The 56060-nt window shown below is 71.3% G+C and carries 52 protein-coding genes (2 of these 52 only partly in view); 27 read left to right on the top strand and 25 right to left on the bottom strand.

The genetic code is table 11. The features are described 5' to 3' along the window. The 4 genes from ACLF3M_RS17355 to ACLF3M_RS17340 form a co-directional block, all read left to right on the top strand. Nucleotides 1-969, top strand: the 3' portion of a protein-coding gene (locus ACLF3M_RS17355; RefSeq protein ID WP_430658217.1) for an AraC family transcriptional regulator. The gene continues 207 nt to the left of window position 1, outside the view; the window shows 969 of its 1176 coding nt (coding positions 208-1176); its start codon lies off the left edge, out of view; the stop codon is at nt 967-969. 427 nt (nt 970-1396) lie between these two features. After that, complete coding sequence (locus ACLF3M_RS17350; RefSeq protein WP_430658216.1) at nt 1397-2107, top strand: hypothetical protein; 711 nt, start codon at nt 1397-1399, stop codon at nt 2105-2107. Nucleotides 2108-2187: 80 nt separating this feature from the next. Then, complete coding sequence (locus ACLF3M_RS17345; protein ID WP_430658215.1) at nt 2188-2466, top strand: hypothetical protein; 279 nt, start codon at nt 2188-2190, stop codon at nt 2464-2466. 107 nt (nt 2467-2573) lie between these two features. Then, nucleotides 2574-2744: a hypothetical protein gene (locus ACLF3M_RS17340; protein WP_430658214.1), complete on the top strand. Its 171-nt coding sequence runs from the start codon at nt 2574-2576 to the stop codon at nt 2742-2744. Between the two features lie 497 nt (nt 2745-3241). Here ACLF3M_RS17340 and rdgB read toward each other — a convergent pair whose 3' ends face one another. Both rdgB and rph read right to left on the bottom strand, forming a co-directional pair. Further along, entirely contained in the window at nt 3242-3874 is a 633-nt protein-coding gene (gene rdgB, locus ACLF3M_RS17335; RefSeq protein ID WP_430658213.1) for an RdgB/HAM1 family non-canonical purine NTP pyrophosphatase, read from the bottom strand. A 47-nt stretch (nt 3875-3921) separates the two neighbouring features. Beyond that, a complete protein-coding gene (gene rph, locus ACLF3M_RS17330; protein WP_430658212.1) occupies nt 3922-4674 on the bottom strand; it encodes a ribonuclease PH in 753 nt (250 codons plus the stop codon). A gap of 74 nt (nt 4675-4748) precedes the next feature. On the opposite strand from rph, the gene ACLF3M_RS17325 reads away from it, so the two are divergent. Continuing rightward, nucleotides 4749-5627 carry a phytanoyl-CoA dioxygenase family protein gene (locus ACLF3M_RS17325; protein ID WP_430658211.1) on the top strand — a complete coding sequence of 293 codons (879 nt, stop codon included), beginning with the start codon at nt 4749-4751 and terminating at the stop codon, nt 5625-5627. A gap of 133 nt (nt 5628-5760) precedes the next feature. Here ACLF3M_RS17325 and ACLF3M_RS17320 read toward each other — a convergent pair whose 3' ends face one another. Both ACLF3M_RS17320 and ACLF3M_RS17315 read right to left on the bottom strand, forming a co-directional pair. Beyond that, entirely contained in the window at nt 5761-6498 is a 738-nt protein-coding gene (locus tag ACLF3M_RS17320) for a hypothetical protein (RefSeq protein WP_430658210.1), read from the bottom strand. 21 nt (nt 6499-6519) lie between these two features. Beyond that, a complete protein-coding gene (locus tag ACLF3M_RS17315; protein ID WP_430658209.1) occupies nt 6520-7446 on the bottom strand; it encodes a lytic transglycosylase domain-containing protein in 927 nt (308 codons plus the stop codon). 128 nt (nt 7447-7574) lie between these two features. Here ACLF3M_RS17315 and hrcA point away from each other — a divergent pair, with 128 nt between their 5' ends. After that, nucleotides 7575-8693, top strand: coding sequence for a heat-inducible transcriptional repressor HrcA (gene hrcA, locus ACLF3M_RS17310; RefSeq protein WP_430658208.1), 1119 nt, complete (start codon nt 7575-7577; stop codon nt 8691-8693). 7 nt (nt 8694-8700) lie between these two features. Here hrcA and ACLF3M_RS17305 read toward each other — a convergent pair whose 3' ends face one another. Further along, the gene (locus ACLF3M_RS17305) at nt 8701-9033 is read right to left on the bottom strand and encodes a hypothetical protein (RefSeq protein WP_430658207.1); all 333 of its coding nucleotides are present in this window, start codon (nt 9031-9033) and stop codon (nt 8701-8703) included. Nucleotides 9034-9196: 163 nt separating this feature from the next. Between ACLF3M_RS17305 and ACLF3M_RS17300 the strand changes: the two genes are divergently transcribed. From ACLF3M_RS17300 to ACLF3M_RS17285, 4 genes are all read left to right on the top strand, one after another. Beyond that, a complete protein-coding gene (locus tag ACLF3M_RS17300) occupies nt 9197-10324 on the top strand; it encodes an efflux RND transporter periplasmic adaptor subunit (protein ID WP_430658206.1) in 1128 nt (375 codons plus the stop codon). Further along, nucleotides 10321-13416, top strand: a complete 3096-nt coding sequence (locus tag ACLF3M_RS17295; RefSeq protein ID WP_430658205.1) for an efflux RND transporter permease subunit — start codon at nt 10321-10323, stop codon at nt 13414-13416. Before ACLF3M_RS17300 ends, ACLF3M_RS17295 begins: the two co-directional genes overlap by 4 nt. Nucleotides 13417-13426: 10 nt before the next feature. Next, complete coding sequence (locus ACLF3M_RS17290; RefSeq protein ID WP_430658204.1) at nt 13427-14047, top strand: hypothetical protein; 621 nt, start codon at nt 13427-13429, stop codon at nt 14045-14047. A gap of 86 nt (nt 14048-14133) precedes the next feature. Further along, complete coding sequence (locus tag ACLF3M_RS17285; protein WP_430658203.1) at nt 14134-14700, top strand: glycine zipper family protein; 567 nt, start codon at nt 14134-14136, stop codon at nt 14698-14700. Here ACLF3M_RS17285 and ACLF3M_RS17280 read toward each other — a convergent pair. Together ACLF3M_RS17280 and mutS are read right to left on the bottom strand one after the other, a co-directional pair. After that, a complete protein-coding gene (locus ACLF3M_RS17280) occupies nt 14697-17600 on the bottom strand; it encodes a [protein-PII] uridylyltransferase (RefSeq protein ID WP_430658202.1) in 2904 nt (967 codons plus the stop codon). The two genes, ACLF3M_RS17285 and ACLF3M_RS17280, sit on opposite strands and share 4 nt — an antisense overlap. Next, a complete protein-coding gene (gene mutS, locus ACLF3M_RS17275) occupies nt 17488-20205 on the bottom strand; it encodes a DNA mismatch repair protein MutS (protein ID WP_430658201.1) in 2718 nt (905 codons plus the stop codon). The genes ACLF3M_RS17280 and mutS overlap by 113 nt, the downstream gene beginning before the upstream one ends. A 90-nt stretch (nt 20206-20295) precedes the next feature. On the opposite strand from mutS, the gene ACLF3M_RS17270 reads away from it, so the two are divergent. The 5 genes from ACLF3M_RS17270 to ACLF3M_RS17250 all read left to right on the top strand — a co-directional run bounded on the left by ACLF3M_RS17270 (nt 20296) and on the right by ACLF3M_RS17250 (nt 26169). Continuing rightward, on the top strand, nt 20296-20676 hold the full coding sequence (locus ACLF3M_RS17270; RefSeq protein WP_430658200.1) for a VOC family protein: 381 nt from the start codon (nt 20296-20298) through the stop codon (nt 20674-20676). Between the two features lie 16 nt (nt 20677-20692). Further along, the gene (locus ACLF3M_RS17265; protein WP_430658199.1) at nt 20693-22267 is read left to right on the top strand and encodes an ABC transporter substrate-binding protein; all 1575 of its coding nucleotides are present in this window, start codon (nt 20693-20695) and stop codon (nt 22265-22267) included. Between the two features lie 157 nt (nt 22268-22424). Further along, nucleotides 22425-24734, top strand: a complete 2310-nt coding sequence (locus ACLF3M_RS17260) for an NADP-dependent malic enzyme (RefSeq protein ID WP_430658198.1) — start codon at nt 22425-22427, stop codon at nt 24732-24734. Then, nucleotides 24731-25168, top strand: coding sequence for a DUF488 family protein (locus ACLF3M_RS17255; RefSeq protein WP_430658197.1), 438 nt, complete (start codon nt 24731-24733; stop codon nt 25166-25168). The genes ACLF3M_RS17260 and ACLF3M_RS17255 overlap by 4 nt, the downstream gene beginning before the upstream one ends. Before the next feature lie 98 nt (nt 25169-25266). Then, a complete protein-coding gene (locus ACLF3M_RS17250; RefSeq protein ID WP_430658196.1) occupies nt 25267-26169 on the top strand; it encodes an MBL fold metallo-hydrolase in 903 nt (300 codons plus the stop codon). Nucleotides 26170-26438: 269 nt separating this feature from the next. On the opposite strand, the gene ACLF3M_RS17245 is transcribed toward ACLF3M_RS17250, so the two are convergent. Then, nucleotides 26439-27476, bottom strand: coding sequence for a methyltransferase (locus ACLF3M_RS17245; protein ID WP_430658195.1), 1038 nt, complete (start codon nt 27474-27476; stop codon nt 26439-26441). A 7-nt stretch (nt 27477-27483) separates the two neighbouring features. After that, on the bottom strand, nt 27484-28464 hold the full coding sequence (locus ACLF3M_RS17240) for a Bug family tripartite tricarboxylate transporter substrate binding protein (RefSeq protein ID WP_430658194.1): 981 nt from the start codon (nt 28462-28464) through the stop codon (nt 27484-27486). Between the two features lie 129 nt (nt 28465-28593). Between ACLF3M_RS17240 and ACLF3M_RS17235 the strand changes: the two genes are divergently transcribed. From ACLF3M_RS17235 to ACLF3M_RS17225, 3 genes are all read left to right on the top strand, one after another. Next, a complete protein-coding gene (locus tag ACLF3M_RS17235; RefSeq protein WP_430658193.1) occupies nt 28594-29406 on the top strand; it encodes a gamma-glutamyl-gamma-aminobutyrate hydrolase family protein in 813 nt (270 codons plus the stop codon). Between the two features lie 257 nt (nt 29407-29663). Next, nucleotides 29664-31187, top strand: coding sequence for a tetratricopeptide repeat protein (locus tag ACLF3M_RS17230; protein ID WP_430658192.1), 1524 nt, complete (start codon nt 29664-29666; stop codon nt 31185-31187). Nucleotides 31188-31249: 62 nt separating this feature from the next. After that, entirely contained in the window at nt 31250-31936 is a 687-nt protein-coding gene (locus ACLF3M_RS17225; RefSeq protein ID WP_430658191.1) for a fumarylacetoacetate hydrolase family protein, read from the top strand. A gap of 167 nt (nt 31937-32103) precedes the next feature. Here the strand turns inward: ACLF3M_RS17225 and ACLF3M_RS17220 are convergent, their stop codons facing one another. After that, a complete protein-coding gene (locus ACLF3M_RS17220) occupies nt 32104-32736 on the bottom strand; it encodes an isochorismatase family protein (protein ID WP_430658190.1) in 633 nt (210 codons plus the stop codon). Between the two features lie 106 nt (nt 32737-32842). Between ACLF3M_RS17220 and ACLF3M_RS17215 the strand changes: the two genes are divergently transcribed. Beyond that, on the top strand, nt 32843-33682 hold the full coding sequence (locus ACLF3M_RS17215) for an exodeoxyribonuclease III (protein ID WP_430658189.1): 840 nt from the start codon (nt 32843-32845) through the stop codon (nt 33680-33682). Here the strand turns inward: ACLF3M_RS17215 and ACLF3M_RS17210 are convergent. Continuing rightward, nucleotides 33679-34287 carry an HdeD family acid-resistance protein gene (locus tag ACLF3M_RS17210; protein ID WP_430658188.1) on the bottom strand — a complete coding sequence of 203 codons (609 nt, stop codon included), beginning with the start codon at nt 34285-34287 and terminating at the stop codon, nt 33679-33681. The two genes, ACLF3M_RS17215 and ACLF3M_RS17210, sit on opposite strands and share 4 nt — an antisense overlap. A gap of 126 nt (nt 34288-34413) precedes the next feature. On the opposite strand from ACLF3M_RS17210, the gene ACLF3M_RS17205 reads away from it, so the two are divergent. The 5 genes from ACLF3M_RS17205 (at nt 34414) to ACLF3M_RS17185 (ending at nt 39390) form a co-directional block, all read left to right on the top strand. After that, nucleotides 34414-35376, top strand: coding sequence for a Bug family tripartite tricarboxylate transporter substrate binding protein (locus ACLF3M_RS17205; protein WP_430658187.1), 963 nt, complete (start codon nt 34414-34416; stop codon nt 35374-35376). Between the two features lie 152 nt (nt 35377-35528). Next, nucleotides 35529-35990: a (2Fe-2S)-binding protein gene (locus tag ACLF3M_RS17200; RefSeq protein WP_430658186.1), complete on the top strand. Its 462-nt coding sequence runs from the start codon at nt 35529-35531 to the stop codon at nt 35988-35990. After that, nucleotides 35987-38119 carry a molybdopterin cofactor-binding domain-containing protein gene (locus ACLF3M_RS17195; protein WP_430658185.1) on the top strand — a complete coding sequence of 711 codons (2133 nt, stop codon included), beginning with the start codon at nt 35987-35989 and terminating at the stop codon, nt 38117-38119. Before ACLF3M_RS17200 ends, ACLF3M_RS17195 begins: the two co-directional genes overlap by 4 nt. Beyond that, a complete protein-coding gene (locus tag ACLF3M_RS17190) occupies nt 38119-39069 on the top strand; it encodes an ABC transporter substrate-binding protein (protein WP_430658184.1) in 951 nt (316 codons plus the stop codon). The genes ACLF3M_RS17195 and ACLF3M_RS17190 overlap by 1 nt, the downstream gene beginning before the upstream one ends. A gap of 57 nt (nt 39070-39126) precedes the next feature. Then, nucleotides 39127-39390: a DUF2171 domain-containing protein gene (locus ACLF3M_RS17185; protein WP_430658183.1), complete on the top strand. Its 264-nt coding sequence runs from the start codon at nt 39127-39129 to the stop codon at nt 39388-39390. On the opposite strand, the gene ACLF3M_RS17180 is transcribed toward ACLF3M_RS17185, so the two are convergent. From ACLF3M_RS17180 to iolG, 9 genes are all read right to left on the bottom strand, one after another. After that, entirely contained in the window at nt 39387-39890 is a 504-nt protein-coding gene (locus tag ACLF3M_RS17180; protein WP_430658182.1) for a hypothetical protein, read from the bottom strand. The genes ACLF3M_RS17185 and ACLF3M_RS17180 overlap by 4 nt on opposite strands. Beyond that, nucleotides 39887-40072, bottom strand: coding sequence for a hypothetical protein (locus ACLF3M_RS17175; RefSeq protein ID WP_430658181.1), 186 nt, complete (start codon nt 40070-40072; stop codon nt 39887-39889). Before ACLF3M_RS17175 ends, ACLF3M_RS17180 begins: the two co-directional genes overlap by 4 nt. A gap of 132 nt (nt 40073-40204) precedes the next feature. After that, nucleotides 40205-40531, bottom strand: coding sequence for a hypothetical protein (locus ACLF3M_RS17170; RefSeq protein WP_430658180.1), 327 nt, complete (start codon nt 40529-40531; stop codon nt 40205-40207). 71 nt (nt 40532-40602) lie between these two features. Next, the gene (locus ACLF3M_RS17165) at nt 40603-41634 is read right to left on the bottom strand and encodes an ABC transporter ATP-binding protein (protein WP_430658179.1); all 1032 of its coding nucleotides are present in this window, start codon (nt 41632-41634) and stop codon (nt 40603-40605) included. A gap of 3 nt (nt 41635-41637) precedes the next feature. Beyond that, the gene (locus ACLF3M_RS17160; protein WP_430658178.1) at nt 41638-43836 is read right to left on the bottom strand and encodes an ABC transporter permease; all 2199 of its coding nucleotides are present in this window, start codon (nt 43834-43836) and stop codon (nt 41638-41640) included. Between the two features lie 7 nt (nt 43837-43843). Further along, the gene (locus tag ACLF3M_RS17155; RefSeq protein ID WP_430658177.1) at nt 43844-44878 is read right to left on the bottom strand and encodes an ABC transporter substrate-binding protein; all 1035 of its coding nucleotides are present in this window, start codon (nt 44876-44878) and stop codon (nt 43844-43846) included. Between the two features lie 53 nt (nt 44879-44931). Further along, complete coding sequence (locus ACLF3M_RS17150) at nt 44932-45714, bottom strand: inositol monophosphatase family protein (RefSeq protein ID WP_430658176.1); 783 nt, start codon at nt 45712-45714, stop codon at nt 44932-44934. Next, the gene (locus ACLF3M_RS17145) at nt 45711-46502 is read right to left on the bottom strand and encodes an SDR family oxidoreductase (protein WP_430658175.1); all 792 of its coding nucleotides are present in this window, start codon (nt 46500-46502) and stop codon (nt 45711-45713) included. The genes ACLF3M_RS17150 and ACLF3M_RS17145 overlap by 4 nt, the downstream gene beginning before the upstream one ends. Beyond that, nucleotides 46499-47485: an inositol 2-dehydrogenase gene (iolG, locus tag ACLF3M_RS17140; protein WP_430658174.1), complete on the bottom strand. Its 987-nt coding sequence runs from the start codon at nt 47483-47485 to the stop codon at nt 46499-46501. Before iolG ends, ACLF3M_RS17145 begins: the two co-directional genes overlap by 4 nt. A 90-nt stretch (nt 47486-47575) precedes the next feature. Between iolG and iolD the strand changes: the two genes are divergently transcribed. From iolD to ACLF3M_RS17125, 3 genes are read left to right on the top strand one after another with little or no spacing between them, the layout of a single operon-like run. Further along, entirely contained in the window at nt 47576-49414 is a 1839-nt protein-coding gene (gene iolD / locus ACLF3M_RS17135; RefSeq protein ID WP_430658173.1) for a 3D-(3,5/4)-trihydroxycyclohexane-1,2-dione acylhydrolase (decyclizing), read from the top strand. A gap of 4 nt (nt 49415-49418) precedes the next feature. Continuing rightward, the gene (gene iolE, locus ACLF3M_RS17130; RefSeq protein ID WP_430658172.1) at nt 49419-50306 is read left to right on the top strand and encodes a myo-inosose-2 dehydratase; all 888 of its coding nucleotides are present in this window, start codon (nt 49419-49421) and stop codon (nt 50304-50306) included. Between the two features lie 24 nt (nt 50307-50330). Then, a complete protein-coding gene (locus tag ACLF3M_RS17125) occupies nt 50331-51992 on the top strand; it encodes a Na/Pi cotransporter family protein (RefSeq protein WP_430658171.1) in 1662 nt (553 codons plus the stop codon). On the opposite strand, the gene ACLF3M_RS17120 is transcribed toward ACLF3M_RS17125, so the two are convergent. The 5 genes in view from ACLF3M_RS17120 to ACLF3M_RS17100 are tightly spaced (at most 23 nt apart) and all read right to left on the bottom strand, a layout consistent with a single transcriptional unit that may run on beyond the window. Further along, on the bottom strand, nt 51993-52868 hold the full coding sequence (locus tag ACLF3M_RS17120) for a DUF1932 domain-containing protein (RefSeq protein WP_430658170.1): 876 nt from the start codon (nt 52866-52868) through the stop codon (nt 51993-51995). It abuts the gene before it with no gap. Between the two features lies 1 nt (nt 52869). After that, nucleotides 52870-53751: an amidohydrolase family protein gene (locus ACLF3M_RS17115; RefSeq protein ID WP_430658169.1), complete on the bottom strand. Its 882-nt coding sequence runs from the start codon at nt 53749-53751 to the stop codon at nt 52870-52872. Further along, nucleotides 53748-54716 carry a Bug family tripartite tricarboxylate transporter substrate binding protein gene (locus ACLF3M_RS17110; protein WP_430658168.1) on the bottom strand — a complete coding sequence of 323 codons (969 nt, stop codon included), beginning with the start codon at nt 54714-54716 and terminating at the stop codon, nt 53748-53750. Before ACLF3M_RS17110 ends, ACLF3M_RS17115 begins: the two co-directional genes overlap by 4 nt. 13 nt (nt 54717-54729) lie before the next feature. Continuing rightward, complete coding sequence (locus ACLF3M_RS17105; RefSeq protein WP_430658167.1) at nt 54730-55707, bottom strand: Bug family tripartite tricarboxylate transporter substrate binding protein; 978 nt, start codon at nt 55705-55707, stop codon at nt 54730-54732. A gap of 23 nt (nt 55708-55730) precedes the next feature. Further along, a protein-coding gene (locus ACLF3M_RS17100; RefSeq protein ID WP_430658166.1) for an ABC transporter substrate-binding protein crosses the window boundary here: on the bottom strand, nt 55731-56060 show its end. It continues 528 nt past the right edge of the window; only the last 330 of its 858 coding nucleotides appear in the window; the start codon falls outside the window, past its right edge; the stop codon is at nt 55731-55733.

Here is a 56060-nt window from a genome sequence, read left to right as displayed (position 1 = left end):
GAGTTCACCGCCAGTTCGCGCATCAGTAGCCGGCTTCCGGGGACTAGCCATCAATACGGCTATCAGCTGCGGGACCGAGCGCTGTGGCGCATGCGCTTCAACGAGCCGATCTTTGCCATGGCAAGCCGCAGTGCTGGCACGATCGAGGCGTGCTTCGCCGAGAATCGCTTCAGTACCGATGTCCGGCTGAGCGGCGACGAAAGCGGCAACTTCGTCGTCGTGATGCCCTGCAAGGGCGCGCTGACGCTGCTGCAGGATGGCGCCGCGACGACGGCCAGCGAAGGCGGCGGTCTGGTCATGCGTCCAAGCCCGCGCGCCCAAGTGGTGTTCAGTGACTCCGGCGGCCGCGCCAACCTCTGCTTCAAGGTGGCAGAGGTCGAGGAGACGCTGCGGCACACGCTCGACCGCGACTTGCGCCGGCCGCTCGAATTCGCGCCTGCGCTGGACTGGACCTGCGGCTTGGCCGTGAGCTTCAAGCGCCAGTTGGATGCCGTGTTTGCCGAGTTCCAGAGCCTTGACGGCGTGGTCGACAATCCCGTCGCGCTCGCCGCCATGACCGACCTCCTCGTGACGCTGCTGCTGCGTGCCGCGCGACACAACTACGCCGACCAGTTGGACGTCGGGGCACCATGCGCGGTTCCGGCCTATGTGCGGCGCGCCGAGGAGTTCATGCGCGCCAACAGCACCAGGCCGATCCGTATCGCTGAGGTCGCCGTCGCGGCCGGATGCAGTGTGCGCAACCTGCACGGCGTGTTCCGGCGTTTCCGCGGCACGACCCCGCTCGCCGCGCTGCAAGCGTGCCGGCTGGAACAGGTGCATGCTGAGCTTAGCCGCGGGGGAACCGGCGGCCCGATCGGCGCGGTCGCACGTCGCTACGGCTTCACGAACGCGTCCCGGTTCGGCGCCGCGTTCAGGCGCCGCTTCGGCGAAGCCCCGTCGGATGTCGTTCGGCGCGCGTCCCGCTCGTAGCGAGCGCGTCGGTCGCTCGGGCGACGCCTTCGACTGATCCGCGAACGGCAGCGCAGAGAGCAGTACGTCCTGCGCCGCGTCTGGAGGCTGCTCGATCGTTAGCGGCTTGCATCAGGGAACCGCCCGCTGGCGCGGTCGCCAGGCCGCGAAGCCGTGACATACGAGAACGGCAAGTCCTGGACAGATCCGGCAGGGAAGCAGCCGGGCGCGGCACTGCACGCCTCCAAACCGCCTTCCAGCGTGCGAGCCTGCCTTCGCTTGCCGGGATCGAATCCACTGAGCCTGCGCGGCACTCTTCGGCCTACCCATCATGCGTCCAGTCTGCGTGCCGCATCGATCCTGAAGCGCGCGCCGACGGTCCGGGGGAGGTCGATGACAGGGCACGGTACCGGCGACTGCGACCGGTCGCGACAGGAGGAGGTTCACGATGCAGTCCCGTCTTGCCGCTGCGATGCTTGCAGCCAGCCTGCTCGTGCCACCCGCCCTCGCCGGCGAGCACTCGACCTACCACTATCTCGAGGCTCCACCAGAAGCCTTGCAGCCGTGTCGTGCCGGCATGCTGCTCAGCATGCCGCCATCCTGGCAGTCGGGCGACGGGGCCGTCGTCCTGCTGACGATGGAGCGGCCGCAGGACGCGGCGCGTGACGCGCTCGTCTCGGCGCTGCTGTTCGAGGAGCATGCGGCGGTGGTCGAGCTCATGCCCGTGCGCTGCGACGCGAGTTCCGAGGAGCGGGACGGTGTCGTCGCCGGTGCGATCGACGCGCTCGATGCCGTGACGCGCCGGATGGGCAGCGGCATGGTGGTGGCCATCGGCTATGGCCCAGGAGCCAGGGCGATTCTGGACGTGGTCGATGCGGGGATGACGCGCCCGCGCGGCGCCGATGCGCCGCGCTATGCTGCCGCGGTCGCGATCGGCGACGGCGCGCCTGCCTTTGCACTCGGGGCACCGCCCCCCGCGCGCGAGGGCGCGCCCATGCGGCTGGCGGCGTTGTGCCGGAGCCTCGCCGCCGTGGCGGGCGGCATGGGCGCGACAGTGGAGCGCGAAGCGCCTGCCGCCGCAGCCGCGGCCTGTGCGGCTGCCATGTCGGCCGAGACCTTGCCCGCCACGGAGTCGGTCCACTCCTCGGTCCGGCGCTGAGCCTGCGTGTCGGATCCGCATCCCAGCCGCTTCGCGGCTGCCACACTCCCGCCGTTCACCGAGAGCGAAGGGGATGCGCCATGACGGAAGGCAAGCCGGTCGCGCCGGCGGTCGTCCCCAAGACGGTCACCGCCTCCTCGCCCATCAGGAGCGTTTCGCCCGGGCACACGTTTGGTGCGGGAGAAGCGGGAGGCGATGAGCTGCTTCGCGCCGGTATCACAGCCGGTTCCGCGCGCCCCTACACCGCCCGCGAGCGCCTGCTTCGCCACCTGCTGGAGACAGGCTGCGACCCCAGGCTGCTGCGCGTCCTGCAGGACGACAGGGAACGTCGGCGCCGGGATCGCGCCAGCGCGCGATAGCCGCGACAGCGCGCACGTTACCACCCCATCAGCGCCACCCAGCACCAAGGCCGCGCGCCACGCGGGTGGCCCGACTCAGCGAGTGGCCCGACTCAGGAGAGCGGACATTGACGTTCAGGCCCAAGGTCACCCTTACGGTCGTCGCGACGCTGCTGACGACGATGGCCGCCTTTGCTGCCATGCAAAGCGTCTCCGGCATGCCTCAGCAGGCTGCCCCCTATCCCGATCCGATCGCCATCGATTGGACGATCCGCCCGACCGTCTGGGGCCTGCCGTGATGCGCGTCCTGATCGGCGCCTCGGTTGCGCCGGGGCGCGCCGGCCCAGCTCAGGCCTGCGGCGGGCCGGCATTGTCGCCCGTGCCGCCGCAACTGGCCGAGGCTTGGCGACGTGCCAACTGATCTGCCTGCTTTGCTGACCGGCATTAGCCGGCGCTTCACGTCAGTCGTCCTGCCCGGCGTTGATGTGCGCTACTCACGGAGTGTCACGGCCAGCGCATTTGGGCCGTGTGTTTCAAGCTGAGAGCCCGCTATCCGTGCAAACCGGACGCGGTGGCCCTCCCCGGACTCACCCGCCCATAACGAAACCGCTCGACACCGCAGCGCTGGCGTCTTATTCTTAGGAACACGGTCCCATCAAGGCCAGCCGCTCTTTGAACCCGTCCATCCGCCCCTTAGGCTCCCCGTCTGCCCAGGGCCGGGCGATGTGTCCGAACCCCGCAAGCCGCTTTAAGGCTAAAAGCTTAAAATCCTAAAACAGTAAAAGCCCCGCCGCTCCTACCTCGCCGGCAGGCAGGCCTTCGACAGCAGCCGAAAGGCCCCCGCCCGGTGGCTGATCGCGTGCTTCGCCGCCGGCGTCATCTCGCCGAAGGTTTCGGCGTGGCCATGCGGCACGAACATCGGGTCGTAGCCAAAGCCGTTGGTCCCCCGCGGCGGCCAGATCCATTCGCCATGCGCCTCGCCCAGGAAGCCTTCCACGTGGCCGTCCGGCCAGGCCAGCACCAGCGCGCAGCTGAACCAGGCCCTTTTGTCCGAAGAGTGCCGCGCGAGCTTCTCGACCTTCGCCATCGCCATGGCGTAGTCGCGGCCGGAAGGCGTCTCCGCCCAGTCCGCGGTATAGACGCCCGGCGCGCCGTCCAGCGCGGCGACCGAGAACCCGCTGTCGTCGGCCAGCGCCGGCAGGCCCGACGCCCTCGCCGCGGCCACCGCCTTGATCCCGGCATTGCCGAGGAAGCTCGTCTCCGTCTCCGCGGGCTCCGGCAGGCCGAGGGAGCCGGCGCTGACGACCTCGAGGCCCCAGGGCGCCAGCAGCTCCGCGACCTCCCGCAGCTTGCCCTCGTTGTGCGTCGCCAGGACCAGCGTCGGGCCTTCCAGGCGCCGGCGCCGGGACGGCGCGCCCCCCTCACCCAACCCTCTCCCCCCTGTGGAGGGTGAGGGCCGACGCACCGTGGCCGATGTCACGTCCGGATGGCCTCCCGCTGCTTCGCGAAGAGCTCGTTCGTGCCCTTGCGCGCCAGCGCCAGCAGCGCGGTCAGCTCGGCCTCGGTGAAGGGCGCGCCCTCGGCGGTCGCCTGCACCTCCACGATGCCGCCCGAGCCCGTCATGACGAAATTGCCATCGGTCTCGGCCTTGCTGTCCTCCTCGTAGTCGAGGTCGAGCACCGGGGTCCCGTTCCACACCCCGCAGGAGATCGCCGCCACCTGGTCCTTCAGCGGGTTCTTCTTCAGGATGTTCTTCGCGATCGCGTGCTGGAACGCCAGGTGCAGCGCCACCCAGGCCCCGGTGATGGACGCCGTGCGCGTCCCTCCATCCGCGGTCAGCACGTCGCAATCCAGCGTCACGGTCATCTCGCCCATGGCCTTCATGTCGGTCACGGCGCGCAGGCTGCGCCCGATCAGTCGCTGGATCTCCTGCGTGCGGCCGGACTGCTTGCCGCGTGCTGCCTCGCGGTCGCCGCGGGTATGCGTCGCCCGCGGCAGCATCCCGTATTCCGCCGTCACCCAGCCCTGGCCGGAATTGCGCAGGAAGGGTGGCACCTTGCCCTCGATGCTCGCGGTGCAGAGCACCTCCGTCACGCCGAAGCGCACCAGGCAGGACCCCTCGGCGTGGCGCGCGGCGCCCGGCGTCAGCGTCACCGCGCGAAGCTCGTCGGCCCCGCGGTTCGAGGGTCGGACGAAGGGCGCCTTGAAGCCCGCAGGAAAGTCGATCATGGCGCTGCCCTAGCCCTGCAATCCCGTGGCGTCCAGCGGTGAGTGACCCTAGGCTGCCGGCGGAGGAACCGCCCATGGACATGCAGCACCCCGCCGGGCCGGTCGCGACCGCGGACGACGTCGCGCGCTATCGCCGGGAGGGCTGGATGCTGCTCCGCGGCGTGCTGGGACCGCGCCATGTCGCGGCCTGTCTCGAGGCGCTGTCGGGCCTGGCCAGCGGCCGCATCCCCGCCCGCGAGACCATCCTGATGTGGGAGAACGGCCCCCCGCCCGAGGGCACGCCGCCCGGGGAGCGGGAGCTCCACATCCGCAAGTACATGGATTTCTGCACCGACGCCGCGGCGCTGCACGACGCCGCGATGAGCGCGTCCCTGCATCGCGCGCTCGACCGCGTGCTGGGCGAAGGCCGCGTCCTCTTCCAGGAAATGGCACTGGTGAAGCCGCCCCTGATCGGCGGCGAGAAGCCCTGGCATCAGGACTGCTCGTATTTCCGCGTCACCGATCCCGGCCTGGTGGTCGGCGTCTGGATCGCGCTCGACGAGGCCAGGCGCGAGAATGGCTGCATGGAGCTGATTGCGGGCTCGCATCTCTGGGGACCGATGCCGCACCACCACGAGAACGACTTCAACCGCTGCCGGATCAGGGAGGACCTGCTGAAGCCCGAGAGCCGCATCGCGGTGGAGATGCAGCCCGGCGACGCACTGGTCTTCCACGGCCTGCTGCAGCACTACACCGCGCCGAACCGCTCCGCGCTGCGCCGCCGCGCGATCCAGTTCCACTACCACCAGATCGGCGCGGTCTGGGGCAGCCTGGAGGACCATCGCCGGCTCTTCCACGACGAGCACGGGAACTATGCCGGCTGCACCGTGGCGCACGCGCATCTTCCTGGCGGCAACTACGCGTATCGGGACGGCCTGCCGCGAGCCGTGGTGCCGGTGGACACCGCGGACTGAGCCGCGTTCGGAGCCACCGTTTCCCTCCATTGCCCTCTCCCCCAGGAAGGGGGAGAGAGATGGGTGACGGGGTCGCGAAGCTGGTCGGTGCGGCGCCGCCCGCTGATTCAGGTCGGCGCAGCTCGGGCGCGGGCTATCCCAGCCCCAGCAGCACCAGCTCCGTCACCCCCGTTCCGTCCCAGTCCACCTGCCGCAGGTCGGTGACCACCGGCGTCAGCATCGCCGCGACGCGCTGGCGCGCATTCGCCATGGCGTGCCGGATGCGCGGCGCGTCGTCGGGCGGGGGCTCCCCGCGGAGCGCGCCGCGCCCGTCCCACTCCAGCATGTCGGTCCAGCTCTCGCGCCGCGGCGTGCCCTGCCAGCGCTGGCCGCAACTCCCGCGGATGCGCTGGAAGGCGCAGTCGAGGTTCAGCGCGCCCTCCGCGCCCGGCACGAAGCGGCCGGTCAGCCGCCCCTCGCTCTCGCAGTTGGAATTGTCGCGGGCATCGAGGTTCTCGAGCCCGATGATGCGCAGCCGCCCCGCCTCGTCGGCGCCGATCACCGCGCCGAGCTGCTGGGTCAGCCCGATCCCCGTGGTGCCGGCCATATTGACCATCACGACCTCGCGCCCCGCCAGCGGCAGTACCACGGGGCTGCCGGCCGCGCCGGTCTGGGTCGGCAGGATCACCTCGCCGGTCACCGCGCCGCTGGCGCGCAGGCGCTGCACGCGCTCCCGCCCCGCGCTGGCCGCGGCGAGTTCGATCGCCACCGGCGGCCCGCCCGGTCGCAGCCGCGCCTCCAGCCGCCGACCCCCGCCCTGGCCGCCGCTGCGCTGCTGCGCCAGGGCGGGGGTCGGCAGCATCAGCAGCAGGGCGGCGCGGCGCTTGATCATCCGGCCCGCCCTATAGCCGCTTCAGCCCCGGCAGACCACGCGCGGCCGGCCGTTCGGCGCGACGAGGACCGCCGGCCGCCGCCCCCGCGCGCAGAGGTCTCGCAGCAGGGACGGCGAGCTCAGCAGCGTGCCGGCCGCCACGCGCTGGACATTGACCCGCGCGTGATAGGACAGGCCCCGCCCCGGCTCGCCCGAATGGTACTGCGCGATCGCCTCCGCCCAGTTGCCGGTGCGCCGTTGCAAGTCGCGCAGGAAGCGCGCGGCATAGGCGACGTTGCGCGCGGGATCGAAGGCGGCGTCGAGGCTGTCGAAGGCGCCGGGATGGTGCAGCAGGTTCACCTGCATGCAGCCCACATCCACCGAGGTGACGCCGCGCGCCCGGAAGCCCTCCACCGCCGCGATCGCGGCCTCGCGGCTCTCGGCGAAGCGGCTCTCGCCCGCGGCATTGATCGCGAAGGGCCAGGGCGCGACGCCGCCGCCGGGCCGCGCCCTGCCGCTTTCGACCCGCGCGATCGCGAGCAGCAGGCCGGGCGGCAGGCCGACCTGGGATTCCGCGGCGATGGCCTGTTCGCAGGCGTTCCAGGGATTGGCGGGCTGCGCCTGGGCCGGGCCTGCCAGCAGCAGCAGGACCAGCAGCGCGATCAGCGGCTGCTGCGCGGGATCATGCCCTGGAGGATCAGGGAGGAGCCGGACTCCGTCCTCTCGTTCAGCTGCCGCTGCTGGCGCAGCCGCTGGTAGTTGGCGCTGAGGTCGGGCGGGGGGGTCGAGGGCGCCATGCTCTGCACCGAGGGCGGCGCCGCCGGCGGGGCCCCCTGCATGCGCGGCGACCCCGGCACGGCTTGCCAGGTTCCGGCGCCGCCATACTGCCAGCTCGCCTGCGCCGCGGCGGGTCTGGCGGCGGCCAGCGCAAGAAGCAGGGCAAGAGGAAGGACGGTCATGCTGCGCCACATCAACCGAAACTGCGCCGCCGCGCCGCGAATCTCAAGCGGAAGCTGGCCGAGGTTGACCCGTCCCCGCCCCGTCCCTAGCGTTCACGCGTAGAAGGACGGTCCGGGATCAGAGCCACCATGGGTCCGATGCACCGGCCGCCGCGCCCGGGGCTGACGCCAGCGGCGTCGCGGGCGCCGGCCATCACCTCCATTGCCTCCCCGGGCGGTCTGCTCCCGCCCGGCGTGGACGACCGCGGCGCCTCGATCCTGCGCGAACTGGTCGAGCTCTATGTCGCGACCGGCGAGCCCGTGGGCAGCCGCACCCTGTCGCGCCGCCTGCCGCAGGCGCTCTCCCCTGCCACCATCCGCAACGTGATGGCGGACCTCGAGGATGCCGGGCTGCTCTACGCCCCGCATACCTCCGCCGGGCGCCTGCCGACGGAGCGCGGGCTCCGGCTCTTCGTGGACGGGCTGCTCCAGTTCGGCGCCCTGCCGGAGGAGGAGCGCGACGCCATCGCGGCCCGCTGCGCCGCCGGCGGGCGCAGCCTGCAGGACACGCTGGCCGAGGCCGGGCAGATGCTGTCGGGCCTGGCCGGCGCCGCGGGCCTGGTCGTCGCGCCGAAGAGCGAGGCGCCGCTGCGGCATATCGAGTTCGTCGCGCTCGGGCCGGGCCGCGCGCTGGTCGTGCTGGTGACCGCCGACGGCCAGGTCGAGAACCGCGTGATCGAGGTGCCGGCGGGGCTGCCGCCCTCCGCGCTCGTGCAGGCCGGCAACTACCTCAATGCGCGGCTGTCGGGCCGCACGCTGGACGAGGCGCGGACCGACGTGCAGGCCGAGATGGCGGCCAACCGCACGGCGCTGGACGAACTGACCCAGCAGGTGATCGCGGCGGGGCTCGCCACCTGGTCGGGCGGGGTCGGCGGCACGCTGATCCTGCGGGGCCAGGCGAAGCTGCTGCAGAACCTCGACCAGGTGCAGCGGGTCACGGAGATCCAGGCGCTGTTCGAGCGGCTGGAGACCCAGGAGACGATGCTGCGCCTGCTCGACCTCGCCCAGCGCGGCGAGGGCGTGCAGATCTTCATCGGCGCCGAGAGCGGCCTGTTCGACAGCGCCGGCCTGTCCATGGTCGTGGCGCCCTTCCGCAATGCCGCCGACCAGCGGATCGTCGGCGCGATCGGTGTGGTGGGCCCGACCCGGATCAACTACGGGCGGATCGTGCCCGTGGTGGACTACACCGCGCGGGTGATCGGGCGCCTGCTGGGCTAGCCCGACATCACTCCTTCTGCATGCGCGTCGTGCCGCTCAGTGGCTGGACCGGCGCATCCTCGGTCGTGTCGTGCTTGGCCTCCTCGGGGCGGCCGGTCTTCGCGGCGGCCTTGGGGGTCGGCGCGACGGGACCTGAACCCGGACCGCGCGATGTCGCCTCGTTGTTCGCGGCGATCTCGGACGCGTAGCCCTTCTCCGGCGTTATGCCGGGATTGGCCGGATCCTCCTGCTCGCGCGTCACGTGATGCGGCCCGACGCTGGTCGGGCGCGCGGTCCTGGTCTGGGTGTCCGGCTTGTTCGGAAAGGACGTGCCGCCCTTGCGCCCGCGTTCCTCTGCCATCCCGCTTGCTCCTGTTGCACTGCGGCAACGCGCGGGCACGCCGGTCGTTCGCATGTTGCGGCGCGATACACGCGTTACGCGACGTGATGAGCCCTGCGTGAAGTCTGCGACACCTCGCAGTTTTGCCGATTACATACGTCGAGACTCATCCGAGATTGGAACCATGCGTTCTGTGCTTCGCCTCGTTCCGCTTCTGCTGCTCGCCCTGCCGGCCCTGGCGCAGCAGGCGCCGACGGGGTCCGGGCCCGCCGTGCCCGTGACCACCGCGGTGGTGCAGCGCGGCCCGATCCCGGTGGAGTTCCCGGCCAACGGCACCGCCGCGGCCGAGGGCGTCGTCAGCGTCCGCGCCCGCGTGGACGGCCAGGTCGAGCGCGTGCACGTCACCGAGGGCCAGATGGTCAGCAAGGGCGACGTGCTCTTCACCCTGGATCGCCGCCTGCCCTATGCCGTGCTGGCCCAGCAGGAGGCGCAGTTGGTGCGCGACCGCGCGACGGCGGCGCGGGCCGAGGCCGACCGGCAGCGCTACGCCTCGCTCCGCGGCGAGGGCTTCGCCGCCCAGCAGCGCTTCGAGCAGGCCAATGCCGACGCGCAGGTCGCCGCCGCCAACGTCAAGGCGACCGAGGCGCTGATCGACTTCACCCGCACCCAGATCGCCTACGCCACCATCGTCGCCGAGGTGGACGGTCGGCTCGGCGCATTGCCGGTGCGCGAGGGCAACGTGCTGCGCGCCGCCGAGAACACGGTGATTGCGACGATCACGCCGATGGACCCGCTGATCGTGCGCTTCGCCGCGCCGGAGCGCTGGGTGCCGCAGATCCGCGAGGCCATGGCCGCCGGCGATGCGCCGGTGGTGCGCGCCGCCGTGCCGAACGACCGCGGCCCGCCGGTGGAGGGCCGGCTGACCTTCCTCGACAGCCAGGTGGACCCGCAGACCGGCACCATCGCCCTCGGCGCCCGCTTCCCGAACGAGGCGCAGCGCCTCTGGCCCGGCCAGTACCTGAACCTGACGGTGACGCTGCGCAGCGAGGACGGCACGACCGTGCCCGTGCAATCCGTCCAGCAGGGCGCGCGCGGCACGCAGGTCTTCGTGCTGGATGCGCAGAACGTCGCGCACCGCAGGCCCGTGCGCGTCGTCCGCATCAATGGCGGCCGCGCCGTGATCTCGGGTGAGGTGCAGCCCGGCGACCGCGTCGTCGTGGAAGGGGCGAACCTGCTGACCGAGGGATCGCGCACGCAGGAACGCCAGCCGCAGCAGCCCCAGCAGGGCGGCCAGGGCGGGGCACGCTCGTGACCCTCCCGGAGATCTGCATCCGCCGCCCCGTCATGACAGGGCTGCTGTCCGTCGCGGCGGTGATCGCCGGCGTCGTCGCCTATTTCCAGATGCCGGTCGCCGCCGTGCCGCGGGTGGACTTCCCCGTCATCCAGGTCACCGCCCAGCTTTCCGGCGCGAGCCCGGAGACGATGGCGAATTCCGTCGCCCTGCCGCTGGAGCGGCAATTCTCCACCATCGCCGGCCTGGACCAGATGTCCTCGACATCGGGGCAGGAGCAGACGCAGATCACGCTCCAATTCGTGCTCGGCAAGAACATTGATGCCGCGGCGCTCGACGTGCAGTCCGCGATCAGCCGGTCGCAGCGGCAGATGCCGGCGGAGATGACGACGCCGCCTTCCTTCCGGAAGGTGAACCCGGCCGACGCGCCGGTGCTGCTGCTGACGCTACAGGGCGGCGAGGTCCCGCTGTCCCGCCTGAACGACACGGCCGCGCTGGTGATCTCCCCGGCGCTGTCGCGTGTGCCGGGTGTCGCGCAGGTGCTGACCTTCGGCGAGCAGCAATACGCCGTGCGCATCCATCTCGACCCCGACCGCGCGGCCTCTCTCGGCCTCGGCTTCGACGAGGCGCAGCGCGCCATCGCGGCGGCCAACACCAACACGCCGGTCGGCCTGCTGAGCGGCCCTCGGCAGCAGCTGACGCTGCGCGCCAACGACCAGCTTTCGAACGCCGAGGCCTTCTCCTCCCTCGTCGTCGGCGGGCGCAGCGGCAACCCGATCCGGCTGTCCGACATCGCGACGGTGGAGGACAGCGTCGCCAACAACCGCATCGCGGCCTGGTCGGGGCGGGACCGCGCGCTGATCCTTGCGGTGCAGCGCCAGCCCGACGCCAACACGGTTGATGTGGTGGACGGCGTGCGCCGCGCGCTGCCGGCGCTCCAGGCGGCACTGCCGCCCGGGGCGACGCTTGGCGTCATGCTGGACCGGTCGGTGTCCATCCGCGACGCCGTGCACGACGTGCAGGAATCCCTGCTGATCGCGGTCGGGCTCGTCGTACTGGTGATCTTCATCTTCCTCCGCCGGGTGTCGGCCACCATCGTCCCCGCGGTCGCGGTGCCGGTCAGCCTCGCGGCGACGCTCGCGATGATGTACGGGCTGGGCTACGGCATCGACAACGTGACGCTGCTGGGGCTGACGCTCGCCGTCGGCCTCGTCGTGGACGACGCGATCGTCGTGCTCGAGAACGCGATGCGCCACATGGAGGAAGGCATGCCGCCCATGGCGGCGGCCATCCGCGGGTCGCGGGAGATCGCCTTCACCGTGGTGTCCATCACGGCGTCGCTGGTCGCGGTCTTCCTGCCGATCCTGCTGATGGGCGGCGTGGTCGGGCGCATCTTCAACGCCTTCGCGGCCACGGTCTCGTTGGCGGTCATCGCATCCTGCGTGGTGTCGCTGACGCTGACGCCGCTCATGGCGTCCCGCCTGCCGAAGCCCCGGCCCGACGGGCCGTTCGCTCATGCGCTGGAGCGCGGCTTCCACTACGTCGAGGCCGGCTATGCCTGGCTGCTCGACAAGGCGCTGCGCTGGCGGAGCGTCGTCTGGCTGGCATTCCTCGGCACGCTGGTGCTGGCGGGCTGGCTCGCCATCAACATCCCGAAGGGCTTCTTCCCGGTCGAGGACACCGGCCTGCTGAGCGTGTCCACCGACGGCCCGCAGGATATCTCCTTCGACGACATGGCCAGCCGCCAGTCCCGCGTCGCGGAGCTGATCGCGGCCAATCCGAACGTCGCGCGCGTCGTGCACAACATCGGCGTCGGCGGCGGCACCCAGGCCATGAACCAGGGCCGCATGTTCGTCGAGCTCAAGCCGCGCGACGAGCGCCCGCCGATCACCGAGGTCGTGCAGCAGCTGCGCCGCCAGGCCGCGAGCGTCCCGGGGATGCGGGTCTTCCTGCAGCCGATCCAGAACATCTCCTTCGGCGCGCGCCAGGCCCGCACGCTTTACCTCTACACCATGCAGGGGTTGCAGCAGCAGGAGCTGTATGACTGGGCCCAGCGCATGACGGACAAGCTGCGCCAGATCCCGGGCCTGCAGGACGTGAACAACGACCTGCAGCTCGCCGCCCCCATCCTGCAGGTGGATGTGGACCGCGACCGCGCGGCGTCGCTCGGCATCACCGTGGACCAGGTGCGCCAGGCGCTCTACTCCGCCTTCGGCTCGCGCCAGATCAGCACGATCTATGGCGCGGCGGCGTCCTATCAGGTCATCCTCGATGTCGAGAAGGCGGACCAGCGCGACGAGGCCGACCTGGGGCGCATCTGGCTGCGCGCGAATACCGGGCGGCTGGTGCCGCTGACGGGGCTCGCGACCTTCTCTCGCCGCCCCGGCCCGGTGACGATCGCGCATCAGGGCCAGCTGCCCGCGGTGACGATCGGCTTCAACACCGCGCCCGGCATGTCGCTCGGCGCCGCGACGGACGCGATCCTGGCGGCGCAGCGCGAGGCCGGGCTGCCGCCCAGCATCGTGACGGGCTTCACGGGCACGGCGCAGATCTTCCAGCAGGCGCTGGCAGGGCAGGGGCTGCTGCTGCTGGCCGCGCTCGGCGTGATGTATGTCGTGCTGGGCGTTCTCTACGAGAGCCTGGTCCACCCGCTGACCATCCTGTCGGGGCTGCCCTCGGCCGCCGCCGGCGCGCTGGCGACGATCTGGCTGTTCGGCATGGACCTCAGCGTGATCGCGGTGATCGGCGTGCTGCTGCTGATCGGGCTCGTGAAGAAGAACGCGATCATGATCGTGGACGTCGCGCTGGTCCGGCAGAGGGAAGGCGCGCCGCCGCTTCAGGCCGTGCGGGAGGCCTGCATCATCCGCTTCCGCCCGATCCTGATGACGACGCTGGCGGCCGGCGCCGGCGCGGTGCCCATCGCGCTGGGCCTCGGCGCGGCGGCGGAGCTTCGCCAGCCGCTGGGCCTGGCGGTGGTCGGCGGGCTCGCGGCGAGCCAGGCGCTGACGCTCTTCGTGACGCCGGTGCTCTATCTCGGCTTCGACCGGCTGGGGGCGATGTTTTCACGCCGGTCCGATACGCCGGCCGATGCGCCGGGCGCGCCGGCGGAGTAAACTGCGCGGCATGACGCCATGCCGCCTGCTTCCCCTTCTGCTCCTCCTCCCCGTGGGCTGCGCGGTGGCGCCGCCGACGGCGCCGACCATCGCGGCCATGCCGGGACCCGGGCGCGACTTCCAGCGCTTCCAGCAGGAGGAGGCGAATTGCCGCGGCATTGCCTATCAGCAGGTGAGCGCGGGCGCGCAGGCCGGCACCAATGCCGTCGTCGGCAGCGCGGCGATCGGCACCGCACTCGGCGCGGTGGCGGGCGGGCTGGTCGGATCGGCCACGGGCCAGGCCGGCGCGGGTGCGGCGGTCGGGGCGGGCACCGGCCTGCTCGCGGGCGGCGCGGTGGGCGCGAGCCAGGCCGGCCGCGCGGGCGGCAACCTGCAGCAGCGATACGACACGGTCTATGCGCAGTGCATGACGGCCGCGGGGAACACGATCCAGGGCCCGGCCTATGCGATGGCGGGGCCGTACCAGCAGCCCCAAGGCTATCCGCAGCCGCAGGCGCCCTATGGCTACCGGCAGCCCCAGGCGTATCCGCCGCAGGCCTACTATCCCGCGCCAGGGGCGCCGCCGGTGGCGGCCTATCCCGGCTATGGCGGCTACTACGCCGCGCCGGCGCCTTATGGATGGGCGAGGTGATCGTAACGCCGCGCCGGCTCGCGCGTTGAACGGGGCGGCCGGACAAGGACGTCGCGGTGATGCGGAGGGTGCTTCTCCTCCTGCCCATGTTTCTCGGGGCCTGCGCGGTTGTGCCGCCGACGGGCCCGACGGTGATGGCGCTACCCGCGCCCGGGCGCGACCTGCAACGCTTCCAGGGCGAGGACACCTATTGCCGGAACTACGCCTTCAACCAGGTCGGGCTTTCGCCGGCAGTGCCGGCAGGGCAGCAGGCCGCGATCGGCAGCGCGGCGGTCGGCACTGCGCTCGGCGCGGTGGCGGGCGGGCTGATCGGCTCGGCGACCGGCCAGGCCGGCGCGGGGGCGGCGATCGGTGCGGGCACCGGCCTCGTCGCGGGCAGCGCTGTGGGTGCGAACCAGGCCGGCGCGACCACGGCGAGCCTGCAATCGGCTTATGACGTCGCCTATGCCCAGTGCATGACGAGCGCGGGCAACACGATCGCCCCGCCGGCCTACGGCGTCGTCGGCTATGCGCCGGCCTGGCCCTACTACGCCTATCCCTATTGGGGTCCGACCGTCTCGCTCGGCTTCGGCTATGGGTATGGCTACGGTTACGGCCGCTGGCGAGGCGGCTATCCCGGCTACTACCGGCGACCCTATGGCTGGCACCGCTAGACGGCCCTGACCTCGCCCGCTTCCGCCGGCAACTCGCCACCCAGCGCCGTCACCAGCGCACCGCGCAGCGACGCCAGCTTGCGCTCGTTCTCGACCTTCAGGCCGAAGACGTCCTTGACGTAGAAGACGTCCACCGCGCGCACGCCATAGGTCGTGATGTGCGCCGAGCCGATCTGCAGCCCCTGCTCGCTGATGGCTGCCGTCACGTCATGCAGCAGGCCTGGCCGGTCGCGGCCGTTCACCTCGATGACCGTGTGGCTGTTCGACGCGTGGTTGTCGATGACGACGCGCGGCGGGATCTGCACGGCGCGCAGCCGCGCGGGCTCGCGCCGCAGCTTGCCGATCTCGGCATCCAGCCGCAGGCGGCCGGACAGCGACTGCTCGATCAGCACGGCGAGCCGCGCCAGGCGATGCGGCGCGTCGAAGGCGCCGCCGGCGGCGTCCTGCACCCAGAAGGTATCCAGCGCCATGCCGTTGGTCATGGTGTGGATGCGCGCATCCACGATGGAGGCACCCGCCACCGCCAGCGCGCCGGCGATGCGGCTGAACAGGCCGGGATGGTCGGTGACATAGACCGTGACCTCGGTCACTGCGCGGCTTTCGATGACGCGTGTGCGGACGGTCAGCGGCGCGTCGGTCCGGTCGGCCTCCTGGATCATGTGCGCGTGGCGCGCATGCGTGTCGGGGTCGAAGGACAGCCAATAGCCGGGATAGCCGAGGCCGAGGAAGCGGTCCACGTCCTCCCTCGGCAGGTCGGTCAGCAGCGCGGCCGCGGCCTGGCGCGCGCGGGCGACGCGGGTGTCGCGCTCCGGCACGGAGAGGCCGCCCGCCAGCACCTCCGCCACGCGCCAATAGAGCTCGCGCAGCAGCGTCGCCTTCCAGCCGTTCCAGACCTTCGGCCCGACGGCGCGCATGTCGGCGACCGTGAGCACCAGCAGCAGGCGCAGGCGTTCCGGCGACTGCACGGTCTCCGCAATGTCGAGGATGGTCTTGGGGTCGTCGATGTCGCGCTTGAAGGCGGTCTGGCTGATCAGCAGGTGGTTCAGCACGAGCCAGGAGACGGTCTCCGTCTCCTCGGGCGTCAGGCCCATGCGCGGACAGAGCTCGAGCGCGATCTCCGCGCCGAGCTCGGAATGGTCGCCGCCGCGGCCCTTGGCGATGTCGTGCAGCAGCACCGCGACATAGAGCGCGCGGCGCGACTGCACCTGGCCGATCAGCTCCGACGCGACGGGTGCGACCTCGTTCAGTTCGCCGCGCTCGAGCTGGCCGAGCACGCCGATCGCCTCGATCGTGTGCTCCTCGACCGTGAAGACGTGGTAGGTGTCGAACTGCATCAGCCCGATGATGCGGGCCCAGTCCGGGATGAAGCGGGAGAGGAAGCCGACCTCGTTCAGCACCCGCAGCCAGCGCGCGGAATCGCGTCCCGCGAGGATGTCGAGGAAGAGCGCGTTGGCCTCGGCGTCGTCGCGGAGCCTGACGGCGTAGCGCGCATTGCGCACCAGCGCGCGGAAGCCGAGCTGGTGGATCTCGAGCCCGCGGTCGCGCGCGGCGCGGATCAGCCGCAGCATGATGGCGGGATCGCTGGCGACGACGCGGTCGGGCGCGAAGAGCACCTTGCCGTCGGCCAGCGCCATGCCGGCCTGGGTCAGCGCGGCGTCGCCGGCGGGCACGAAAGCCGGCACGCCGAGCGCCGCGCGCTCGATCGCGGGTTCCAGCAGGCGCGTCAGGCGGACCACGTCGCGCGCCGTGAGGAACAGGTGCTTCATGAATCGCTCGACGCCGTCCTGCACGCCGTGGCGCGTGTAGCCCATGCGGGCGCCGACCACGGGCTGCAGGTCGAAGGTCAGGCGTTCCTCGGCGCGGCCGGTGACATAGTGAAGGTGGAAGCGGACGGTCCAGAGGAAGTTCCAGGCCCGGCGGATGGCGCGGGCCTCCTGCGGGGTCAGCAGGCCGCCGCCCGGGCTGTCGGCGCCGACGAGCTCCGGCATGCGCTGCACGCCGAGCGCATGCCGCGCGAGCCAATAGAGCGTCTGCAGGTCGCGCAGGCCGCCGCGGCCTTCCTTGACATGCGGCTCCACCAGGAAGGGGCTGTCACCGTAGCGCGCGTGGCGCGCCTGGCGCTCCGCCCGCTTGGCCGCGAGGAAGCCCGCCAGGCCCGATCGCTGGCGGAAGGCGGTGAAGTCGGCGTCGAAATGCTCGAACACCTTGCGGTCACCAGCGAGCCAGCGCGCATCGATCAGCGCGGTCTGGATGGTGACGTCGCCCTTCAGGTCCTCCAGGCACTCGTCGACGGTGCGGGTGGCATGGCCGACCTTCAGCCCGAGGTCCCAGAGCAGGTAGAGCATGAACTCCACCGCCCGGCGCCCCTGCGGGCCGAGCGGGCTGTCCGACAGGAACAGCAGGTCGATGTCGGAATAGGGGGCGAGGACGCCGCGGCCGTAGCCGCCGGTGGCGATCAGGGCGAAGCGCGGCTCCGCCCTCGACGTTTCCGGTCCGGTCGGGACCATGGCGACGGTATAGGCGTGGATGGCGCCGACCAGCCCATCGGTCAGCGCGGCGAGCCATCGCGCGGCGGCGAGGCCGGAGAGCTCATGCGCCTCGAAGGCGCGCTGGACCTTTCCCTGGATGCGGCCGAGCTGCCGGCGAAGCTGCCCCAGCGCCTCGTCGCGCGGGATCGGGCGGCCGCCATCGAACAGGGCGGCCACGAGATCGGGCAGGACATCGGGCGCCTCCCCGCGCGACGCGGGCGCGTCGGGGGTCTGCGCGAGGCTGGTCGGCTTCACCGTGTCACGATACCGACTTGCGGCCCGGGGCAACAGTCTCGTGTTGCGCTGCGGCAGGATCAGCCATGGCCTTGAGGCGGTAGAGCGCCTCCTGCGCCTCGCGCGGGGAGAGCGCATCCGGATCGATCTCCGCCAGCGCGTCGTGCAGGGGGGTGGCCGGCGCGGCCGGCGTCTCCGCGGGGCGGGCAAACAGGGGCAGTTCCTCGGCCAGCGCGTCGGGCCCGCCCGAGCGCGCGCGGGCCTCGAGCGCCGAGAGGACCTGGGTCGCGCGGGTCAGCACGGGGCGCGGCACGCCGGCGAGCCGCGCGACATGGACGCCCCAGGATTTCTCCGCCGCGCCGTCGCCGACCAGGTGCTGGAAGACCACCTCACCGCGCCATTCCCGGACCTTCATTTGCGCGAGCCGCAGTTCCGGCAGGCGTCCCGCGAGCTGGGTGAGCTCGTGGAAGTGGGTCGCGAAGATGGCGCGGCAGCGGATGCGGTCGTGCAGCGCCTCCAGCACCGACCAGGCGATGGCGAGCCCGTCCCAGGTCGCGGTGCCGCGGCCGACCTCGTCCAGGACGACGAGGGACCGTGCCGTGGCGCCGTTGAGGATGGCGGCGGTCTCGGCCATCTCGACCATGAAGGTGGACCGGCCGCCCGCGATGTCGTCGCCCCCGCCGACGCGGGAGAAGAGCCGGTCCACCAGGCCGAGCCGGGCCGAGGCCGCGGGCACGAAGAGCCCGGCCTGGGCCAGCACCACGATCAGCGCGTTCTGCCGCAGCCAGGTGGACTTGCCCGCCATGTTGGGGCCGGTCAGCAGGCAGAGGCGCCGGCCCGGTGACAGGTCGCAATCATTCGGCACGAAGCCGGGGCCGCGGGCGCGGCGCAGCGCGGCTTCCACCACGGGGTGGCGGCCGGCGACGATGCAGAAATCGGGGCGGTCTGTGATCTCCGGCCGGCACCATCCGCCCTCGGCGGCGAGCGTTGCGGCGGCGGCGTGCAGGTCGAGCTCCGCCACGCCGTGAGCGGCGGCGGCGATGGCCGTGCCGGCGTCCAGCAGCATGCGCCGTATGTGCTTCACGCAATCGCGTTCGCGCGCCGCGGCGCGGTCCCCGGCCTCGGCGACCTTGCGGTCGAGGTCGGCGAGCGCGGTGCAGGTGAAGCGGACCGCGTTCGCCATGGTCTGGCGGTGGATCGGCGCGTGCTCGGGCTTCAGGGATTTCGGGGGATCGCGCAGCAGCTTCTCCGCCGGCGCTGCGGGCAATTCCGCGAGGAAGCCGAATTGCTGGTGGTGGCGGATCCTGAGACTGGCGACGCCCCAGGCCTGGGCGAGGTCGAGCTGCAAGGCGGCAATCGCCTCGCGCCCGCCGTCGCGCAGTTTCCGAAGTGCGTCCAGCTCGCCGTCGTAACCGGCAGCGATCATGCCGCCGTCGTCCAACCGCGCCGGCAGCTTCTCCGCCAGCGCGCGGCCGAGCTCGGCGCCGAGCACGGGATCGAGGCGGAGCGCGGCGGTCGCCGTCTCGACCACTTCCGGCACGGGAAGCTGCGCCGCCTGCATCGTCGCGACCAGCCGCGCGGCGAGATCGAGCCCGAGCTTCAACGCGCCGAGGTCGCGTGGCGCGAAGCGATCCAGCGCGAGCCGCGCCAGCGCGCGCGCCATGTCGGGCGCGCCCTTCAGCGCGGCGCGCAGCGCGCCCCGCGTCGCCTCGTCGCCGAGCAGGAAGGCGACGGCGTCGTGGCGGGCGGCGATCGGCCCGATCTCGGCCAGCGGCGCGGCCAGGCGCGAGGCGAGTTCCCGCGCGCCGGCCGCCGTCAGCGTGCGGTCCACGGCCGCCAGCAGCGTCGCTTCCGTCCCGCCGCGCTGGTCGCGGAGGATCTCGAGGCTGCGCCGCGTCGCCGCATCCAGCGACAGCCCGCCCGCGCCACCCTGCGGCCGGGGCGGGTCGAGCCGCGGCAGCGCGCCGGCCTGCGTCTCCTTCACATAGGACAGCGCGAGCGCGGCGGCGGCGAGTTCGGCCTCGGCGAAGCGGCCGAAGCCGTCCAGCGTCGCGACGCCATAGGCCTCGCGGATCAGGCGCGCGGGATCCCGCGGCACCAGGCGCGGCGCGATACGGCCGGGCAGGCGGTGGGCGAGGTCCGGCTCCTCCGTCAGTTCCATCGGCACCACGGCCTCGGCTGGCTCGAGCCGCGCCAGCAGCGCGCCGAGATCCGCGCGGGGGATCGCCGCGGTGCAGAAGCCGCCGGTCGAGACATCGAGCCAGGCGGCGCCCAGCGCGTCCTCCGCCGGGGAGAGGGCCAGCAGCCAGGCCGGGCGGGATGCTTCCAGCAGCCCGTCCTCGAAGACGGTCGCGGGGGTGACGACGCGGACGACCTCGCGCCGGATGGTCGGGGCCTTGCGGCGCTTGGCTTCCTCCGGCGTCTCGAGCTGGTCGCAGATCGCGACGCGATGCCCGGCGCGGATCAGCCGCGCGAGATAGGCGTCGAGCGCGTGGGCGGGCACGCCCGCCATCGGCACGGGCTGGCCGCGATGCTCGCCGCGATGGCTGACCGCGATGTCGAGGACGCTCGCTGCCTCCTCGGCGTCGGAGAAGAACAGCTCGAAGAAGTCGCCCATGCGGAAGAAGACGAAGGCGTCGGGATGCGCCGCCTTGGCGGCGAACCACTGCGCCATGGCGGGGGTGGCGCCCTCCGCGGGGGGGATGTCGCGCGCCTGCGCGCGCGGAACGGGGTTTCCGGTCACTTGCGTTGACTAGCGGGAAGGACCGCCGGCGCGAAGCCTGGACGCCGGCCCGGACATGAGCGCAGGCTGTCGGCCAGGGAGGAAAGCGACATGACCGTCAGTGGCCTCGACCACGTCAACATCCGCTGCCGCGAGCAGGACCTGCCGGCGATGCGCCGCTTCTGGGGCGACGTCGTCGGCCTCCAGGAAGGCGACCGGCCCAATTTCGACTTCCCCGGCATCTGGTTCTGGGCCGGCGCGCGGGCCGTGGTGCACATCGCCTGCCGCATGAAGGACAACGAGACGCTGCCGACCAGCCACGGCGCTTTCGGTCATATCGCGCTCCGCGCCGAGGGGCTGGAGGAGACGCGCGCGCGCCTGGCAGCGCAGGGCGTGACGTTCACCGAGGCGCCGGTGCCCGGCTTCCCCCTGCACCAGATCTTCCTGCACGATCCCACGGGGATCATGGTCGAGCTGACCTTCGCGGTCTGAGAGAGGGCACGACACGATGAAGCGCCGGGATTTCCTTGCCGCCGCCGCGGCCGTGCCGCTTGCCGGGCCGGCCGTCGCGCAGAACACGCGCGCGACGACGCTGCGCATGGTGCCGCAGGCCAACCTCTCGGTGCTCGACCCGATCTTCACCACGGCGACGGTCACCGGCAACCACGGCTTCTACGTCTTCGACACGCTCTACGGCGTGGACGACCAGCTCCGCGCGAAGCCGCAGATGGCGGAGGGGCACGAGGTCTCCGCCGACGGGCTGACCTGGCGGATCAGGCTGCGCGAGGGGCTGCGCTTCCACGACGGCGAGCCCGTCCGCGCGGTGGACTGCATCGCCTCCGTCCAGCGCTGGTGCGCGCGGGAGCCCTTCGGCCAGCTCCTCGCCCGCGTGGTGGACGAATGGCGCGCGGCCGACGACCGCACCATCGTCATCCGCCTCAAGCGTCCCTTCCCGCTGCTGCCGGATGCGCTGGCGAAGCCCGACAGCTCCTCGCCCTTCATTATGCCGGAGCGCCTGGCGCGCACCGATCCCAACCGCGGCATCACGGAGATGGTGGGCTCCGGCCCCTACCGCTTCATCGCCGCGGAGTTCAATTCGGGCAGCAAGGTCGTCTACGAGAAGTTCGACGCCTACGTCCCCCGGCAGGAGGCGCCGACCTGGACCTCCGGCGCCAAGGTCGCGCATTTCCGGCGCATCGAGTGGCACATCCTGCCCGACGCCGCGACCGCGGCCGCCGCGCTGCAGGCCGGCGAGATCGACTGGTGGGAACGCCCGCATCCCGACCTGCAGACGCTGCTGGCGCGCTCGCGTGACGTCAGGCGCGAGGTGACGGACACCGCCGGCCGCATGGCGGTGCTGCGGATGAACAACCTCCACCCCCCCTTCGACGACGTCCGCATCCGCCGCGCCGTCCGGCTGTCCGTCGAGCAGGAGGAATACATGCGGGCGTCGCGCGGCGACGACCGGCAGGACTGGTCGGTCGGCCGCAGCCTCTGGCCGCGCCAAACGCCCTTTTTCGAGGATTTGGGCGAGGCCGTGATGCCGGGCGACCTGAATCGGGCCCGGGACGCGCTGCGGGAGGCCGGCTACGCCAACCAGAAGGTCGTCATCATCAACCCCACGGACTTCCCGGACATCGGCCCGCTCGGCCAGGTGACGGCGGACCGGCTGAAGCGCATCGGCATGAATGTCGAGCTCGCCGAGAGCGACTGGGGCACGGTGGTGCAGCGGCGGACGAACCGCGAGCCCGTGGACCGCGGCGGCTGGTCCATCCTGCACACCACCGGCGGCGCCAGCGCCTGGGCGAACCCGGCGGTGTCCTTCCTGGTGCGCGGGCAGGGCGCGCAGGGCTGGTTTGGCTGGTGGAAGAGCGACAGGGCCGAGGAGATTGCCGAGGCCTGGGTCAATGCCCCCGACGAGGCGCGGCAGCGGGCGCTGGCGAGCGAGCTCGGCAGGCTCGCGCTGGACGAGGCGGCGTTCGTTCCCCTCGGCCAGTTCGTCATCCGCACGGCCTTCCGCCGCGACATCACGGGCATCCTGCCGGGGTCGTCGCCCTATCCCTGGAACGTGCGGCGGGTGTAGCGGAAGGACCCTCTCCCACATAGTGGGGGAGAGGGCTTTCGAGGGCGGGGTAGACGGCTTCCGTCCTTCGCAACGCTCCCTCGCACCTGCGAAGCCGCTGGCTTCCCTCCGGCGCCGGGGGCTGCGATGAAGGGGCTGGTTGGGGAGAACCAGGCACATGGACGACGCGCGCAAGACGCCGACGGAAGCGGTGGCGGATACCCGCACCGCCCGCATCACCGGCGAGGAAGCGCTGGCGATGCATGCCGAGGGACGCCCCGGCAAGCTCGAGATCCGGCTAACCAAGCCACTCATCACCGCCCGAGACCTCAGCCTCGCCTACAGCCCGGGCGTCGCGGAGCCCTGCCTGCACATCCATCGCGACAGGAAGCTGGCCTATGACTACACGGCCAAGGGCAACTTCGTCGCCGTGGTGTCGAACGGCACGGCGGTGCTGGGCCTTGGCAATCTCGGCGCGCTGGCCTCCAAGCCCGTGATGGAAGGCAAGGCGGCGCTGTTCAAGCGCTTCGCCGACGTCGATTCCATCGATCTCTGCGTGGACACCGAGGACGTGGACGCCTTCGTCAACTCCGTCCGCTACCTCGGGCCGAGCTTCGGCGGCATCAACCTCGAGGACATCAAGGCGCCCGAGTGCTTCGTCATCGAGCAGCGCCTGCGCGAGCTCATGGACATACCCGTGTTCCATGACGACCAGCACGGCACGGCGATCGTCGCCGCGGCGGGGCTGATCAACGCGATCCACCTGACCGGGCGCGACATCAAGGAAACCAGGCTCGTCATCAACGGCGCCGGCGCGGCGTCCATCGCCTGCGCGGAACTCGTGAAGGCGATGGGCATGCGGCCTGACAACGTCATCCTCTGCGACACCAAGGGCGTGATCTGGCGCGGCCGCACCGAAGGCATGAACCAGTGGAAGTCGGCGCATGCGGCGAACACGCCGACGCGCAGCCTGACCCAGGCGCTGGAGGGTGCCGATGTCTTCTTCGGCCTGTCGGTCAAGGGCGCGCTGACGCAGGAGATGGTCCGCGCCATGGCGCCGAAGCCCATCATCTTCGCCATGGCCAACCCCGATCCCGAGATCACGCCCGACGAGGCGCGTGCCGTGCGGCCGGACTGCATCGTGGCGACGGGTCGCAGCGACTACCCAAACCAGGTCAACAACGTCCTCGGCTTCCCCTTCATCTTCCGCGGCGCGCTCGACGTGCGCGCCAGCACGATCAACGACGCGATGAAGGTCGCCGCTGCCGAGGCGCTGGCCATGCTGGCGCGCGAGGATGTGCCGGAGGAAGTCGCCGGCGCCGGCGCCGGCAAGTCCCTGCGCTTCGGGCCGGAATACATCATCCCCAACGCCTTCGATCCGCGGCTGATCTCCCGCGTCTCGCCGGCCGTCGCCAAGGCCGCGATGGACAGCGGCGTCGCGCGCAAGCCGATGGTCGACCTGCAGCGCTACGCCCGCGACCTGGCGAACCGGCTGGATGCGACGGTCGGCGCGCTGGAGGCGATCGCCGAGTCCGTCCGCAACAACCCGAAGCGCGTCGTCTTCGCTGAAGGCGAGGAGGAAAAGGTGATCCGCGCCGCGATCGCCTTCCGCAATGCGGGCTACGGCACGCCGGTGCTGGTGGGGCGGGAGGAACGCGTCAACGCGATCTGCGCCGCGCTCGGCATCCCGCTGCCCGACGGGATCGAGATCCGCAACGCCGCGGTGTCGGATGCCAACCGGCGCTACGCGGAGTTCCTCTATAACCGCAAGCAGCGCGATGGCTTCCTGCTGCGGGACTGCCAGCGTCTGGTGAACCAGGACCGCAACGTCTTCGCGGCCTGCATGGTCGCGACCGGCGATGCCGATGCGGTCGTGACCGGCACGACGCGGTCCTACTCCGTCGCGATGGAGGGGATCTCCATGGCGATCGACCCGATCCAGGGCCGGTCGATCTTCGGGCTCACCATCGTCGTCTCGCGCCGCGCGGGGACGGTGCTGGTCGCCGACACCGCCATTCATGAACGCCCCGACGCGGAGACGCTGGCGGCGATCGCGCGCGGGTCCGCCGCGGCGGCGCGCCGACTGGGGCTGGAGCCGCGCGTGGCCTTCCTCTCCTTCTCGACCTTCGGGGATCCCCGCGGCACCATCCCGGGCAGCATCCGCGAGGCCGTGAAGCTGCTGACGGAGCGCGGCGCGGATTTCGAGTTCGATGGCGAGATGTCGGCCGATGTCGCGCTCGATCCCGCGCTCCGCGCCGCGCTCTATCCCTTCTGCCGCCTGACCGGGCCGGCGAATGTCCTGATTATGCCGGGGCTGCACGCCGCGCATGTGCTGACCCGGGCGGTGCCGAAGCTGACCAGCGCGCAGGTCATCGGGCCGCTGCTGACGGGGCTGACGCATTCCGCGCAGATCGTCCCTATGCAGGCCGGCGTGAACCAGATCCTGGACGTCGCCTGCCTCGCGGCACATGCCGCGGCGACGAAGTGACGGACGCGCCGGCGGTCGCGACCGTCGGCTACGAGGGCGCGACGCCCGATCGGCTCGTCGCCGCGCTGAGGGAAGCGGGCGTGGCGACGCTGGTGGATGTCCGCGCCATCGCCAACAGCCGCCGCCCCGGCTTCGCCAAGCGCGCGCTGTCCGCGGCGATGGCCGATGCCGGGATCCGCTACGTGCATCTCCCCGCGCTCGGCACGCCGGCGGCGGGGCGCGAGGCCGCGCGTTCCGGCAAGCCTGAGGTCATGCGCCGCATCTTCGGCGCGCATCTCGCGGGGACGGAGGCGCAGGCCGCGCTGGCGGAGCTCGGCGACCGCGCGCGGCGCGAGCCGGTCTGCCTGCTCTGCCTCGAAGCGGATCCCCGCCACTGCCACCGCACCCTGGTGGCCGAGGCGCTCGGCCTGCCGATCCGGCACCTTTCCTTGTAACAAAGCGCGACAGCTCGCCTGTGCGGTTGCCCGACCCGTCCTGCGTCACATAGCGTCGCGACGCGCGGCGCCTGCCGCGGATCAGGGGGGTGCGCCATATGACCCGGTTGTCTCGTCGGTCCTTCAACCTGTTTGCGGCCTGCGCCTGCTTCGGCGGCACGCTGATGGCCGACGATCCCGTCGCCGCGCAGCAGGCGCCGCCGTTCCAGACGCGGGAGATCGCGCCGGGCGTCTTCCTGTTCCGCTACCAGGGCCATCAGTCGATCTTCGTGGTGACGCCGGACGGCGTGCTCGCGACCGACCCGATCGGGCAGCGCCGCCCGCAGGCCGTCACGACCTACATCGAGGAGATCCGGAAGGTCACGCAGGCGCCGATCCGGTACCTCGTCTACAGCCACGCGCATTTCGACCACATCGAGGGCGGCGCGCCCTTCAAGGCCGCGGGTGCGACCGTCGTCGCGCATCAGCGCGCGCGCGACCGGCTCGCCGCCTTTGGCAATCCGAACACGCCGGTGCCGGACGAGGTGGTCTCCGACGAAGGCCGCGTGATCGAAATGGGCGGCACGCGGATCGAGCTGCTCTATCTCGGCCGTAACCACTCCGACAATTCGCTGGTGATCCGCCTGCCGGCGCAGCGGCTGATCTTTGCGGTGGACTGGATGCCGGTGCAGGCCGTGCTGTTCCGGAACCTGCCGGACAGCTATCTGCCGGAATGGCAGCAGGGGCTCGATCGCGCGCTGGCGCTGGAATGGGACGTGCTGGTTCCCGGCCATCCCGGCCCCGGCGGGCGGCTCGGCACGAAGCAGGACGTGCAGAACCTCAAGCAGTATTTTGCCGACCTCGAGGCGGCGGCGAAGGAGATCTTCGCTCAGGGACGCTGCGGCAACGAACAGGCGCTGCGCGATACGCGGCTGGCCCGCTACGCCGACTGGGGCGGCTATGAGCAGTTCCTGCCGATGAACCTGGATCGCTTCTGCGGCCACCTCAACACCGCGAGCTGAGGCAGGCGGCAGGAAGGCCGCGTCAGCGCCCGCGCATGTAGCTGCGTTCCGGCCTGTAGCTGAGCCAGCGGCGCAGCGAGGAGATCAGGCCGGGAAGGCGGCGAAGGCTGGACATGGAACCGAACCGTCGGGCTGGGGTGCTGCAAGCCGTCCTGGCGGTCGGTCCGTCTCATGACCGACCGCGTGTCAATCTAAGCGCGACGTGTTGACGCCAGCTTGACGAAGGCAGGGCTAAACCAAGGCAGCAGCGCTCACCAAGTCGTGAGTTGTCATCCCGCCGCGACCACGATCAGCCCGATCGAGGTCGCGACATACTGGCGCGCCGACTTCTTGAGGTGCGGCGCATCCGGCACGGGCAGGCTGCCATCGGGCATGGAGAAGGGCGGCAGGTCCACGAAGCGGTCCAGCACGCCCTCGCCCGGCGAGAAATCCACCGGCAGCAGGCGATGGCCCGCGGCGGCCAGGCGCTCGCCCAGCGACTCGACGTGGCGGCGCTGATAGAGCACGGTCGGGCCGCGCGCGGTGGTGGGGCCCTGCGCCGCGACGTTGAACTCCGTGGTGTGCACGGCGACGCCGCCGGGCCGCAGGCACTCCATCGCCCGCAGCACGAAATCGGCGCCGCGGCCGAGCGTGCCCAGATGCTCCAGCGCACAGCCCGACCACAGGAAGTCGAAGCCGCGGAGATCGGCGGGGATCGCCGCCATGTCGGCGGGGCGGATGGCGACGCGGGCCTCGAAGACGTCCTGCGCGACGATGTTGGGCCAGCGCAGCGCCTCCGCCTCCGCGGCGTGCTGGGCGGCCTGGCGCCAGCGGCGGGCGCGGCGGTCGCGCGGCGGCAGGTCGGTCGCCACCACCTCGGCGCCGATGGCCGCGAGGAGGGAGGGCAGCGGCTCGCGCCCCACCGCGAAGCCGAGGCCGCGCCGCCCCGGCGCCAGCATTCCCTGTTCCCACAGCGCCTGGAGGATGAAGCATTCCTCCCAGACCTTGCGGTGATAGAGCGGGACCATCCCGGTGCGGCCGCACCAGTGGCGCAGCCAGGCGGCCTCGATGTCCTCCTGCCGGCAGAGCCGGCCACCGAGCCCGGCCTGCACCGGCGCCTCGACCGGCGGCGCGCCGGGTCCGGCGAGCCCCGTCTGGTAGGCCTGGCGCGCCAGCGCCGAGCCCATGACCTTGCTGTTCCACATGGCGTGGCGCAGCTCGGGCGGCAGGTCATCGCCGCTGCGCAGGCCCTGCGGGACCCGCTTCGCCTTGTTGACCAGCCAGGCGAGGGCGCGGCGCGGCAGCCCGCGCCGGTCCGGTGGGATCATCAGCCCTTCAGCTGTCGAGCCTGATGCCGAGGTCGCGGATCAGCGGCCGCCACAGCGCGTTCTCGCGCCCGACGAAGGCCTGGAACTCGGCCGGCGACCACGGCCGGTACTCGATGTCGAGGTCGCGCAGCCGGGGCGCGATCGCGTCCGACTGCATGGCGCGGATCATCTCCTCCGAAAGCCGGGCGATGACCGGGGCCGGTGTGCCGGTCGGCACGCTCATGCCCTGCCAGCCATAGGCGACGGCGTCGAAGCCGAGCTCCTTCGCGGTCGGGACATTGGGCGCGAGCCGCGTGCGGGCGTCGGTCAGCGCGACGAGCGTCCGCACCCGGTTGTCGCGGATGAAGGGCGTGCCGGTGGCGGTGTCTATGACAATGACGTCCACGTTGCCCGCCAGCAGGTCCTGCATCGCGGCCGGGCCGCCTCGGTAGGGCACGTGCTCGGCGGCGAGGCCCGAGCGGCGCTTCAGCAGCTCCATCGCGAGATGGTGGGGCGAGGCGACGGCCGGCGTGCCGTAGGTGGGAGCCCGCGAGCGCGACGCCGCGAGCAACTGCTGAAAATCCTGCCAGGGGCTCTCGTTGCGGGTGACGAGGTAGAGCGGGAAGAGGCCGATGAAGCCGACGCCGGCGAAGTCGCGGTCGGGGTCGTAGGGCAGGCGGGCGTAGAGCGCGGGATTGTAGGTCAGGATCCCGTTGTCCACGTGCATCCAGGTGTAGCCATCGGCCGGGCTGCGGGCCACGGCCTCCGACGCCACCACGGCGCCGCCGCCCGGACGGTTCTCCACTACCACGTTCTGGCCGAGCCGCGTCCCCATCTGGCCGCCGATCAGCCGCGCGAAGGTGTCGGAGGCGCCGCCGGGGGGATAGCCGACGATCCAGCGAATCGGGCGGTCGGGCCAGGCGGACTGGGCCTGGGCCTGAGCGGGGGCCCTGCCGGCCAGCCCCGCGGCGGCCACGGCGCCGCCCATCAGCTCTCGACGTCCGATCATCCAGCAATCCTCCTCATCTGCCCGGCATGGTGCGGCGAGCGGGCCACACGCGCCAGCCATGTGCGTCACGCCGGGCGGAGCCTGCAACAGTGTCTTGATCCTGCCACATCGTCGCATGAGATTCGCAGCATGCGCGCCCTGATCGGGATTTCCTGCTGCAACAAGGCGTTCGGCACCTTCGCCACGCCGAACCATGCGGCGTCCGACAGCTATGTCCGCTGCACCCTCGGCCCGATCGGCGGCGTGCCGATCCTGCTGCCCGCCTGTGGGGAGGCGCTGGCGCCGGAGATCCTGCCGCGGCTGGACGGGCTGGTGCTCACGGGCAGCCGATCCAACGTGCACCCCGATTATTATGAAGGTCCCGCGCATGCCACCGGCACGCCGGAGGATCCGGCCCGCGACGCCACGACCCTGCCGCTGATCCGCGCCGCCATCGCCGCCGGCCTGCCCGTGCTGGCAATCTGCCGCGGCTTCCAGGAACTGAACGTTGCGCTCGGCGGATCGCTGGACCAGCGGATCCAGGACCTGCCGGGGCGCATCGACCATTCGACACCTTCCGACCAGCGCCTGCCGCGGCTCCGTACCGGCAAGGCGCATCCCGTCCGAGTCGCCCCGGACGGCATGCTGGCGCGCATCTGGGACGAGGCGGGGCTGCGGTGGAAGCCGGAAGCGGTGCCGGTCAACTCGCTCCACAACCAGGGGGTCAAGCAGCTGGCGCCGCGCCTGGTCGCGGAGGCCTGGGCCCCCGACGGCACGATCGAGGCGGTGCGCATCCCCGATGCGCGGGGCTTCGTGCTCGGCGTACAATGGCACCCCGAATACGACTGGCAGACCGATCCGCTGAGCCGCGCGGTCTTCGAGGCATTCGGCGCCGCGGCGGCCGCCTGGTCGGCCGGCGAGCGCCCCGGCGAAGCCGCCCCGCGACTGGTCGCGGCGGCGTAACGGGCCTTCAACTACCCGCGACCTCGGCGTGATTCCGGGGATTCCACGACGTTGTGGCGCATTCGCCTTTTGCATGGTGGGCTGTGGACTTGCTACTCTTTGCGGGCCGGCCCTACTTGCCGGTGAGCGATCCGGTTCCCCTGCCGGCTCGCCCGACCATTCGGATCCGAAAAACGAAAGTAGCGCCCGGTCACCCCCCTGACCGGGCGTTTTTTCGTCCGGTGGCGCGATAGCCGGATCCGTCGCAGGCTGCGGCGATGAGCGAGACCGCAATGGCCTTCTACAAGGCAGGCCGCTTCGAGGATGCCGAGGCCGCCTTTGCCGAGGCGACCGCCGCCAATCCCCGCGATGCCGCGGCCTGGTCGGGCCTGGCGCATGCCGCGGCCGCGCGGCTGGAGCATGGCCGCGCCATCGAGGCCTTCCGCCGTGCCGTCACCCTCGGCGCCGACACGCCGGCGATCCGGGCGAACGCCGCACGCTCCCTTTTCGCGCTCGGCGAGGTCAGCCAGGCGATTCGCCAGAACGAGCGCGCACTGGCCGGCGCCGACGCCGAGGTCCGCGCCAAGGTGCTGACCAATGCGATGATCATGGCCCCCGCCGACCCCGCCGTGGACAACGCCGCCCTGCTGCGCGCCCGGCGGCGCTGGGCGCGGGCGGAGGCGGCGTCCATCCGCCCGCTGAACGCCCGGCCGGCGCGCGGGGCGAAGCTGCGGATCGGCTATGTCGGCGGCTTCTTCGGCGAGCGGAACTGGATGAAGATGTATGCGGGCGTGCTGAATGCGCATGACCGCGGCCGCTTCGAGATCACCCTGATCGCCGACGGCGCCATGCCGTCGCCCGAGGCCGGCTACCGCGAGCATGACGACGACCGCATCTGGGACGTGGAGGACGCCGACAACGCCGAGCTGGCGGGTCACATCGCGAAGGCGGGAATGGACGTTCTGGTGGACCTCAACGGCACCAGTCACATGGCGCGCTTCGCCCTGCCGCTGTACCGCGCCGCGCCGGTGCAGGTCGCCTGGAACGGCATGTACGGCACGACTGGGATGGACTGCATCGACGCCCTGATCGGCGATGCCTGGACGATCCCGGTGGAGGAGGAGCAATTCTGCAGCGAGCCCGTGCGGCGCGTCTCCTCGACCTACCTGCCCTTCCAGGTCTTCTACCCCACGCCGGACGTCGCGCCGCCGCCCTGCCTGGCGGCGGGGCACGTCACCTTCGGGAGCCTGGCCAGCGCCTACAAGCTGACCGACCCGACGATCGGCACCTGGGCCGCGGTGCTGCGGGCCTGCCCGGGATCGCGCCTGGTGCTGCGCAACCGCGCGATGGGCTACGGATCGAACCGCGACGCGGTGCTGGCGCGTTTCGCCGCGCAGGGAATCGAGGCAGCGCGACTGACGCTGCTCGGCGCCGCGCCGCATGACGAGTTCCTGCGGACCTACGACGCCATCGACATCGCGCTGGACAGCTTTCCCTACAGCGGCGGCACGACCACGGCCGAGGCGGTGTGGCAGGGCGTGCCGGTGCTGACGACGATGGGCGACCGCTGGGCCGCGCGGACCAGCCGATCGATCCTGATGGCAGCGGGCTTCCCCGACGACGTGGCGGCGGATGCCGACGCGCTGGTGGCGCGGGCGGTGGCGCTGGCCGCCGCGCCAGCGCTGCTGGCGGAACGCCGTGCGACGCAGCGCCGGAAGGTCGCGGCGAGCCCGGCCTGCGACCCGGCGGCGCTCTGCCGGGAGCTGGAGGCGATCTACGAGGAATTGGCCGCGCGGGCCTGAGGGATTGCGCCGCCGCGCGCGGCTTGTATGACGGCGCCATATTCCGGTTGAGGAGGCCGTCCATGTCCGACTTCGTCGTCGCACCGCCCGCGGTGCCCTACCTGCCCGTCAAGGGCGGCGCGAGGTTCCCGGTCCGCCGCATCTTCTGCGTCGGCCGCAACTACGCCGAGCATGCGATCGAGATGGGCTCCGACCCCACGCGCGAGCCGCCCTTCTACTTCGCGAAGCCCGCGGACAGCGTCGTCATCGACGGCGCGGACATGCCCTATCCCAGCCAGACGAAGAACCTGCACCACGAGATGGAGCTGGTCGTCGCCATCGGCACCGGCGGATCCGACATCGCGATCGGTGATGCTTTGAAGCATGTCTGGGGCTGGTGCGCGGGCCTCGACATGACGCGGCGCGACCTGCAGAACGACGCCAAGAAGACCGGCCGCCCCTGGGACATGGGCAAGGGCTTCGACCATTCCGCGCCGATGGGCCTGCTGGTGAAGCATGACGGGTCCTATGACGGCTCGAAAGGCAGGATCGAGCTCAGGGTGAACGGCGCGGTGAAGCAGGTCTCCGACCTGTCGAAGCTGATCTGGTCGGTGCCCGAGGTGATCGCGAACCTGTCGGGCCTGGTCCGACTGGAGCCCGGCGACCTCATCATGACGGGCACGCCGGAAGGCGTGGCGGCGGTGGTGAAGGGCGATGTCCTCGAAGGCTTCGTCGAGGGCGTGGGCGAGGTGAAGACGAAGATCGTCTGAGGGCGGCCTGCCCGTTTCGTGCCTTCTCCTCCCACCCCAGGACTTCCCTCCCCCGCTTGCGAGGGAGGGTCAGGTTGGGGGTGCGAGGATGAGGCAGCGCTGAACGAAGCACCCCGACCCGGCCTCCCCCGCTTGGGGGGGAGAAGAAGGGAAGCGGGGCAGGGAACTCAGTTGTTCCCCTTCCGCCACGCCTCGATCTGCGCCAGCACCGTCGCGAGGTCGCTGACATCCACGTATCGCCGCCCGATGTCGCGCAGGTTGTCGCGGTGCGGCTGTTCCTCGATGTCGCCGACGCAGTCCTCCGGCACGATCGTGCGGTAGCGGTGGCTGAAGCTGTCGATCGCGCTCGCGCGGATGCAGCCCGAGGTGTTGCACCCCGTGACGATCACGGTGTCCACGCGTTCCTTCGCGAAATAGTCGGCGACGCCGGTCTGAAAGAAGATGCTCGGCCCCTTCTTGCAGACCGCGAGGTCGTAGGATGGGTCGTACACGCGCGGGTCTATCGCCGCCGAGGGGTGATCGTGCAGGAAGGTCTCCCGCACGGCCGTGATCTTCCAGTACGGCATCTCGCGCTGGTTCATGTACGCGGTGTTGCAGGTCGCGACGGGGATATCGTGGCGGCGCGCGACCTCCAGCAGCGTCCGCGTGTTCTCGAAGGCGCGCATCACCAGCGGCGCGCCGCCGAGCGGATACTGCGGGTCGGTAAAGGCGAGCATGAAATCAACGACCACGATTCCGGGCTTGCGGCCGAAGCCGACCCCGATCTCCCCGTAGCTGCGTCGTGCGTAGTCGTCGGACATGCGCCGGTTCCTCCTGCCCTGCGCCGACGATCCCCGCGCAAGGGCGGCTTTGCAAGACCGGGCCGTGCGGGCAGATAGGGATGCCCCGTCACCGAGGATTCGGCCCTTGGCCCGCAAGCCCGCGCGCAAGCCCCTGCGCATCGCGACATGGAACATCAACTCCGTGCGGCTGCGCCTGCCGCTGGTGAAGGACCTCGTCGCGGCGCTCGATCCCGACGTGATCTGCCTGCAGGAGACGAAGTGCCCCGACGAGGTCTTTCCGCATGACGGCGTGGACACGCTGGGATTTCGGCACCGCGCCATACGCGGGATGAAGGGCTACAACGGCGTCGCGATCCTCTCGAAGCTGCCCTTCGCGCTGCGCGACGGGCGGGATCCCGACTGGTGCGGCAAGGGCGATTGCCGGCATGTCGCGGTGGAGCTCGACGCGCCGGGCGGCCCGATCGAGCTGCACGACTTCTACATCCCCGCAGGCGGCGACGTCCCCGACCGCGACGCCAATCCCAAGTTCGCCCACAAGCTGGACTTCGTGGCGGAGGCGACGGCCTGGTCCGCGCAGCGCCACAAGTCAGGCGGATTCAAGCGGGCCGTGCTGGTCGGCGACCTCAACATCGCGCCTCTCGAGCACGACGTCTGGTCGCACAAGCAGCTTCTCGACGTCGTCTCGCACACGCCGGTGGAGACCGAGGCGCTGACGGCGATGATGCGCGCCGGCGCCTGGTACGACGCGCTACGCCATTTCGTCCCGGAGGACCAGAAGCTCTACACCTGGTGGAGCTACCGGGCTTCCGACTGGCGGGCCTCCGACCGCGGGCGCCGGCTTGACCATGTGTGGGTCTCGCCGGACCTGGCGGGCGGCCTTCGCCGCCACGCCGTGCTGAAGGACGCCCGCGATTGGGAGAAGGCGTCCGACCACGTGCCCGTGATGGTGGAGCTGGAGCTTTAGCCTTTGGCGATATCGGCCGCGTGCGGGTCGTTCGCGACCTTGCGCAGCCTGAGGCCGAAGGCGACGAAGAGCCCGCCCATCATCAGCGCCTCGATCCCGATCACCCAGACCAGCACGATCGCGCCGATCATCGGCGCCGCCATCATGTAGATGCCGGCCAGCACCGCGATCAGGCCGAGCAGCCCGAGCGTCCAGCTGCCCGTGCGGAAGGCCAGCACCAGGCGCAGCACGCCTGTTACCGCCGCCCAGGCGCCGATGCAGATCACCAGCACCGCGGCCGACAGCCCCGGCGCCATCAGCACCAGGATGCCGAACAGGACCGAGGCGATGCCGTCCAGCGCCAGCCAGGTGCGTGAGCGATGCCGGCCGGAGGGATCGGGCTCCCCGCGCGCGGCGTGAACCAGCGACGCGACGCCGTCGAAGATCGCCCAGACCGCGATGAAGGTGAGGAAGACCAGGATGCCGGCCCCGGGGCTCAGCAGCACCATGAGCCCCAGCAGCATGCTGGCCACGCCGCGCAGCACGAAAAGCCACCAGCCCTGCGCCATGGCCCTGACCGCCGGGAAGCGCCCCATCGGCCCCGTGTCGTCCGTCGTGCCGCTCATGCCAGCCTCCTTGCCCCGTTGGATCCGTCCCGTATCTGGCCGCATTCCGTCGCGAGCCGCCAGGGGTTGCCGATCCCGGCCCTGTGTCCGATGTAGCGCCAAAACCTCGCGCCAGGAGAGAAGACCATGATCCGCCGCCGTAGCCTTGTCGCCGCGGGGCTCGCCCTGCCGGCCGTCGCACGGGCCCAGGCGCCTGCCTGGCCGCAGCGTCCGGTCCGCATCATCGTGCCTTTCGGCCTCGGCGGATCGGCCGACGTCGCGGCGCGCTTCCTGGCGGAGCCCCTGCAGGCCGCGCTCGGCCAGCCCTTCGTGATCGAGAACCGGCCCGGCGCCGGCGCGGTGATCGGCACGGACGCCGTCGCGAAGGCCGCCCCCGACGGCTATACGCTGCTGCTGATGTCCAACACGCACACCGCGAACGAGACGCTGCTGCCGAACCGGCCCTACCGGCTGATGACGGACCTGGCGCCGGTCGCCTCCATCAACGTCGCGCACCACGTCCTCGCGGTGCATCCCTCGATCCCGGCGCAGACCGTGCCGGAGTTGATCGCGCTGCTGAAGGCCAATCCCGGCAAGTACGACTACGCCTCGTCAGGCCCCGGCACGCCCTATCACGTCGCCGGCGAGGTCTTCCTGGCGATGGCCGGCGCCGAGGCGACGCATGTCCCCTTCCGCGGATCGAACGAGGCGCGCACCGCGCTGATCGCGGGCCAGGTGCCGATCATGTTCGACGCCATCCCGACGATGAAGGAGCAGATCGCCGCCGGCCGCGTGCGCGGCCTGGCCACGACGGGCCCGCAGCGCAGCCCGCTGATGCCGGAATTGCCGACGGTGGCCGAGACGCTGCCGGGCTATGAGGCCTCGATCTGGCTTGGCCTGATGGCGCCGGCGGCCACGCCCGTGCCGATCCGCGAGCGCGTCAACGCCGAGATCGCCCGCATCATGCAGCTGCCCGCGACGCGCGAGGCCCAGGCCCGCGCCGGCGCGCAGCCGATGGTGCTGACGATCGCGGAGTTCGACACCTTCCTGCGGCAGGACATCACGCGCCAGGCGGAATACATCCGCATGGCCCGCATGACCCCGTCGTAGCTTGCCGGCCTCCCCCCGCCAGGAGCCTCCCTCCCCCGCAGGCGGGGGAGGGATGGGGTGGGGGTGCTTCGTCCAGCGAGTCCCTTATCCTCGCACCCCCACCCTGACCCTCCCCCGCTCTCCGGGGAGGGAAGCCAGCGCGGAGACGCCGGTTGCCCTTCATCATCAACGGCACTGAAGTCACTCCCGACATCGATCCCGACGCGACCCTCCTCGCCGCGCTGCGCGGGCCGCTCGGGCTCTCGGGTCCTCGCTTCGGCTGCGGCGCGGAGCAATGCGGCGCCTGCGTCGTGCTGCTGGACGGCGCGCCGATCTTCGCGTGCAACACGCCCGTGACGGCAGCGAACGGCAAGCGCGTCGAGACCGTCGAGGGCCTCGGCACGCCCGACGCCCCGCATCCGCTGCAGCGGGCCTTTCTCGAGTTGCAGGCCGGGCAATGCGGCTACTGCCTGTCGGGCATCCTGATGGCGTCAGCTGCGCTGCTGCGGCGCGTCCCGCGCCCGACTGAGGCGCAGGTGAAGGAAGCGCTCGACCCGCATCTCTGCCGCTGCGGCGCGCAGAACCGGATCGTCCGCGCGGTTCTCCGCGCGGCAGAGCAGGGGGTCGCGGCATGAACCTGGCCTTCAAGGGACCGGTGGACGACGGCAGGCCGAAGTTGCCGGGAAGCCTGCATGTGAACCGCAGGCTCGATCGCTGGCTCGCCTTCGACGCGGCCGGCCATGTGACGATCAAACCGGGCAAGGTGGAGCTCGGCCAGGGCATCCTGACCGCGCTGGCGCAGATCAGCGCCGACGAGCTCGACGTCGCGCTGCACCGCATCCGCGTCCAGCCAGCGACGACGGAGGACAGCCCGGACGAGGCGGTGACCTCCGGCTCGCTCAGCGTCCAGGAAAGCGGCACGGCGTTGCGCCATGCCTGCGCGGATGCGCGGCGAATCGTGCTGTCCGTCGTCGCGCAGCGCAGCGGGGTGCCGATGGAGGACATCGCCGTGCGCGACGGCAATTTCGTCGCGCCGGACGGCCGCGTGCTGGGGTCCTACTGGTCGCTGGCCGATGCCGCACTGCTGGCCGTGGAAGCCTCGGCCGAGGCGAAGCCGAAGCCGGCGTCCGAAAGGCGTATCACGGGCACGCCGGCGCCGCGGCTCGACCTGCCGGACAAGGTCTTCGGCGCACCGCGCTACGTGCACGATTTGCGGCTGCCCGGCATGATGCACGCGCGGGTGGTGCGGCCGCCCTCGCGCCGCGCGACGCTGACGGCGCTGCGCGAGGGCGCGCTGCCGGGCGACGCGACCGTGCTGCGCGACGGCAACTTCCTCGCCGTCGTCTGCGCGCAGGAACACCACGCCGAGAAAGCAGCGGAGCGCGTGGCGCAGCGCGCGAGCTGGGACGAACGCGACACGCTGCCCGACGAGACCGCACTGGAATCCTGGCTCCGCAGCGCGCCGCGCGACAGCAGCGTCGTGACGGAACGAAGCGTGGAGACAGCAGCGCCGGCGCATCGCGTAGCCGGCACCTTCTTCCGCCCCTTCCTCGCACACGGCTCGATCGGGCCATCCTGCGCGATCGCGCGCTGGGACGGCGCGACGATGGAGATCTGGACCCACTCCCAGGGCATCTACAATCTCCGCACCGACCTCGCGAAGGCGCTGCGCATGCCGGAGGAAGCGATTCTCGTCCGCCATGTCGAGGGCGCGGGCTGCTACGGCCACAACGGGGCCGACGACGTGGCGCTTGACGCCGCGCTTGTCGCACGCGCGCATCCCGGCACGCCGATCCGCCTGATGTGGTCCCGCGCGGAGGAGCTGGGCTGGTCGCCCTTCTCGCCGGCGATGCTGGTGGAGATCGAGGCCGAGGCCGACGCGGACGGCACGCTACTGCGCTGGAAGCAGGAGATCACGTCGAACGGCCATTCCGGAAGGCCAGGGCGCGGCAAGGACCCGACGCTGCTGTCCGCATCCATGATCGCGGACGCCTTCCCGGTGCCACTGTCCATCAACCCCGGCATGGCCGGCGGCGGCGGCGCGCAGCGCAACGGCGTTCCGCCCTATCGCGTGCCGGCGCTGCATGTCGGCATGAACATCCTGCAGGAGATGCCGATCCGCGCGAGCGCGCTGCGTGGCCTCGGCGCGCTGGTGAATGTCTGGGCCATCGAATCCACGATGGACGAGATTGCGGCCGCCGCCGGCGAGGACCCGCTGGCGCATCGCCTGCGCCACCTGGATGACGCGCGCTCGCGCGACGTGCTGAACGCGGCGGCGCGCATGGCGGGGTGGGAGACGCGCGTGAAGCGGGAAGGCAGCGGCTTCGGTCTGGCGGTCTCGCGCTACAAGGGCACCGGCGCCTGGTGCGCGGCGGTCGCGGAAATCGAGGCGGCGGAGCGAATCGTCTGCCGGAAGCTCTGGCTTGCGGCCGATGTCGGCGAGGCCATCAATCCCAACGGCGTCGCCAACCAGGTCGAGGGCGGCGCGATCCAGGCGACGTCCATGTGCGTGATGGAGGCCGTGCGGCACGACACGCGCACCGTCACCTCGGACGCCTGGGAACGCTACCCCGTGCTGCGCTTCAGCGAGGTGCCGGCGGTCGAGATCGAGATCATCGCCCGGCCGGAGGCGCCGCCGCTGGGTGCGGGCGAATGCAGCCTCGGCCCCACGATCGCGGCGATCGCCAACGCCATCGCCGACGCGCTCGGCGTCCGCGTGCGACGCTGGCCCTTCACGCCCGAGAACATCGCGAAGGCCGTGTGATGCTCACCCTCGCCAGCACGCTCTCCGACCGCACACGCCCCCTCCATGACGGGCGCGTCAAGGTCGAGGGCTTCGACCTCTCCTTCGTCGCAAGCGAGCCCGAGGAGATGTTCCGCATCGCCATGCGGGAAGCACGCCACGACATCACGGAACTCTCGATGTCGAGCCACATCCTGTCGGTGGCGCGCGGCGACAGCCGCTACGTCGCGATCCCGGTCTGGCCGTCCCGCAGCTTCCGCCACAACGCGATCTATGTCCGCACGGATCGCGGGATCACCAAGCCGGAAGACCTCGCTGGCCGCACGATCGGCACGCCGGAATACCAGCAGACCGCCGGCGTCTGGATCCGCGGCATGCTGCGCGACCAGCATGGCGTGGACACAAGCGGGATCACCTGGATCTCGGGCAGCGAGCGCACCGCGATCAGCCTGCCGCCGGGCCACACGCTGCGCACGGTGCCGGCCGGCGACACGCTGGATGCGATGCTGTCGGAAGGACGCATCGACGGCTTCATCGGGCCGCGCCCGCCCGCCTGCTTCCTGGACCGCAGCGCGCCCGTCGCGCGGCTCTTCCCCGATCCGCGCGCCGCGGAGGAGGAATACCACCGCGCCACCGGCTTCTTCCCGATCATGCACTGCATCGCCATCCGCCGCGACGTCGCGGACGCGAACCCTGGCCTGGCGGCGGCGCTCTACAAGGCCTTCGCCGCCGCCAAGGCCAGCGCGCTGGCCGAGGCCGCGATGACCAACGTGCTGCGCGTCTCGCTCCCCTGGATCGCCTACGAGGTCGCGCGCCAGACCGAGATGATGGGCGGCGATCCCTGGCCCTATGGCTTCGCCAGGAACCGCGACGAGGTTGCCGCGATGTGCCGCTACGGTCATGAGGACGGGCTGGCCACGCGCATCGTCGCGCCGGAGGAGCTGTTCCACCCTTCCGTCCTGGCGACCTGAGCAACCCGTCGCGACGTCGGCCGTTTGGCCCGCGCCACAGAGACGGGAGGAGCGCGAATGAGCGCGCATGCGTCGCAGATCCGAGAGCACATGGACGTCGTCGGCAGCGACGGTGGCCATGTCGGCACGGTGGACAAGCTCGAAGGCGACCAGATCAAGCTGACGAAACGGGACGATCCCGACGGCTCCGGCCAGCATCACCACTACGTGCCGGTCAGCGCAGTGGATGCGGTGAACGACAACCAGGTGCGGCTCAACATGCCCGCCGACCGCGCGCGCGGCATGGCGACGGCGATGGGCGGCAGCGGGACGAAATCCTAGGCGAGCGCGCTGCGGATCCTCTCGGTCCGCAACTCTCCCTTCGCGCCCCAGCCCGTGGCGCCGTCCGGCACCTCCGGTCGGAACGCTTCGTAGAGCCGGAAGCCCACGCGGTTCAGCTCCTCCGGCGGCAGGCGCGCGGCCAGTACCTGCATCGCTGCGCGCACCTCGTCCAGATGCGCCCCGAAGGCGCGCTCGACATAGCAACGCACCGGCGCGGCCGGCGCCGGCGTGCCATCATGCGCCGCCAGCAGCGCCCCGCCTTCCTCGGCCACCGCAACCTCCCGGCCCAGCAGCCGCACGCTCCGCCGCGGCGCGATGTCGCGGTCGACGTGCTCGTGCTGCTCGGCCAGGCCGAGGCGCCGGGCCTTCGCCTGGGCGGCGGTGCCGGCCACGGCGCTGGCCAGGCTCAACGCCGTGTCCTCGGCGTATCCCAGTCGTTCCGCGACCACCGCGGCCCAGAGCGTCAGCACGGGCGCGCGATTGACGCGGATCGCGGTCACCGCCGCATCATGCCCTTGCGGATCTCCCGCTCCACCGCGGAGCGTTCCGAAGAGCCGATGCGGCGGATGATCTCCCGCACGATGGCGGGAGAGATGCGGTGCCGCTTCGCGAGGTAGGCGACTTCGTCTTCCAGGCGGGCGTCGTCCGCCGCCTGGTCGGGGGTCTTGTTCGTCTGTGCCATGATCATCCCGTCCGCAGCCCGCATGTCGGGCCAGCATGGAGTGTCTATATGGGGATGATCGCACCGCGCCCACCACGCGTTGCATGGGCCCGCGCACAGGCCAGCCGCGCGTGGGGCGATGGTTGACGCGACCTAGCTAACCGGCGGGCCGCAGCGGCGCCAGGTCGGCTCGATGCTGCCCGAGGCGGCCTGGGCGATCACCATGTTCTCGCCGCGCAGCGTGAGGTCCACGCGGCCGCCGGCACCGGGCTCGCCGGCCGGGGCGGTGTAGCTGAATCCATGTCGCGTATACTCGCCGGCCATGCGCACGCCGCCCGGCGAGACCAGGCTGGGGCCCTGGATCGTCATGCGCAGTCCGCCTTCGGTGCACCAGTTGCCGTCGATGGAATCGGCAAGCGCCGCCGGCGCGAAGGCCAGGATGCCGGCCAGCGCGAGGGGGATGGAACGGTTGAGCTTCATCTCCATGCCTCCTTGGAAACCGGGAGCAGGCTAACCGAGGCGTTCCGGCCGCGCATCACGTTTTCTCGCGGTCACGCCCGCAGCGGGATGACGCGCTCCATCCGGCAGCGCACGCCCTCGCCCTCCTCGAAGGCCTGGGATGCGGCCGGGGTGACCACGAAGAGCACGCCGGCCGCGGTCTCGATCTCGTATTCGCGGGTCTGGCCGAGGAAGGCGGCGCGCTGGATGCGGCCGGGCAGGCCTTCCCCGTCCGCCGTCACTGTCACGGCTTCCGGGCGGACCGCGAGCTCCGCCGGGCCGGCGGGATGGTCGCGCATGCGCGTGTCCAGCGCGACGCCGCCAAGCGCGATGCGGTTCGGTCCAAGCACCTCCCCCTTCAGTACGTTGGCCTCGCCCATGAAGTCCGCGATGAAGGCGTCCGCGGGGTCTTCGTAGAGCTCGGTCGGCGTGCCCATCTGCGCGATCCTGCCCGCGCGCATGACGCAGACGAGGTCGGAGACGGCCAGCGCCTCCTGCTGGTCATGCGTAACGTAGACCACGGACAGTCCGAGCTTCTTCTGGAGGTCGCGGATGTCTTCCCGCACGCGCCGGCGGAGGCGCGCGTCGAGGTTCGACAGCGGCTCGTCGAACAGCAGCACCTTAGGCCGAAGGACCAGCGCGCGGGCGACGGCGACGCGCTGCTGCTGGCCGCCCGAGAGCTCCGACGGCAGGCGGTGGCCAAGGCCCTCGAGCCCCAGCGTCTTCAGCATGGCCTGCGCGTCGGCCTCGGCCGACTGCTTGCGCGCGCCGTTCACCACCAGGCCGTAGGCCACGTTCTCCAGCACGTTCATGTGCGGAAACAGCGCGTAGGACTGGAACACCATCGCGATCCGGCGCTCGGCGGCGGCCAGCCGCGTGACGTCCTTGCCCTCGATCGTGATGGTGCCGTCGGTCGGCAGCTCGAGCCCCGCGACGAGCCGCAGCGTCGTGGTCTTGCCGCAGCCGGACGGGCCGAGGAGCGTCACCAGCGATCCCTGCGGCAGCGCGAAGCTGACTTCATCGACCGCGCGGACGGTGCCAAAGGCCTTGGTGACGCGGTCGAAGACGATGGCGCTGTCGGACATGCGTTAGGCTCCGGCCCGCACGGGCGTCGGTGCGGGCGCGCTGCGCGTTGCAGTCGTGGCGCGCCGGCCGATCTGCGCGCGCCCCACGACCTTCTCGATGCCCAGCACGATCGCCAGCATGATGAAGATCAGGATGGTGGAATAGGCGATGGCCAGCGCCATCTCGCCGGCCTCGACACGGCCGACGATGTAGACGGTGGCCAGGTTGTGCTGCGCCGAGACCAGGAAGATCACCGCCGAGATCGCCGTCATGGCATGGACGAAGCTGAACGCCAGCGCGGTCACGATGGCCGGTCGGACCAGCGGCAGCACGACGCGGCGCAGCGTGTCGACGGCGCCGGCGCCCATGGTCGCACTCGCCTCGTCCAGCGACTTGTCGATCTGCGCCAGGGCCGCGATGCCGCCGCGCACGCCGACCGGCAGGTTCCGGAAGACGAAGCAGAGGATCAGGATCAGCGCCGTGCCCGTGAGTTCGACCGGCGGGACGTTGAAGGACATGATGTAGGACACGCCGACGACCGTCCCGGGAATGGCGAAGGACAGCATCGTCAGGAATTCCAGCAGGCGCCGCCCCCGGAAATCCTGCCGTGCGATCAGCCAGGCCAGCAGGATGCCCATCCCCGCGGTGATCGGGGCGGAGATCGCCGCGACCTCGATCGTCGTCAGCAGGCTGTCCCAGGCCGCACCGCGGAGTGCGGGGCCGTTCTGCCACTCGATCTCGAAGGCGGTGATGATGTGGCGCCAGGTGAAGCTCATGTCGCCGCGGCCGATGTCGCGGACAAAGGCACCGACCAGGATGATGCCGTAGACGACCGCGGTGAACGCCATCCAGGGCCAGACCACCAGCGAGGCGCCAAGCTTCAGCCCCTTCGGCAGCGGCGCCGGTATGCCGGAATCGCCCTTGCCCGTGACGGTGGTGTAGCGCCGGCGACCTAGCCACAGCGCCTGTAGCGCGAAGGCACCGAAGGTCAGCGCCAGCAGCAGGATCGCGAGCGCCGCGGCGCGGCCGGGATCGTGGCGCGCGCCGGCGATGGCGAAGAAGATCCGCGTGGACAGCACGTCGAAATCACCGCCAAGCACCAGCGGGTTGCCGAAATCGGCGAGCGATTCCACGAAGCCCAGCAGGAAGGCCGCGGCCAGCGCGGGCTTCAGCAGCGGCCAGGTGACGGTGCGGAAGATGGTGAAGCGCCTGGCACCCATGGTGGCCGAGGCTTCCTCGAGGCTCGGCGAGATCGCGCGCAGCGCGCCGTCCAGCAGCAGGAAGGCGATCGGCGCCTGGGCCAGCACCTGGGCCAGCAGCACGCCGGGCAGGCCGTAGATCCAGCGCGTGCGCGGGATGTCGAGCCACATCCAGAGCCAGTTCGTCACGATGCCCGTGCGCCCGAACAGCACGATCAGCGCCATAGCCACGACGAAGGGCGGCGTGATCAGCGGCAGGATCGTCATCGCGCGGAAGATCGGCGCGGCGCGCACGCCGCCGCGCACCGCGAGCAGCGCGAAGAACAGACCGATGGCGGTGGAGATGGTGGCCGTCAGCGTCGCCAGCAGCAGCGTGTTCCACACCACGCCGCAGCCTTCATGCGTGGTGACGCAGGCCAGGCTCCAGGCTTCGTGCGCGGTCAGCCGCGCGGCCGCGGCGCCGAGGGAGAAGGTCTCTCCGTCGTAGACGGCCGAGGCGAGGATGCGCGCAAGCGGCGCGAAGACGAACAGCACCAGCAACAGCGCCGATCCCGTGACGAGAAAGGCGATGAAGGCATCGGCCCGGAAGCCGCCGCGAGCTGCAATGCCGGCCGACAGCAGCCCCGTCGCACCGACGAGTGCCAGCAGCGCGCCCCAGCCGAGGGAGGGCTGCGGCGGCGGCGATCCCAACAGCGGAGCGAGCCACTGCCATTCCAGCCCGCGCAGCCCGATCGCCTCGCCCATGGCGAAGGTCCAGGCCAGGATTCCGCCGCCCGCGATCGCGAGGATCGTGCCCGGCGTCCGCCCCTGCGCCAGCGGCAGTGCCGCCACCAGCAGGAATCCCACCACCGGCCACAGCCACCAGCGCGCCCCATTCAGCAGCAGCGCGGCCAGCGGCGACGCCGAGCCGCCCGGCCAGGCCGACAGCTCGGCCATGCCGTTCTCCAGCCCATGCCAGGGCAGCAGAAGGACGCCGAGCGCGGCGCAGATCAGCGCCGCGCGGCCCAGGCCGAGCGCACCCAAGACTAGGTTACCGCGATCCCGAGCGGACTTCCCGGTCCCAGCGTGTGATCAGGGCGTTGCGGTTGTTGGCGTCGCCCCAGCGCGCGAAGTCGTAGTCGATCATGCGGATGTTCTCGAAGCGCGGTGCCTGCGGCGGGATGGGCGCGTTGCGGTTGGACGGCAGCTGGTAGGCTTGCGCCTGCACCGCGATGCCCTGGGCTTCAGGCGTCAGCGCCCAGTCGTAGAAGCGCCGCGCCTGGTCCATGTTGCGCGCGCCGCGGATGATGGACATGGAGCCGATCTCGTAGCCCGTGCCCTCGCAGGGCGCGACGAGCTCGACGGGCGCGCCGCTTACCTTCTGCGTAACGGCATCGTGCAGGAAGGTGATGCCGACCAGCGTCTCGCCGGTCGCGACCGCGCGGGCGGGCGCGGCGCCGCTGCGGGTGTACTGGTTGATGTTCCGGTGCAGCGCGCGGAGGTAGGTGAAGGCCTGGTCCTCGCCCATGATCTGCACGAGCGTCGCCAGCATCGTGTAGGCCGTGCCGGAGGTGTTGGGGTCGGCCATCTGCACCTCGCCGCGGAATTCCGGCTTGATCAGGTCGGCCCAGCAGCGCGGCGCGGTCAGGCGGCGGCGCTGCAGCTCCGGCTGGTTGTAGGAATAGCCGAGCGCGCCGGCATAGATGCCGACGGTGCGGTAGTTGGTCTGGCGCGCCTGGCTGTTCGCCCAGTCCGTCAGCTGCTCCAGCATCGGCGATCGGTACTCGACCGTCAGGTTCTCCTGCGCGGCCTGCATGTGCGGGTCGCCCGTGCCGCCCCACCAGATGTCGCCGCGCGGGTTGGACGCCTCGGCCCGGATCTGGGTCAGCGTCTCGCCGGAGGAGCGGCGCGTCATCGCGACGCGGATGCCGGTCGCGCGCTCGAACCCGGCCATCATCGGGCGGCACCATTCCTCCTGCACGGAGCAATAGACCGTCAGGTTGCCCTGGGCGCGCGCGGCGCCCGGGACCAGCACGGCGAGCGCGCCGGCGACAACGGCACCGAGCAGGCGGCGGGGTGGGCGCATGTCTTCTTCCTCCCTGTATCAGTCGCGTAGTGAAGCGCGCGCGAGACGCGCGCTCAAGCCTCCAGCAGGGCGTTGAGCCGGGGGCCGAGCGCCGGCGCCGCGATGCACACGGCGTTCCCGCTGGCCAGCCAGTCTCCGCTGTCGAAGTCGCTGGTCCAGCAACCGGCTTCCCGCGCGATGGCAAGGGCGCCGCAGGTGTCCCAGGAATTGATGTGCAGCTCGAGATAGCCGTCGAGTCGCCCGAGCGCCGTCTCGATCAGCCCGAGCGTGCCGGAGCCCGAGGAGCGCACGCCGGCACCGAGCGCCATCACCTCGCCGGCGAGGGCGATGAAGGCCTCGGGCGGGCGGCGGAGAGACCAGCCGACCTCGATGGTGGCGCGGGAGAAATCGGGCGTGTCGGCCGCGCGGACCGGCTTTCCGTTCAGCGTGGCGCCGCAGCCCGTCGCGCCGAGCACGATCTCCTCCGGCGCATGGCGGCCGATGGCGCCGAGCACCGCCCTGCCGTCCAGCGCCATGCCGATGGAGACGCACCAGCGCGCGCCACCGCGCGCGAAGTTCGACGTGCCGTCGATGGGATCGAGGATCCAGAGTGGGCCGTCCGCGGACAGCGTGCCGCCGGCTTCCTCGCCGAAGATCGGCTCGCCGGGGAAGAGGCGGCCGACCTTCTCTCGCAGGTAGTGCTCGGTCGCGCCGTCGGCCTCGGTCAGGAAGTCCTGTGCGCCCTTCATCTTGGTGGCGGCCATGCCGTTCTCACGCATGCGCTGTGCGAGAACGGCGGCGTCGCGCGCGATGGGGGCGACGGTGTCGAGGCGGCGCCGAAGCTCGGCGGCGTTCACGTGTAGGCGCCCATGACGTTCTGGTCGAAGTCGATCAAGGCGCCGGTCATCATTTCCGCGGCGTCCGACAGCAGGTAGATGGCAAGGCCGGCGAGGTCGCTCGGCCGGATCAGGCGGCCGAAGGGCTGCGCGGGCTCGGCGCGCTCCAGCCAGTCCCTGGGGTTGCCGTCCTTCTGCTGGATGACGTGCTCCCCCGGCGTGTCGGCCCAGCCGAGATTGATCCCGTTCACGCGGATCCTTAGCGGCCGCAGGCCGAGCGCGGTGTTCTTGGTCAGCGTCGCCAGCGCACCCTTGGACGCGGAGTAGCCCGTCAGGAAGGGCTGCCCGCCATGGCTCGACATGGTGATGACGTTGACGATGGAGCCCGGCCTACCCGCATCCTTCAGCCGCCGCGCCACCGCCTGCGTCAATTGGAAGGGCGCACGGGCATTGATCGCGAAGAGCCTGTCCCAGAGCTCGACCGGGGTGTCGAGGATGGTGCCGCGGTCGGTCAGCCCCGCCGCGTTGACCAGGCCGTCCACCACGCCGAGCGCGGCTTCGGCCTGCGCCACGATTCCCGCAACGGCCTGCGCATCCGCAAGGTCAGCCGCGACGAAATGTGCGCGCGCGCCGAGCGCCTGCAGCTTGCCCACCACCACCGCGCCGCGTTCGGCGTTGCGGCCGGAGATGCAGACCGCGGCCGCGCCTGCCTCGGCCGCCGCCAGCGCGCAGCCCTCGCCGATGCCCTGGGTGCCGCCTGTGACGAGGATGGTGCGGCCGTCGAGCCGTACGTTAGGCAGGACGCTCATACCTTCACCGGCGCGCCGGTGCGCAGCGATTCGAAGGCGGCGTCGGCGAGCACCAGCGCCTGGCGGCCATCCTCGGCGCCGACGGGCATGGGCGTCTCGTTCGTGACGGCATCGAGGAAGGCATTGAGCTCGATCCGGTAGGCGTCGGCGTAGCGTTCCAGGAAGAAGTGCAGCGGCTTGTCGGAGGACACCGCCTTGCCGTCGGCGAGCTCCACCGTCGTCGCGGTGCGGTTGCCCGCGATCAGCCGGCCGCCGCTGCCGAAGACCTCGACACGCTGGTCGTAGCCGTAGCTGGCGCGGCGGGAGTTGTTGATGTGGGCCATGCGGCCGGAGGCGGTCTTCATCAGCACCATCGCGCTGTCGATGTCGCCCGCGGCGCCGATCGCGGGATCCACCAGGTTGGCGCCATGCGCGAAGACCTCGACGGGCTCCTCGCCCAGCATCCAGCGCGCCATGTCGAAATCGTGGATTGTCATGTCACGGAACAGCCCGCCCGAGACCTTGATGTAGGCAACGGGCGGCGGGCCGGGGTCGCGGCTGGTGATGACCACCTGCTCTACCGTCCCGATCGCGCCTGCGCCGATGCGGCGATGGAGCTCGGCGAAGTTGGGGTCGAAGCGGCGGTTGAAGCCGACCAGCATCGGCACGCCGGCCTTCCTGACTTCCGCCAGGCAGGCGTCCACGCGCGCCAGCGACAGGTCGATCGGCTTCTCGCAGAAGATCGCCTTGCCCGCGCGCGCCGCGGCAATGACGAGGTCCGCATGCGTGTCGGTGGAACTCGCGATGATCACGGCGCCGACCTCGGGGTCGGCCAGCGCGGCCTCGGTCGTGCTGACCTCGGCGCCGTGCTTCGCGGCCAGCGCCTCGGCCGCTGGCGGGTGGACATCCACGATGTGCCTGAGCCGGGCGCGACCACTGGCGGCGAGGTTGCCGGCATGGATCGCGCCGATGCGGCCGGCGCCGAATTGTGCGAACAGGAGCATGGCGTTTTCCGTGAGCAGCCGCTTGCGGGCGCTGTCATCAAACCGTAACACAGGGGACGCCCGGCGAGAATCCCCGGGCGAGGAGGAAGCATGGCCAGTCTACGCCTGACCGCGGCCGAGGCCACGGTCCGCTTCCTGGCGGCGCAGCAGACGGAGATCGGGGGTCGCACCCTGCCGCTCTTCGGCGGCGTCTGGGCGATCTTCGGGCATGGCAACGTCGCGGGGCTGGGGCCAGCGCTGCATGCGCATCGCCGCGCGCTGCCGACCTTCCGCGCACACAATGAGCAGGCGATGGCCCATGCCGCGATCGCCTACGCGAAGACGCATGCGCGGCGGCGGATGATGGCCTGCACGACCTCTATCGGGCCGGGTGCCACCAACATGGTGACGGCGGCCGCCCTGGCGCATGTGAACCGCCTGCCGGTGCTGCTGCTGCCTGGCGATGTCTTCGCCAGCCGGCGGCCCGATCCCGTGCTGCAGCAGGTCGAGGATATCGGCGACGCCACCGTCTCGGCGAACGACTGCTTCCGGCCGGTGTCGCGCTTCTTCGATCGCATCATGCGCGCGGAGCAGCTGCTGGCGGCGCTGCCCGCGGCGCTGCGCGTGCTGACCGATCCCGCGGAATGCGGGCCCGTCACGCTCGCTTTCCCGCAGGACGTGCAGATCGAGGCGATGGATTTTCCCGAGTCGTTCTTCCGCAAGCGGGTCTGGCGGGTACGAGCGCCCGAACCCGATGCGGCGGAACTGCGCGATGCGGTGGCCGCGCTGAAGAAGGCGAAGCGCCCGCTGATCGTCGCGGGCGGAGGCGTGAAGTACAGCGGCGCGGAGCAGGCGCTCGCCGACTTCGCGGGGCGTCATGGTGTCCCTGTTGCCGAAACGCAGGCCGGTAAGGGAAGCCTCGCCTGGAACGCATCGGGAAATGTCGGCGCGATCGGCGTCACCGGCACTGCGGCTGCGAATGCACTGGCGCAGCAGGCCGACCTGATCCTGGCGGTCGGCACGCGGCTGCAGGACTTCACCACGGGATCGCGCGCGCTGTTCCCCAAGGCGTCGCTGCTCGGCCTGAACGTCGTGGCTTTCGACGCGTACAAGCACGGCGCGCAGCCGCTGGTGGCGGATGCCGCGCGGGGGCTGGCGGCGCTGTCGGGCGCGCTCGGCACATGGTCGGCCGAACGCCCCTGGCAGGAAAAGGCGGTCACCGCCATCGCGCGCTGGCAGCGCATAGTGGACAAGGTGACGGCGGCGCCGAAGCCGAAGGCCAACGTGCTGCCGACCGACGCGCAGGTGCTCGGCGCGGTCAATCGCGCCATGCCGGAACGCGGCATCGTCCTGTGTGCCGCCGGCGGCCTGCCCGGCGAGCTGCACAAGCTGTGGCGCGCGACCGACGCCGCGTCCTACCACCTGGAATACGGCTATTCCTGCATGGGCTACGAGATCGCCGGCGCGCTCGGCGCGAAGCTCGCAGCACCCGATCGCGAGGTCGTCGTGATGGTCGGCGACGGCAGCTACCTCATGATGAACAGCGAGATCGCAACCTCCGTCGCGCTCGGCGCCAAGATCACGGTGGTGCTGCTGGACAACCGCGGCTTCGGCTGCATCAACCGCCTGCAGCGCGGCACCGGCGGCGAGCCCTTCAACAACCTGCTTTCCGACGCCGCTCCCCTGGTGGATTTCGCCGCGCATGCCGCGGCCCTCGGCGCGGAGTCGGTGAAGGTCGCTGATGTCGCGGAGCTGGAAGCAGTACTCCCGAAGGCCTTCGCGGCGAAGCGCACCCAGGTCATCGTCATCGACACCGACCCGCAGACCGGCACCGCCGAGGGCGGCGCCTGGTGGGAGGTGCCGGTCACCGCCGCACCGTCCACCGCCGCGCAGAAGACTGCGCGCGCCAGCTACGAGACCAACCGCAAGCGCCAGGGTGCAGGAGCGTAACCACATGGCTGTCCGCCTCGGGATCAATCCGCTGACCTGGACCAATGACGACATGCCCGAGCTCGGTGCGGAAACGCCGCTCGAGACGTGTCTTGCCGAGGGCAAGCTCGCGGGCTTCGCGGGTTTCGAGCTCGGCAACAAGTTCCCGCGCGTCGCGTCGGAGCTTGGCCCGATCCTGGAGAAGCACGGCCTGGCGCTGGTCTCCGGCTGGTACGGCACGCGGCTGCTGGAACGCGATGTCGACGCCGAGATGAAGGAAGCCGAGCCGCATATCGCACTGCTGACCGCGCTGGGCTGCAAGGTGATGGTGCATGCGGAGGTTTCGCGCGCCATCCATGGCGAGCGCACCACGCCGCTGTCAAAGCGCCCGATCCTGTCGGAAGCGGACTGGGCGCTGCTGATCCCGCGCATGCAGGAATTCGGGCGGAGCCTGAAGGCGCGCGGCCTGCACCTCGCCTACCACCACCACATGGGCACGGTGATCGAAAGCCAGGCCGATGTGGAGCGGCTGATGGCGTCGACGGGTCCGGAAGTCGGCCTGCTGCTCGACACAGGGCACCTGACCTTTGCCGGCGGCGATCCCGTGAAGGCGGCCCATCAGCACGCGCAGCGAGTCGTGCATGTACACTGCAAGGACATCCGCGCCGACGTCATGAAGTCGGTCAAGGCGCGCGACCTGCCCTTCCTTGCAGCCGTGCTGGAAGGCGTCTTCACCGTGCCGGGCGATGGCTGCGTGGACTATTCCGCCGTCCTGCCACCTGTCGCCGCGGCGGGCTACGACGGCTGGCTGGTGGTGGAGGCCGAGCAGGATCCCGCCAAGGCGCATCCGCTCACCTATGCGCGCATGGGCCACGACAACCTGGCCCGCTTCGCGGCCGCCGCGTTCAAGTGAGATGAAGGAGGGCCGCCGGAAGGCATGAGCGAGCTACGCCTGCTGCTGCAACTCGCGGGTGAAGCCGCGCTGCTGTTGTGGGGCCTGCACATGGTGCAGTCCGGCGTGGAGCGCGCCTTCGGTGGGCGCCTTCAATCCATGCTCGGCATGGCGCTGGGCAGCCCGCTGCGCGCGATGGTCGCGGGGCTCGGCGTGACGGCGGCGCTGCAGTCCAGCACGGCGACCGCGCTGATGATCGCAGGCTTCGCCTCGGCCGGCGCGGTGGCGCTGGTGCCGGCGCTGGCCGCGATGCTGGGGGCCAATGTCGGCACGGCGATGATCGTGCAGCTCCTCTCCTTCGACGCGAGCTGGCTGTCGCCGCTGCTGATCCTGATCGGCGTGATCGCCTTCCGGAAATCGAGCCGCGCGCAGACCCGCGACCTCGGCCGCGTCGGCATCGGGCTCGGGCTGATGCTGCTGGCGCTGCACATGCTGGTGGGCACGCTGGCGCCGGTGGAATCCTCGCCGACCTTCGGCCGCGTCATGGCGGCGCTGGCGAACGACCCGGTGCCGAACCTGCTAATCGCCGCGGTGGTGGCCTGGGCCGCGCATTCCTCCATCGCCGGCGTGCTGTTCGTCGCGACGCTGGCGGGCAGCGGCGTGCTGGGGCCGGAGGCGGCAATGGCGATGGTCGCCGGCGCCAATCTCGGCAGCGCGGTCAATCCGCTGCTGCAGGGCGGCGGGCGGTCTGGCGACCGTGCGCGTCTGCGGCTGCCCGTGGGCAACCTGGTCAACCGCGTCGTTGGCTGCCTGCTGGTTATGGCGCTGCTGCCTACTATGACGGGCTGGATGATGGCGTTGGACGACGCGCCGGTTCGCTACGTCGCCAACGCGCATCTCGGCTTCAACGTCGTGATGAGCGCAATCTTCCTGCCCCTGCTGCGCCCGCTGGCCTGGTTGCTGGAGCGCGCGCTGCCCGACCGGCCCGAGCTGGACGAGGCTGCGCCGCGCTACCTCGACGCCGCTGCGACCGACATGCCCTCCGTTGCGATCGCGAATGCGCAGCGCGAGGTGCTGCGCATCGCGGACATGCTGGAACGCATGCTCGACATCTCCTCGCGCAGCTTCGAGGATGCCGGCCGCGACGCGCCGAAGCAGCTTGCGGAGATGGACGACCTGGTGGACCGGCTGCATCGCGCGGTGCTGGCCTTCCTGGCGGCGATCCCTTCGGACCAGCTCTCCGACCACGACGCGCAGCGCCTGTCGGAGATCCAGTCCTTCGCCATCGCGCTGGAGCACGCCGCGGACGTGCTGACCCGCGACGTGGCGCGGCATGCGACGAAGCGCGTGCGGCGCGGCGTGACGCTGGCCGCCGGTGACCGGCAGGACCTGGCCGCGCTGCACGACAGCCTGCGCGAGCAGCTTCGGCTCGCCGTCGCCGTCTTCATGATGGAGGACGCCGAGGCGGCGCGGCGCCTGGTGCAGAGCAAGGAACAGCTTCGCGCGACGGAGCGCGAGGCCGCGCGGCGTGCCGCGCAGGCCGCACCCCTGCCGCTCGGCGAACCCGGCGCCACGCCGGGCTTCGTGCTGGACGCGATCCGCGACCTGCGGCGCGTTGGCGGGCATCTCGCCGCCGTCGCGCATCCCCTGCTGGAACGGCGCGGCGAGCTGCTCTCGAGCCGGCTGGCGCCGGCGGGGAAGGGTTAGCTACTTCACCGCCTTCGCCAGCACCGCATCCACCAGCGTCGCCAGGTCCTTCGTCGCCAGCACGTCCTGGGTCAGTTCCAGGCCGCGATCCGCCGCCCAGTCCTGGCGCAGCGCGGTGGCCGGCGACTGCATGGGCTCGAGGCCCGCTTCCTCAATCGTCCGCACGACCTCGCGCACCTCCTCGGCGCGGCGGCGGCCATGAACCAGCGCGCGGCTCATCATGTAGCGCGCGAGCTGGGACCAGTCCGTGTCGATCGTGTCGGTCAGGCTCGCCAGCACCTGCTTCTCCACGCCGTAGCGGCGGGCGGTCAGCATGCCCTCGGTCAGCAGCGCCTCCATGCCCTTAATCAGGATGGACCGGCACATCTTCACCGACGACGCCCCGCCTACCTCGGCCGAGAACACCTCGACCGCCATGCCGAGGTCGCGCGCGATGGGTAGGAAGGCCTCGGCATGCGGGCCGCCCAGCAGCACGGGCGTGCGGATGCCCTTGGGCGGGATGGAGGCCATCACCGCGGCCTCGACATAGCGGCCGCCGGCGGCGGTGACGGCCTCCGCCGTCGCGCGCTTCGTCCCCGGCGAGACGGAGTTCACGTCCACGAACCACGGCGCGTGGCGCAGGCCGTCAGCGGCGGCCTTCGCGGCCTCCAGCGACGAACCCGCGGTGACGCTGTGGAACACCAGGTCGCATCGCGCGGCGAGATCCGGCGCCGATCCTACGACCACCACCTCCCGCTCCGCCGCGTGGCGCGACGCCTTGCTGCCGGCCGTCGCGAAGGCGATATCGAAGGCGGCGATGCTCGCATGCGCCGCCGCTTGCAGATCGCGCGCCAGGGTGCTGCCGACCTCGCCGAAGCCGATGAAGCCGATGCGCATGTCAGTCGCTCCAGTAGAGTCGCGTCGGGTTGTCCACCAGCACCTTGTGGCGAAGCGCCTCGTCCTCGATCGCTTCCGCCAGCAGGTCAACCAGGTCGCCGTCGTTCGGCATGTCGCCCGCGATGTTCGGATGCGGCCAGTCCGTGCCCCAGAGCAGCCGGTCCGGCGCCTGCGCCGCCAGGGCGCGGATGAAGGGCAGTGCGTCACGGAAGGGCGCCCCTGTGGAGGATATCCGCTCCGCGCCGCAGATCTTCACCCAGGCCAGCGGGTTGTTCATGAGTGCCTGCAGCTGCCTGAACGCCGGCTGGTCCACGCCGTCCTTCGCCTTCACCCGCGCCATGTGGTCGATGACAAACGGGATGGGGATCGCGGCGATCGTGTCCGCCATCGGCACGATGTCCTGCGCGTCGAGGTGCAGGACGACGTGCCAGCCCATTGGCTCGACCTGCGCTAGCACGCGCCGGAAGAATGCCATGTCCGGCATGCCGCCGAGGTGTTTCACGAAGTTGAAGCGCACGCCGCGGATGCCGCCGTCGTGCAGGCGCCGCAATTCCTGGTCGGTGACGCCGGGATCCACCACGCAGACCCCGCGCATGGTCCCGCCGGACCGCGCGATGCCGTCCAGCGTCACCGTCATGTCGCTGCCGTGGCAGGATGCGTGCACGATGACGGCGCGAGAGATGCCGAGGATGCCGTGCAGCTTCACTAGCGCCTCATAGGGCGCGTCAGGCGGCGTGTAGGCGCGGTCCAGCGAATACGGGAACACCGCGGCGGGGCCAAAGATGTGGCAGTGCGAATCGCAGGCGCCCGGCGGCGGCCGATACCGCGGGGTCTTTGTGTCGGGATCGGGCCCCTTGCAGGTCGGAATTGCGCGCGTGGTCATCCCTGTCGTTCAACCCCTGCCTTCTCGATCACCTCGGCCCAGCGCGCGGTGTCCGAGGTCAGAAGCTGCGCCGCCGCCTCGATGGTCCCGCCGCGCGGTTCGACGCCGACCTGGGTCAGCGCGTCCCGCAGTTCCGTCGTGCCCAACGCCTCGTTCACGGCGCGGTTGATCGCCGCGATGGCTTCCACCGGCGTGCCAGTGCGCGCGACCAGGCCGTTCCAGGACGCGACGTCGTAGTCCGGCACGCCCTGTTCCTGCAGCGTCGGCACGTTGGGCAGGTTTGCCGCGCGCTGCGCGGAGGTGACGGCCAGCACACGGATCGCGCCCGCCTGCACCTGGCCCCAGATCGGCCCGGTGATCTCGAAGGCCGCGTCCACGTCGCCGCGCAGCATCGCCGTCGTCAGTTGTGGCGTCGCGGGGAAGACCACCGTCTCCGCCCGGACATCCGCGCGGATCTTAAACAGCTCCGCCGAGAGGTTCTGCGTGCTGCCCACGCTGATCGAGCCGATGTTGAGCTTGCCCGGCTCTGCCTTCGCCCGCGCGACCAGCGCGCGGACGTCCTGGAAAGGCGAGTTCGGTGCGACGATCACCGCGATGGGGAAGGCGCCCATGGTGACGATCGGCGCGAAATCACGCAGCGGGTCGAAGGGCAGGTTGCGGAACAGGCTGCGGCTGATCGCGGTGCCGTTGGAAGACACGAGCAGCGTGTGCCCGTCCGCCGCCGCGCCCATCAGCTGCTGCCCCGCGACGATGCCGCCGGCGCCCGGCCGGTTGTCGATCACGACGGGCTGGCCGATCAGCGGCGCGATGCGGCCGCCGACCGCGCGCGCCGTCAGGTCCGCGACGCCGCCGGCCGCGAAGGGGCAGATCACGCGGATCGCCCGTTGGAAGACCTGGGCGCGCGCGCCCAGCGCGGGCAGGGCCAGCGCCGCGCCCAAGGCGACGCGGCGGGTGATCGGGGTCATGGTCGTCGTCTCCTCAATCCGCCTGGACATTGGCGCGGCGGATCAGCTCGCCCCAGCGCTGGCGCTCCGCCACGATCAGGTCGCGGAACCGCTCCGGCGTGCCGGGCGCGGGGTCGGCGCCTTCGGCTTCCAGCCGGGGACGCAGCCTGTCGCCGCGCAGGATGCGCGTGCTCTCCGCATTGATGCGGTCCACGATCGCACGCGGCGTGCCGGCCGGCGCGACCATTCCGTACCACTGCGTGGCGTCGAAGCCCGCCACGCCCTGCTCGGCGATCGTCGGGATCTCCGGCGCGCTCGACATGCGCTGCAGCGAAGAGACGCCAAGCGCCTTCAGCGTGCCCGCGCGCACCGGCGGCAGCGCCGGTGGGCCACCTGTCATGGTCAGGTCGATGCTGCCGGCGATCAGGTCCGTCATCATCGGCCCCGTGCCGCGATAGGGCACATGGGTCATGTCGATGCCGGTCGCGTCCATGAAGGCGACGGCGGCGATATGCGCGGCCGATCCGTTGCCGCCCGAGCCATAGGTCAGCGCGCCGGGCCGGCGCTTCGCCAGCGCGATGAACTCCTGCACATTGGCCGCCCCGACCTTGCGCGGATTGACCACCAGGATGTTCGGAACGATCGCCACCAGCACGATCGGCTGGAAGGACGTCACGGTGTCGAAGGAAAGGTTGCGGTAGAGCGAGGGGTTCACCGCCAGCGTGCCTATATGCCCCATCATCAGCGTGTAGCCATCGGGCGCGGCGCGGGCCACGACCTCCGACCCCAGCGTGCCGCCGGCGCCGCCGCGATTCTCCACGACGAAGGGCTGGCCGAGCGTGTCCTGCAGCTCGGCCGCCAGGGCGCGGGCCAGGATGTCGGTGGACCCGCCGGGTGTGAAGGGCACGATCACGCGCACCGGCCGGCTGGGCCAGCCATCCTGCGCCGCGGCGAGGCGCGGCGCAGCGAGCACCGTGCCGAGCAGCGCAAGCTGCCGTCGTCCCAGGGTCATGCCTGTCCTCCCGTTCTTCGTCGTCAGTCGATGCCGGCCGGCAAGCCGTCCCACACCTCATCCCGGCTCAGAGGCCGCGGCAGCAGTCCCTGTTCCACGCAATTCGCGACCGCGAGTTCGATCGCGGGCGTCAGTGCGGCGCGGCCGACGGGCAGGTCGGATCCTGCGACGGCCTCGCCGAACATCCGCACGATCGCGGCTACCGCCTCCGCGTACTTCGTCGCGACGTCGCGCGTGACGCAGACCAGGTGGTTCACCGGGACGAAGCCAAAGCGCGACAGGAAATCGCGCCCCGCCGCGGCGGGGTCGGGGAAGACGGTCGTCAGCGCGGGATCGTCCGGCAGGTCGTTGCC

It is taken from the genome of Falsiroseomonas sp. HW251 (assembly GCF_050563545.1).
Lineage (GTDB): Bacteria > Pseudomonadota > Alphaproteobacteria > Acetobacterales > Acetobacteraceae > Falsiroseomonas.
The sequence above is the reverse complement of the archived record's forward strand: the minus strand, read 5'-3'. Positions and strand labels throughout refer to the sequence as shown.

Bases quoted from the DNA above. Each gene is read 5' to 3' on its own strand.
- iolG (WP_430658174.1), bottom strand. From the start codon at position 47,485: ATGCTCCTGTTCGCACAATTCGGCGCCGGCCGCATCGGCGCGATCCAT.
- ACLF3M_RS17300 (WP_430658206.1), top strand. From the start codon at position 9,197: ATGCGTTCTGTGCTTCGCCTCGTTCCGCTTCTGCTGCTCGCCCTGCCG.
- ACLF3M_RS17225 (WP_430658191.1), top strand. From the start codon at position 31,250: ATGTCCGACTTCGTCGTCGCACCGCCCGCGGTGCCCTACCTGCCCGTC.
- ACLF3M_RS17265 (WP_430658199.1), top strand. From the start codon at position 20,693: ATGAAGCGCCGGGATTTCCTTGCCGCCGCCGCGGCCGTGCCGCTTGCC.
- ACLF3M_RS17305 (WP_430658207.1), bottom strand. From the start codon at position 9,033: ATGGCAGAGGAACGCGGGCGCAAGGGCGGCACGTCCTTTCCGAACAAG.
- ACLF3M_RS17220 (WP_430658190.1), bottom strand. From the start codon at position 32,736: ATGTCCGACGACTACGCACGACGCAGCTACGGGGAGATCGGGGTCGGC.
- ACLF3M_RS17270 (WP_430658200.1), top strand. From the start codon at position 20,296: ATGACCGTCAGTGGCCTCGACCACGTCAACATCCGCTGCCGCGAGCAG.
- ACLF3M_RS17115 (WP_430658169.1), bottom strand. From the start codon at position 53,751: ATGACCACGCGCGCAATTCCGACCTGCAAGGGGCCCGATCCCGACACA.
- ACLF3M_RS17280 (WP_430658202.1), bottom strand. From the start codon at position 17,600: ATGCGCTCTCCCCGCGCGAGGCGCAGGAGGCGCTCTACCGCCTCAAGG.
- ACLF3M_RS17120 (WP_430658170.1), bottom strand. From the start codon at position 52,868: ATGCGCATCGGCTTCATCGGCTTCGGCGAGGTCGGCAGCACCCTGGCG.
- ACLF3M_RS17250 (WP_430658196.1), top strand. From the start codon at position 25,267: ATGACCCGGTTGTCTCGTCGGTCCTTCAACCTGTTTGCGGCCTGCGCC.
- ACLF3M_RS17145 (WP_430658175.1), bottom strand. From the start codon at position 46,502: ATGAGCGTCCTGCCTAACGTACGGCTCGACGGCCGCACCATCCTCGTC.
- ACLF3M_RS17190 (WP_430658184.1), top strand. From the start codon at position 38,119: ATGCTCACCCTCGCCAGCACGCTCTCCGACCGCACACGCCCCCTCCAT.
- ACLF3M_RS17195 (WP_430658185.1), top strand. From the start codon at position 35,987: ATGAACCTGGCCTTCAAGGGACCGGTGGACGACGGCAGGCCGAAGTTG.
- iolE (WP_430658172.1), top strand. From the start codon at position 49,419: ATGGCTGTCCGCCTCGGGATCAATCCGCTGACCTGGACCAATGACGAC.
- ACLF3M_RS17230 (WP_430658192.1), top strand. From the start codon at position 29,664: ATGAGCGAGACCGCAATGGCCTTCTACAAGGCAGGCCGCTTCGAGGAT.
- ACLF3M_RS17290 (WP_430658204.1), top strand. From the start codon at position 13,427: ATGACGCCATGCCGCCTGCTTCCCCTTCTGCTCCTCCTCCCCGTGGGC.
- ACLF3M_RS17235 (WP_430658193.1), top strand. From the start codon at position 28,594: ATGCGCGCCCTGATCGGGATTTCCTGCTGCAACAAGGCGTTCGGCACC.
- ACLF3M_RS17165 (WP_430658179.1), bottom strand. From the start codon at position 41,634: ATGTCCGACAGCGCCATCGTCTTCGACCGCGTCACCAAGGCCTTTGGC.
- iolD (WP_430658173.1), top strand. From the start codon at position 47,576: ATGGCCAGTCTACGCCTGACCGCGGCCGAGGCCACGGTCCGCTTCCTG.
- ACLF3M_RS17110 (WP_430658168.1), bottom strand. From the start codon at position 54,716: ATGACCCCGATCACCCGCCGCGTCGCCTTGGGCGCGGCGCTGGCCCTG.
- ACLF3M_RS17245 (WP_430658195.1), bottom strand. From the start codon at position 27,476: ATGATCCCACCGGACCGGCGCGGGCTGCCGCGCCGCGCCCTCGCCTGG.
- hrcA (WP_430658208.1), top strand. From the start codon at position 7,575: ATGCACCGGCCGCCGCGCCCGGGGCTGACGCCAGCGGCGTCGCGGGCG.
- ACLF3M_RS17285 (WP_430658203.1), top strand. From the start codon at position 14,134: ATGTTTCTCGGGGCCTGCGCGGTTGTGCCGCCGACGGGCCCGACGGTG.
- ACLF3M_RS17125 (WP_430658171.1), top strand. From the start codon at position 50,331: ATGAGCGAGCTACGCCTGCTGCTGCAACTCGCGGGTGAAGCCGCGCTG.
- ACLF3M_RS17260 (WP_430658198.1), top strand. From the start codon at position 22,425: ATGGACGACGCGCGCAAGACGCCGACGGAAGCGGTGGCGGATACCCGC.
- ACLF3M_RS17185 (WP_430658183.1), top strand. From the start codon at position 39,127: ATGAGCGCGCATGCGTCGCAGATCCGAGAGCACATGGACGTCGTCGGC.
- ACLF3M_RS17175 (WP_430658181.1), bottom strand. From the start codon at position 40,072: ATGGCACAGACGAACAAGACCCCCGACCAGGCGGCGGACGACGCCCGC.
- ACLF3M_RS17210 (WP_430658188.1), bottom strand. From the start codon at position 34,287: ATGAGCGGCACGACGGACGACACGGGGCCGATGGGGCGCTTCCCGGCG.
- ACLF3M_RS17205 (WP_430658187.1), top strand. From the start codon at position 34,414: ATGATCCGCCGCCGTAGCCTTGTCGCCGCGGGGCTCGCCCTGCCGGCC.
- rph (WP_430658212.1), bottom strand. From the start codon at position 4,674: ATGATCGACTTTCCTGCGGGCTTCAAGGCGCCCTTCGTCCGACCCTCG.
- ACLF3M_RS17170 (WP_430658180.1), bottom strand. From the start codon at position 40,531: ATGAAGCTCAACCGTTCCATCCCCCTCGCGCTGGCCGGCATCCTGGCC.
- ACLF3M_RS17105 (WP_430658167.1), bottom strand. From the start codon at position 55,707: ATGACCCTGGGACGACGGCAGCTTGCGCTGCTCGGCACGGTGCTCGCT.
- ACLF3M_RS17325 (WP_430658211.1), top strand. From the start codon at position 4,749: ATGGACATGCAGCACCCCGCCGGGCCGGTCGCGACCGCGGACGACGTC.
- ACLF3M_RS17240 (WP_430658194.1), bottom strand. From the start codon at position 28,464: ATGATCGGACGTCGAGAGCTGATGGGCGGCGCCGTGGCCGCCGCGGGG.
- ACLF3M_RS17155 (WP_430658177.1), bottom strand. From the start codon at position 44,878: ATGCGCCCACCCCGCCGCCTGCTCGGTGCCGTTGTCGCCGGCGCGCTC.
- ACLF3M_RS17345 (WP_430658215.1), top strand. From the start codon at position 2,188: ATGACGGAAGGCAAGCCGGTCGCGCCGGCGGTCGTCCCCAAGACGGTC.
- ACLF3M_RS17320 (WP_430658210.1), bottom strand. From the start codon at position 6,498: ATGATCAAGCGCCGCGCCGCCCTGCTGCTGATGCTGCCGACCCCCGCC.
- ACLF3M_RS17350 (WP_430658216.1), top strand. From the start codon at position 1,397: ATGCAGTCCCGTCTTGCCGCTGCGATGCTTGCAGCCAGCCTGCTCGTG.